General features: G+C 30.5%; 52 protein-coding genes and 1 tRNA gene (2 of these 53 cut by a window edge). 10 read left to right on the top strand and 43 right to left on the bottom strand.

Annotated elements, in window-relative coordinates:
• The 12 genes from NAB20_RS04760 to NAB20_RS04815 form a co-directional block, all read right to left on the bottom strand.
• A protein-coding gene (locus tag NAB20_RS04760; protein ID WP_375605608.1) for an HD domain-containing protein crosses the window boundary here: on the bottom strand, positions 1-11 show its 5' end (the start). The gene continues 634 nt to the left of window position 1, outside the view; only the first 11 of its 645 coding nucleotides appear in the window; the start codon lies at positions 9-11; its stop codon lies beyond the left edge, outside the window.
• Positions 12-154: 143 nt separating this feature from the next.
• Positions 155-1156 (bottom strand): acyl-ACP desaturase, encoded by a 1002-nt coding sequence (locus NAB20_RS04765; RefSeq protein ID WP_088392809.1) that lies wholly within the window; start codon positions 1154-1156, stop codon positions 155-157.
• A gap of 13 nt (positions 1157-1169) precedes the next feature.
• Positions 1170-1901 (bottom strand): 1-acyl-sn-glycerol-3-phosphate acyltransferase, encoded by a 732-nt coding sequence (locus NAB20_RS04770; RefSeq protein WP_088392811.1) that lies wholly within the window; start codon positions 1899-1901, stop codon positions 1170-1172.
• Between the two features lie 94 nt (positions 1902-1995).
• Positions 1996-2406 carry a BrxA/BrxB family bacilliredoxin gene (locus tag NAB20_RS04775; protein ID WP_088392807.1) on the bottom strand — a complete coding sequence of 137 codons (411 nt, stop codon included), beginning with the start codon at positions 2404-2406 and terminating at the stop codon, positions 1996-1998.
• A gap of 86 nt (positions 2407-2492) precedes the next feature.
• A complete protein-coding gene (locus NAB20_RS04780) occupies positions 2493-3707 on the bottom strand; it encodes a murein hydrolase activator EnvC (protein ID WP_105195970.1) in 1215 nt (404 codons plus the stop codon).
• Between the two features lie 15 nt (positions 3708-3722).
• A complete protein-coding gene (locus tag NAB20_RS04785; RefSeq protein WP_105195971.1) occupies positions 3723-4508 on the bottom strand; it encodes a DUF4292 domain-containing protein in 786 nt (261 codons plus the stop codon).
• Entirely contained in the window at positions 4505-5851 is a 1347-nt protein-coding gene (locus NAB20_RS04790) for a lipopolysaccharide assembly protein LapB (RefSeq protein ID WP_105195972.1), read from the bottom strand. Before NAB20_RS04790 ends, NAB20_RS04785 begins: the two co-directional genes overlap by 4 nt.
• A 200-nt stretch (positions 5852-6051) precedes the next feature.
• Positions 6052-7062 carry a sugar phosphate nucleotidyltransferase gene (locus NAB20_RS04795; protein ID WP_105195973.1) on the bottom strand — a complete coding sequence of 337 codons (1011 nt, stop codon included), beginning with the start codon at positions 7060-7062 and terminating at the stop codon, positions 6052-6054.
• Positions 7063-7171: 109 nt separating this feature from the next.
• Positions 7172-7606, bottom strand: coding sequence for a dUTP diphosphatase (dut, locus tag NAB20_RS04800; RefSeq protein ID WP_088392797.1), 435 nt, complete (start codon positions 7604-7606; stop codon positions 7172-7174).
• A gap of 50 nt (positions 7607-7656) precedes the next feature.
• Positions 7657-9102 (bottom strand): lipopolysaccharide biosynthesis protein, encoded by a 1446-nt coding sequence (locus NAB20_RS04805; RefSeq protein ID WP_105195974.1) that lies wholly within the window; start codon positions 9100-9102, stop codon positions 7657-7659.
• A gap of 32 nt (positions 9103-9134) precedes the next feature.
• A complete protein-coding gene (locus NAB20_RS04810; RefSeq protein ID WP_375605609.1) occupies positions 9135-9608 on the bottom strand; it encodes a hypothetical protein in 474 nt (157 codons plus the stop codon).
• A gap of 329 nt (positions 9609-9937) precedes the next feature.
• Positions 9938-10019, bottom strand: a tRNA-Leu gene (locus NAB20_RS04815).
• 189 nt (positions 10020-10208) lie between these two features.
• On the opposite strand from NAB20_RS04815, the gene NAB20_RS04820 reads away from it, so the two are divergent.
• Positions 10209-11597, top strand: a complete 1389-nt coding sequence (locus tag NAB20_RS04820) for a dipeptidase (RefSeq protein ID WP_105195976.1) — start codon at positions 10209-10211, stop codon at positions 11595-11597.
• 600 nt (positions 11598-12197) lie between these two features.
• Here NAB20_RS04820 and NAB20_RS04825 read toward each other — a convergent pair.
• Positions 12198-14459, bottom strand: coding sequence for a TonB-dependent receptor domain-containing protein (locus NAB20_RS04825; RefSeq protein WP_375605610.1), 2262 nt, complete (start codon positions 14457-14459; stop codon positions 12198-12200).
• 93 nt (positions 14460-14552) lie between these two features.
• On the opposite strand from NAB20_RS04825, the gene NAB20_RS04830 reads away from it, so the two are divergent.
• Genes NAB20_RS04830 through NAB20_RS04840 form a run of 3 tightly spaced genes read left to right on the top strand, consistent with a single transcriptional unit; the run spans position 14553 to position 17494 of the window.
• On the top strand, positions 14553-15206 hold the full coding sequence (locus tag NAB20_RS04830; RefSeq protein WP_105195977.1) for a metal-dependent transcriptional regulator: 654 nt from the start codon (positions 14553-14555) through the stop codon (positions 15204-15206).
• A 2-nt stretch (positions 15207-15208) separates the two neighbouring features.
• Positions 15209-17083 (top strand): Nramp family divalent metal transporter, encoded by a 1875-nt coding sequence (locus tag NAB20_RS04835; protein WP_105195978.1) that lies wholly within the window; start codon positions 15209-15211, stop codon positions 17081-17083.
• A complete protein-coding gene (locus NAB20_RS04840; RefSeq protein WP_375605611.1) occupies positions 17084-17494 on the top strand; it encodes a hypothetical protein in 411 nt (136 codons plus the stop codon). It abuts the gene before it with no gap.
• 333 nt (positions 17495-17827) lie between these two features.
• Here the strand turns inward: NAB20_RS04840 and feoB are convergent, their stop codons facing one another.
• The 7 genes from feoB to ruvC all read right to left on the bottom strand — a co-directional run bounded on the left by feoB (position 17828) and on the right by ruvC (position 24213).
• Positions 17828-19921 (bottom strand): ferrous iron transport protein B, encoded by a 2094-nt coding sequence (feoB, locus tag NAB20_RS04845; RefSeq protein ID WP_375605612.1) that lies wholly within the window; start codon positions 19919-19921, stop codon positions 17828-17830.
• Entirely contained in the window at positions 19921-20157 is a 237-nt protein-coding gene (locus NAB20_RS04850) for a FeoA family protein (RefSeq protein WP_088390714.1), read from the bottom strand. The genes feoB and NAB20_RS04850 overlap by 1 nt, the downstream gene beginning before the upstream one ends.
• A 548-nt stretch (positions 20158-20705) precedes the next feature.
• Positions 20706-21077 carry an MmcQ/YjbR family DNA-binding protein gene (locus NAB20_RS04855; protein ID WP_127823476.1) on the bottom strand — a complete coding sequence of 124 codons (372 nt, stop codon included), beginning with the start codon at positions 21075-21077 and terminating at the stop codon, positions 20706-20708.
• A gap of 10 nt (positions 21078-21087) precedes the next feature.
• A complete protein-coding gene (locus NAB20_RS04860; RefSeq protein ID WP_088390710.1) occupies positions 21088-21492 on the bottom strand; it encodes a GNAT family N-acetyltransferase in 405 nt (134 codons plus the stop codon).
• Between the two features lies 1 nt (position 21493).
• Positions 21494-22285 (bottom strand): cyclase family protein, encoded by a 792-nt coding sequence (locus NAB20_RS04865; protein WP_105195983.1) that lies wholly within the window; start codon positions 22283-22285, stop codon positions 21494-21496.
• A 153-nt stretch (positions 22286-22438) separates the two neighbouring features.
• Positions 22439-23596, bottom strand: a complete 1158-nt coding sequence (hemW, locus tag NAB20_RS04870; RefSeq protein WP_105195984.1) for a radical SAM family heme chaperone HemW — start codon at positions 23594-23596, stop codon at positions 22439-22441.
• A gap of 59 nt (positions 23597-23655) precedes the next feature.
• Positions 23656-24213, bottom strand: coding sequence for a crossover junction endodeoxyribonuclease RuvC (gene ruvC, locus NAB20_RS04875; RefSeq protein ID WP_088390704.1), 558 nt, complete (start codon positions 24211-24213; stop codon positions 23656-23658).
• Positions 24214-24267: 54 nt separating this feature from the next.
• Here ruvC and NAB20_RS04880 point away from each other — a divergent pair, with 54 nt between their 5' ends.
• Both NAB20_RS04880 and NAB20_RS04885 read left to right on the top strand, forming a co-directional pair.
• A complete protein-coding gene (locus tag NAB20_RS04880; protein ID WP_105195985.1) occupies positions 24268-25224 on the top strand; it encodes a lysylphosphatidylglycerol synthase domain-containing protein in 957 nt (318 codons plus the stop codon).
• The gene (locus NAB20_RS04885; protein ID WP_375605613.1) at positions 25224-26333 is read left to right on the top strand and encodes a glycosyltransferase; all 1110 of its coding nucleotides are present in this window, start codon (positions 25224-25226) and stop codon (positions 26331-26333) included. The genes NAB20_RS04880 and NAB20_RS04885 overlap by 1 nt, the downstream gene beginning before the upstream one ends.
• A 4-nt stretch (positions 26334-26337) precedes the next feature.
• Here NAB20_RS04885 and NAB20_RS04890 read toward each other — a convergent pair whose 3' ends face one another.
• Positions 26338-26814: a hypothetical protein gene (locus NAB20_RS04890; protein WP_088390698.1), complete on the bottom strand. Its 477-nt coding sequence runs from the start codon at positions 26812-26814 to the stop codon at positions 26338-26340.
• Positions 26815-26870: 56 nt separating this feature from the next.
• On the opposite strand from NAB20_RS04890, the gene NAB20_RS04895 reads away from it, so the two are divergent.
• Positions 26871-27368: a DUF456 domain-containing protein gene (locus NAB20_RS04895; protein ID WP_375605614.1), complete on the top strand. Its 498-nt coding sequence runs from the start codon at positions 26871-26873 to the stop codon at positions 27366-27368.
• A gap of 291 nt (positions 27369-27659) precedes the next feature.
• Here NAB20_RS04895 and NAB20_RS04900 read toward each other — a convergent pair whose 3' ends face one another.
• From NAB20_RS04900 to trpS, 5 genes are all read right to left on the bottom strand, one after another.
• Complete coding sequence (locus NAB20_RS04900) at positions 27660-30407, bottom strand: TonB-dependent receptor domain-containing protein (RefSeq protein ID WP_105195987.1); 2748 nt, start codon at positions 30405-30407, stop codon at positions 27660-27662.
• A 175-nt stretch (positions 30408-30582) separates the two neighbouring features.
• Complete coding sequence (gene pgi, locus NAB20_RS04905; RefSeq protein ID WP_127823479.1) at positions 30583-32223, bottom strand: glucose-6-phosphate isomerase; 1641 nt, start codon at positions 32221-32223, stop codon at positions 30583-30585.
• A 74-nt stretch (positions 32224-32297) separates the two neighbouring features.
• Positions 32298-33221 (bottom strand): tryptophan 2,3-dioxygenase family protein, encoded by a 924-nt coding sequence (locus NAB20_RS04910; protein ID WP_088390690.1) that lies wholly within the window; start codon positions 33219-33221, stop codon positions 32298-32300.
• A gap of 4 nt (positions 33222-33225) precedes the next feature.
• A complete protein-coding gene (locus tag NAB20_RS04915; protein WP_375605615.1) occupies positions 33226-34008 on the bottom strand; it encodes a DUF3108 domain-containing protein in 783 nt (260 codons plus the stop codon).
• Positions 34009-34322: 314 nt separating this feature from the next.
• Entirely contained in the window at positions 34323-35294 is a 972-nt protein-coding gene (gene trpS / locus NAB20_RS04920) for a tryptophan--tRNA ligase (protein ID WP_088390686.1), read from the bottom strand.
• A 209-nt stretch (positions 35295-35503) separates the two neighbouring features.
• Here trpS and NAB20_RS04925 point away from each other — a divergent pair, with 209 nt between their 5' ends.
• The 3 genes from NAB20_RS04925 (at position 35504) to NAB20_RS04935 (ending at position 40491) form a co-directional block, all read left to right on the top strand.
• Positions 35504-36124: a lysophospholipid acyltransferase family protein gene (locus NAB20_RS04925; RefSeq protein ID WP_317125569.1), complete on the top strand. Its 621-nt coding sequence runs from the start codon at positions 35504-35506 to the stop codon at positions 36122-36124.
• 572 nt (positions 36125-36696) lie between these two features.
• The gene (locus tag NAB20_RS04930) at positions 36697-36834 is read left to right on the top strand and encodes a hypothetical protein (protein ID WP_375605616.1); all 138 of its coding nucleotides are present in this window, start codon (positions 36697-36699) and stop codon (positions 36832-36834) included.
• A 333-nt stretch (positions 36835-37167) separates the two neighbouring features.
• Positions 37168-40491 (top strand): PA domain-containing protein, encoded by a 3324-nt coding sequence (locus NAB20_RS04935; RefSeq protein ID WP_375605617.1) that lies wholly within the window; start codon positions 37168-37170, stop codon positions 40489-40491.
• Positions 40492-41087: 596 nt separating this feature from the next.
• Here NAB20_RS04935 and NAB20_RS04940 read toward each other — a convergent pair.
• The 17 genes from NAB20_RS04940 to tssO form a co-directional block, all read right to left on the bottom strand.
• Positions 41088-42077, bottom strand: coding sequence for a hypothetical protein (locus tag NAB20_RS04940; protein WP_235878684.1), 990 nt, complete (start codon positions 42075-42077; stop codon positions 41088-41090).
• Positions 42078-42088: 11 nt separating this feature from the next.
• Positions 42089-42460 (bottom strand): hypothetical protein, encoded by a 372-nt coding sequence (locus NAB20_RS04945; protein ID WP_235819722.1) that lies wholly within the window; start codon positions 42458-42460, stop codon positions 42089-42091.
• A gap of 180 nt (positions 42461-42640) precedes the next feature.
• Positions 42641-43633, bottom strand: a complete 993-nt coding sequence (locus NAB20_RS04950; RefSeq protein ID WP_235878683.1) for a hypothetical protein — start codon at positions 43631-43633, stop codon at positions 42641-42643.
• A gap of 2 nt (positions 43634-43635) precedes the next feature.
• The gene (locus NAB20_RS04955) at positions 43636-44952 is read right to left on the bottom strand and encodes a hypothetical protein (protein WP_375605618.1); all 1317 of its coding nucleotides are present in this window, start codon (positions 44950-44952) and stop codon (positions 43636-43638) included.
• Positions 44953-44964: 12 nt separating this feature from the next.
• Complete coding sequence (locus NAB20_RS04960) at positions 44965-45960, bottom strand: hypothetical protein (RefSeq protein ID WP_375605619.1); 996 nt, start codon at positions 45958-45960, stop codon at positions 44965-44967.
• A gap of 1 nt (position 45961) precedes the next feature.
• On the bottom strand, positions 45962-46957 hold the full coding sequence (locus NAB20_RS04965) for a hypothetical protein (protein ID WP_375605620.1): 996 nt from the start codon (positions 46955-46957) through the stop codon (positions 45962-45964).
• Position 46958: 1 nt separating this feature from the next.
• On the bottom strand, positions 46959-47951 hold the full coding sequence (locus NAB20_RS04970; protein ID WP_235878683.1) for a hypothetical protein: 993 nt from the start codon (positions 47949-47951) through the stop codon (positions 46959-46961).
• Between the two features lie 2 nt (positions 47952-47953).
• Positions 47954-48310, bottom strand: a complete 357-nt coding sequence (locus NAB20_RS04975) for a hypothetical protein (RefSeq protein WP_375605621.1) — start codon at positions 48308-48310, stop codon at positions 47954-47956.
• Positions 48311-48490: 180 nt separating this feature from the next.
• Entirely contained in the window at positions 48491-49471 is a 981-nt protein-coding gene (locus tag NAB20_RS04980) for a hypothetical protein (protein WP_375605622.1), read from the bottom strand.
• A gap of 2 nt (positions 49472-49473) precedes the next feature.
• The gene (locus NAB20_RS04985; RefSeq protein ID WP_375605623.1) at positions 49474-52353 is read right to left on the bottom strand and encodes an OmpA family protein; all 2880 of its coding nucleotides are present in this window, start codon (positions 52351-52353) and stop codon (positions 49474-49476) included.
• Between the two features lie 3 nt (positions 52354-52356).
• Positions 52357-52863 carry a DUF4280 domain-containing protein gene (locus tag NAB20_RS04990; protein ID WP_127823485.1) on the bottom strand — a complete coding sequence of 169 codons (507 nt, stop codon included), beginning with the start codon at positions 52861-52863 and terminating at the stop codon, positions 52357-52359.
• 20 nt (positions 52864-52883) lie between these two features.
• Positions 52884-54047, bottom strand: coding sequence for a LysM peptidoglycan-binding domain-containing protein (locus tag NAB20_RS04995; RefSeq protein ID WP_375605624.1), 1164 nt, complete (start codon positions 54045-54047; stop codon positions 52884-52886).
• An 8-nt stretch (positions 54048-54055) separates the two neighbouring features.
• A complete protein-coding gene (locus NAB20_RS05000; RefSeq protein ID WP_375605625.1) occupies positions 54056-55885 on the bottom strand; it encodes a type VI secretion system baseplate subunit TssF in 1830 nt (609 codons plus the stop codon).
• A gap of 29 nt (positions 55886-55914) precedes the next feature.
• The gene (locus NAB20_RS05005; protein ID WP_105195999.1) at positions 55915-56346 is read right to left on the bottom strand and encodes a GPW/gp25 family protein; all 432 of its coding nucleotides are present in this window, start codon (positions 56344-56346) and stop codon (positions 55915-55917) included.
• A 2-nt stretch (positions 56347-56348) separates the two neighbouring features.
• Positions 56349-57041 carry a hypothetical protein gene (locus NAB20_RS05010; RefSeq protein WP_105196000.1) on the bottom strand — a complete coding sequence of 231 codons (693 nt, stop codon included), beginning with the start codon at positions 57039-57041 and terminating at the stop codon, positions 56349-56351.
• Positions 57041-57562 (bottom strand): hypothetical protein, encoded by a 522-nt coding sequence (locus NAB20_RS05015; protein WP_123901252.1) that lies wholly within the window; start codon positions 57560-57562, stop codon positions 57041-57043. The genes NAB20_RS05010 and NAB20_RS05015 overlap by 1 nt, the downstream gene beginning before the upstream one ends.
• An 18-nt stretch (positions 57563-57580) precedes the next feature.
• Positions 57581-57671, bottom strand: partial view of a type VI secretion system TssO gene (tssO, locus tag NAB20_RS05020; protein ID WP_088391477.1) — the 3' end only. The gene runs 425 nt beyond the window's last position; only the last 91 of its 516 coding nucleotides appear in the window; its start codon lies off the right edge, out of view; it ends in the stop codon at positions 57581-57583.

Raw genomic sequence — 57671 nt, forward strand, 5'->3', positions numbered from 1 at the left:
ATAATTTCCATAGAATATATATTAAAAAAGGCCGTCTTAAAAGTTGTTTGATTTATGATCTAACATTATTTGGCCTTTTATTTAGATTTGACAAAAAGGAGATTTAAATTTTGATTTTTACTTTTAAGAACCTCTCCTGTTCATGATTGATGTTTTAAACTATTAAAGATGGTTGAACCCATTTAAATAATTTTTCTTCTGTAGGAGTAACCATTCTTTCCGCTAGTCGAGTCATTCTTGCAGGCAGTTTCATCAGATAATCACGTGCTTTTTCTGCCTCATCTGTAAGATGCGTGATTTTGTCTATTTCCCACTTTTGAATTAATTTTTCCATAATTTCGATATAATCAGTGGCAGTATAAACTCCAATACGTTGAGCGGATTCAGAAAATTTTTCGAATGCGGTGCCTATAGCTTCTCCAGATTCGCGAATAAGATTTGCAGGCATTGTAATTTTTTGTTTCATCATATACTGGAATGCCAGCATCATTTCGCTAGGATCTACTTGGAAAATTCGGTTGACAAAATCACTATATGCTAAATGATGACGCATTTCATCACCTGCAATTAAATTACATAATTTGGCTAATTTTTTGTCTCCAAAATTTTTAGCTAGTTTAGAGACTCTCATGTGGGAAATATAGGTAGCCAATTCTTGAAAACTTGTAAACACAAAGTTTTTATAGGGATCACGATCAGTACCAGGATCAAATCCATCATTTATTAGATGCTGTGTAGTAATTTCTACTTCTCGCATATTTACCCGCCCAGACAGATACAAATATTTATTAAGTGCATCACCATGACGATTTTCTTCGCCAGTCCATTGACGAATCCATTTGGCCCAACCGTTATCTCCTGTAGGTCCTTTTTGTTGTATTCCTTCAACATCTAATAACCATGATTCATAAGTTGGTAAAGCTTCCTCTGTAATGGTATCGCCCACTAAAACTACCCAAAAATCATAAGGCAAATCTTTTGCTATTTCTCTAAGTTCTGTAACTTCTTCTATGAAATTTTCGCCTTCAGAATTGGGTAATAAATCACTTGGTTGCCATATCTTTTCTACAGGTAGTAAGTAGTTTTCTACGAAAGAATCTAAGCTCTTTTCTAGATACTGCATGACTTCCAAGCGGATATTGTTTAATTTTTCCATAAGATGAGTATAATTATTTTATATGTTCTTTGATTATAGTTTCTGTTTTTTGAAATAAATCTTCAAAACTATAATCGGATATTTTTAAAGGAGGATGAATGATATGCTCGATATTACTGCCTAAACCTAATGGAAATTGGCCATAGCGTGTCATTTTCCATGAGTTATTTATAGTTACAGGTAAAAAGTAGGCATCGGGAGCAAATTTATAAAGCATTTTTAAACCATTAATAGAAAAAGGTTTAGGTATTCCTGTTTTACTTCTTGTGCCTTCAGGAAATATCACGACGGAATAATTATGTTTGTTAATATATTCTGCTATGCGTTTTATTTCGGGTAAAGCTTGTTTTGAGTCTTTTCTGTCAATTAAGGCAGAACCGCCATGACGTAAGTTAAAGGAAACACTAGGAATACCTTTGCCTAACTCTTTTTTACTTATAAATTTAGGATGGCATTTTCGTAAGAACCAGATAAAGGGAGGAATATCGTATAAACTTTGATGATTAGCAACAATGATTAACGGTTTGTTTTTAGGTATATTTTCCATTCCTTTTATTTTATAAGTAGTTCCTAATATTTGAGTGGTTCTTACTAAAAAAGCATTAAGAACGGCTACGCTTACTCTGTGTGCGTTGTACCCAAATAGTTTTAAACAAATCCATTGTATAGGATGAAAAATAAGTAACCAAAGAAAAAAAAGAACTCCAAATAAGAGCGATAATGGGTAAGAAATAAGTTTTAGCATGTGCTCATTTAATTTGTAATAGCCAAAAATAATAAATGTCATCTAGATATCTTATTTCTAGATGACATTTATAAAAAATAAAAAAGGGATGATTTTAACAAAATTCGCTATAAGCATCTTTTAAGTTTTCAGCAATAATTTCCGCTGGTCTTCCCTCTATATGATGACGTTCTAACATGTGTACTAACTCTCCATCTTTAAATAATGCCATTGCTGGTGAAGAGGGCGGGAACGGAAACATTTGTTCACGAGCAGCGTCTACGGCCTCTTTGTCGACACCTGCAAAAACAGTAATTAAATGGGTTGGTTTTTTTTCACCTGATAAACTCATTATAGCTCCTGGACGGGCATTACGAGCAGCACAACCACAAACTGAGTTTACAACTACCAGTGTAGTACCTGTTGCTGTAATGGCGTTTTTTACGTCATCTGCTGTATATAAATTTTGAAAACCGTTGCTTGTTAACTCTTCGCGCATTGGTTTAACCATTTCTTCTGGATACATATTCTTTATATGTTAAAAGTTATTGTTTTACAAAGTTACAAACTTTTCTATTGTAACCTTTTTATTTAATATGATTTTAGTATTTTCTATAAACCTTTAATCCACGATTGAGGGTTTAGTTTTGTTGTATTTTGATAGATGTAGAATTTTAAAACTGCTTTGCCTGTGAAGCTATTGTAATGAATACTTCCTAAGGTTTGTTTAGTGCTTACTTTTTGACCTTTACTCACGTTTACACTGCTAAGATTAGAGTAGGAAGTAATGTAATCACCATGTCTAATGACAACTGTTGCAGTGCCGTTAGCGGCCATTTGTACATCACTCACCTCTCCTCCAAAAACAGCACGAGCTTGCGCTCCTCTTTCAGAAGAAATTTCAATTCCACTACTTTCAATCATAATTGACGGTTCTAAAGGGTGAGGCTGACGACCAAAACGTTTAGTTAAAGCGCCCTTTTCTACAGGCCACGGTAATCGACCTCGATTTGAACGAAAATCGTTTGCTAACTCTTTTGCTTCGGGTGTTAATACAAAAGTAGTGGTATTAGTCGTATTGCCTGCTTTTTTGTTAGCTGCAGCAATTGCTTCTCGTATTAAACGATCTATCTGTCTTTCAATAGCGCGGGATTCTTTTTGTTTTTTATGAATTTCAGCAATAATTTTCTTTTTATCTTTTTTAATGCTATTTAACAATCGTTCTTGTTCTTGACGTTCTACTTCAAGATCTTTTTTTTCTTTTTCGCTTATAGCGATTAATTTTTCTTTTTGTTTTTTTTGTACTCCTAATTTGGTATTGTAATTTTCTAGATCTTTTGTTTTACTTTTTATTTCTTCACCTTGCATTTTTCGGAAGCTAGAATATTGCTTCATATACTGTCCTCTTTTATAAGCTTGTAAAAAGTTGTCGGCTGATAGAATAAACATAGCCCTGCTTTGTTCTGAACGACTTTTGTATGATTTTTCAATCATTTCAGCATAATCTTCTTTAAGAATTTGTAAATCTTTTTTTAATTGATTTACTTTTATTTGATTAATATACATGCTGTTTCCTAAAACTTTCTTTTGTTTTTCTGTTGTACGGATTAGCTTAAGTTGCAGGCTTATTTTTTCTTTTTGTTGTGCAACAATTTTGGTTACATCTTTTTCTTTTCTTTTTTGTTCTCCTAATAAACGTTCTTTTTGGCGAATTTCTTCTTGAATTCTGGCTTTTTGTTCTTCTAATTTGCGTTGTCTATCTTCTTCCTGAGACCAGAACATGGTAGTACTAAGAATAAAAACAAGGGATAAGATATGTTTTAGCATAATTTATTAATTCTTTTAATTAATTTTTATGGGTTTATAACCTTCTGGTATACTATATGAAAACGTTAGTTCTTCATTGTAGTTAACGGATTCATTTTCTATTGTAATTTGCGTGGTTTTATTACCCTGAATTGCAAAAATAACAAGTTTCATTGGCAAAATAGCTTCTGGAGCTGAATTATAGTTTGCATATTGAACCATCATTTTTTGATCGGGTTCTATTTGTTTTATTTCTTGACTGTTTAACCAAAAATAATGGGGATCAAATGAATAGGATTTTATGAAATTAGGTGTTGTTGTTTCTATTAAGTTTATATTGTTCTCTTCTTGTTTCATAGTATATTGACCTGAGGAAAGATCATCTATAGATTTTCCTAAAAGTAAGTTTTGAACTTTTTGAAAATTTAATTCTGTACCTAACCAGTTGCTTAATATCGTATAGTTTCCATCAAAAAATTTTTGCCCTATTTTTTGGTAATATTTGACAGAAGTAGGAGTTAATAGTGCTTTGGCTACAGTAAAACCTAGTATTTTGACTGTTACAAGAATCATTTCATCTTTTTTGATGCGAATATCCGCGGATATGTTAGACGATTGTTGTTCATCTTTGTAGTCTATGTTTGATTTTATATAAGCGGTTTTAAAATTTCTTTTGAGAGTTTCATGATTTTTGATGACATTTTTCAGTGTTTCTGTAACAACTGGTATTTTGTTTTCTTGATGAATAACAAGATTTTGTTTCGTTTTACAGGAAACGACTATTAGTGCTATGCTTAGTGTACTTATAATCTTTTTGATCATTTTGTTTTATTTTTAATGCTCATTGCTTTTTTTTGCCATTCTTCTGCTTTTTTAGGTTCACCTAAAGCCATGGTAACTTCCGCTATTAAATTAAGAAAGTTGATTTCTAAAATAGGATTTTCTACTATATAATCTAGACCGATTTGTAACAATTCGTTGGCTTTTTTATAATTTTTTATTTGAAAATTTGCTTTTCCTGCAAAGTAATAAAATTCGGGTTGATTAGGGAACAGATCTAAATAATCTGTTGCTATTTTTAACATAATTGGATAGTCCTTTTTTTCTTCCTGACAAATAAGAAGGGATAGGGCTATTTCTATATCATTTTTTTGAAGGGTATTTGATTTTTCAAAATTTTGGATAGCTAAATCCCATTGCTTTTTTTTGAAGTAAAATTTACCTACTTCTTTGTATACATTAAATTCTGGATCGCCTTCAAAATAAGAAGTAACTTTTGATAATTGGTTTTCAAAAGCGGGGTTTTTAGAAGTAAAAATTAAAAATTCATTGAACATTTTGATTTTAATTTTTTTGTCTATTTTTTTATTTTTTAAGACAGTTTCAAGATTATTAAAAGCTTCTGTGCCTTTTCCGTCATTTATATGATACTTAAATAGGAATACAGCAGCCCACTCAGAGTTAGGGATGTTTTTTTGTAGCTTTTGGATTACTTCTTTTACTTTTTCTTCTTGGTTAGTTTCGGAGTATTGGGTGATCAAAGAAAGATAGTTTTCTTCGTTTAAAGGATTGTTGTCTATTGCTTTTTCTAGATCGGCTTTATGACCTGCATTATTATTGGTTTGCTTATTAATTTCGGCTCTATATTGATTCCTTCTTTCGGATTTTCCTTCAGATTCATCTAACTCGTTAATCAATAACAAAGCTTTGTCAAATTGACGAGTATACATATATAAAGCCAGTAAGTCTTCTTTGTATTTCTTATCCAAAGGAATGATTTTTTGAAGGGTTAATATTCCTTGGTTATAATTTTTAGTTTGATAATATACCTCATATAAATCAATCCAGTTCCATTTGTTTTTTGGCTCTATTTCAGTTGCCTTTTTATAGGCTTCTTCAGCGAGAATGTAATCTTTTTTTAAATAATAATTCTTGCCTAATTCATGATAAATAAAGGCATTATGAGGTTGGAGTTGCAAACATTTTTCTAGCTCAATAATGGCTTTGTCATAATTTTCAATTCCTTTTTGTTTTAATGATTCATAAAATGCTTCTTGAAAAGTGTCATTTTCTGAGATTATTTCTTCAGGGTTTACTTGGGCTAAAAGAGTATGTGTACTGGTTGCTAATATAAAACAGGTTAATTGGTATATTATCTTATGCATATATTGAGACTTTCTTTTTTAGCGGTAAAATAGGTATTACTTTTAATTATACCGGATTGTATTTACTATAAAAACGGATTGTTAAGATAGTATATTTTTGTTTTTAAAAGTAGAGGTTGTCCAAAAAGTAAAAAAATAACATTTTGTTTGTTGTTTTTGTTGGTCAGATTGCCAGCTTTTTGGACATCCTCTTTATGTTTTTATTCTAGTGTAGAATAGTCGCCTATACTGATGCTTTTGAAGTTTCCATCAAAAGTGGCATGATTACCAATCATGGCATTATCTAGATCAGCATTGCGTAAATGTGCATGTGTTTGAACTAAACTATTTTTGATGGTAACGTTTGTTAGATGAGTTGATTTTCCTAATGATACATTTGGTCCGATAGTAGAATTTTTTAAGACTACATCTTCTCCGATAAAGCAAGGAGGAATGATAGTAGAATTTTCAATAAGAGCAGAAGAAGCTACCATGTTTTCGTTATCTGCGTGTAAGAAATTGAGCATTCTACTATTGGTTTCTACTGTTACGTTTTTATTTCCGCAATCCATCCATTCTTCTACTTTTCCAGGAACAAATTTCATTCCTTTATCCATCATTTGTTTTATACCATCATTTATTTGGTATTCGCCACCGTGAATGATATTATTGTCTAAAACGGCTTGCAATTCATTTTTTAGGATGGCTATATCTTTAAAATAGTAAATTCCAATAACGGCTAGATCAGAAACAAAAGTAGACGATTTTTCTACTAGTTCAATGATTTCATTGGATTCGTTTAGATTAATTACGCCAAAGGCTTCTGGGTTTTCTACTTGTTTTACCCAAATAACGCTATCAGCAGCTGTGTCTAAAGTGAAATCTGCTTTAAAAAGAGTGTCCGCATAAGCAATAACGGTAGGTCCTGAAAGAGATTCTTTTGCACACATGATAGCATGTCCTGTACCCAATGCTTCGTTTTGATAGTAGATGGTTCCTTTTGCTCCTAGATTTTGAGCTATAGTGATTAATTCGTCTTCTACTTTTTTACCAAAACTTTCGTGAATTATAAAAGCGATTTCTTCAATATCTTGATTGATTACTTTGGCAATATCTTCTACTAATCGGTGTACGATGGGTTTTCCTGCAATAGGAATTAATGGTTTAGGAACGGTTAGAGTATGAGGTCGTAAACGTGAGCCACGACCTGCCATAGGTACAATAATTTTCATAAGATTAGTCCCTTGCCCTCAGAAGAGGATTACTACAGGGAGAGTAGTTTTTAAAATTTATTTACTATTTTTAATATTCGATTTTTTAATTATTTTATTGGGTATCAGTTTATTTTACTCCTGTACTGCCAAAACCTCCTTGACCTCGGTCTGTGTCGGAAAGTATTTCAACAGGAGTCCAAAAAATACGTTCATGTTTAGCAATTACTAGCTGAGCAATGCGTTCACCATCTTCGATGTCAAAAAAATCATTAGATAAATTAACTAGTATAATACCTATTTCACCACGATAATCAGCATCTATGGTGCCAGGTGAATTTAAAACAGTGATTCCTTTTTTGAGCGCTAAACCGCTTCTAGGTCTTATTTGTGCTTCGTATCCTTGTGGTAATTCTATAAACAAACCGGTTTTAATTAACACTCTTCCAAGTGGGGGTATTGTAACAGACTCTTCCAAATTAGCTCTTAAATCCATTCCTGCTGATAAATCAGTTTCATAATGAGGAAGTGTATGTTTTGACTTATTTACAATTTTTATTTCCATGTTATTTATATACTATTTTAATAATGGGAGATTTGTTAAAAGTATCGAATTTATTTGTTGATTATTTTTAAAAAAATTTCTTTTTCATTTTTGTAAATATAATATCCAAATAAAATTAAGGTAAATATTCCAAAAATATAACTTTGGCGTAAAAATGGGACATAAAATGATAGGGCGGATAATGTAATAGCGATTGTTATGTAGCTTGCAATTTTATTCATTTCATACGGAATAGGGTATCTTTTTTGTCCTAGGTAATAGGAAATGAACATCATACTTGCGTATGCTACAATGGTTGCAATGGCTGAACCGTAATAACTCATAATAGGGATTAGCCAGTAGTTGAAGAGTAAAGTTAGAAGGGCTCCTATAAGAGAAATTATAGTGCCTATATAGGTTTTATCGGTTAGTTTATACCATACAGATAAATTGGTGTAAATTCCTAAGCAAAAATTAGCTAAAACAATTAATGGTACAACTTTTATTGCATCCCAATAAGCGGCATTGGGTACTAAAGGTTGTTTAAGTAGATCTATAAAAACAATTACAAAGAGTAGAATAAAAGAACCTGATATTACAAAATATTTAGTTATCGTAGCGTAGGTTTTAGGGGCATCTTGGTTTTTAGCATGACTAAAAAAGAAGGGCTCTATCCCTAGAGTATACGCTGTACGAAATAGGACCATAAACATTCCTAGTTTATAGCAAGCAGAATAGGCTCCAATATCTGATTTAGAAACGTGCAATTTTTCTAATAGAATCTTATCAAAGTGCTCGTTAATTGCAAATCCAATTCCTGAAAAAAGAATAGGTAAACCATATTGGATCATTTTAAGCCATAATTTTTTATCAAAAATACCTTCTCGTTTTATATAATGATTGGATAGCATTCCTAGAGTAAATAAGCTAGCTAGAACATTTGAAATAAAAATATAGCCTACTTGAAAATGATCAAAATATAATGTGCTGATTGGGTTTTCTTTCGAGATGCGTGGTAATATTAGTAAGAAAAATATATTTAAACTGAAGTTAATGATAACATTCAAAATTTTGATGACGGCATATTGCATTGATTTTTTTTCAGCACGTAATTTTGAAAAAGGAATAACAACCAGTGCATCTAAAACTAATATCCAAATGGTGTATGTAATATATTCTTTTTTTACATTGATAAAATGGGCTATGCTTTCTCGAAAGATTAATGAAAATGCCAGAAAAGATATAGAAGACCAAAAAAGTGACACTAATGATGTTTTAAAAACGTTTTTTTTGTTTTCTTCTTGATTATAAAATCTAAAAAAGGCCGTTTCCATTCCGTAGGAAAGGACTACGTTAAAAAAGATGAGATAAGCAAAAATGATGGATACATCAGCAAATTCTGACTTAGGTAATTTTTTTACGTATAGGGGGTTCAATAAAAAGCTAATCATACGGGGTAATACCGTAGCTAAACCGTAGATTAGTGTCTGCTTAAATAAACTTTTATAAATGCCCAAAATGGTTGTGTTATTTTAAATGTACAAAAGTATTAATTTTTATCATTTTCATCTGTTCTAGCAGATGGATAAGCGAGTATTTCTTTTGCTTTTACTTTTTTAATTTTAAAAATAGCTTTGTTTCCTTTATAATAATATTCTAAAATAGCTTGCTTAGAAGTAATTTTTAAAGGGTTTTGTGTTGTGGTAGAAGGGCTATTTTTTTTGTCTTCTGTATTTTCTTCATTAGGGTGTCTATTAGCTTCTTCTTTAAAACTGAATAGATATTCTGTTGGGTTTATTTTTTTGGGAATAGCTGTTTTATTTTGAAAATAAATTTTACTTAATTCTAAGTCTTTTGGTAACTCATTTTGAAATAGAATATGAAAATCGGTACCTGAACCTCCACCTTTTATACCAGCTATCCAAGATTGATAGTAACATTCCTGAATAATAAAAGGTGCTTTTTTTTGTGAATATGCTATAAAAGATAGGAGGGAGAGTATGAAGAGATAAGTTGTTTTCATATTACTTAAACGATTAAAATGTTGAAAAAAAGTTTGTTGTTTGTTGTGGGGTTGTAATTTTTAACAAATATCTAAAACTCGTCAAAATTATCAAAAAATATACCAAACAAGTTAAAGGGTTGAATAATGGTTGTTTTTTATAAGATTTTGAATGCTAATTGAATCTAGATTCTGTATGGGACTTAGCTGTGTTAAAAAAAACAATAAATTTAGGTATTTGTGGGGAACTTTTGTTCTTGATCCCAAAAAAGAGGGTATTTTAAGGGTAAAAACAAAAAACAAAAAAGACCTAAACTCTTGATCTACAAGTTGTTTAAGTCTTAATTTTGTGCGGGTGATAGGACTCGAACCTACACGTCTTGCGACACCAGATCCTAAGTCTGGCACGTCTACCAATTTCGCCACACCCGCGAATTTTGGAATCTTTAACCGTTTTGTTTGGCTGCTGATTGCGAGTGCAAATATAGGCATATTTTTTAATTAACAAATAATTTATTTACTTTTTTTGTGATTTTTTTTTAAAAACTAAATTTTAAAAACATCATTAGATTGTTTTGATCAAGCAATTTGTATATTTGACTTTTACTATATGGACTAAAAATGGAAAATATTAAACAATACGTTCAAAATAATAAAGAACGTTTTATTAACGAATTAATTGAATTATTAAAAATACCTTCAGTAAGTGCTGATAGCGCATACGCACAGGATGTAATGGATACGGCGGATGCGGTAAAAAAGAGTTTGGAAGAAGCAGGATGCGATTTTGTTGAACTTTGTGAAACACCAGGCTATCCAATTGTATATGGTGAAAAAATTATAGACAAAAATTTACCTACGGTTTTAGTATACGGTCATTATGATGTACAACCTGCGGATCCTATTGAACTATGGGATTCTCCTCCTTTTGAGCCTGTAATCAAGAAAACAGCACTACATCCTGAAGGCGCCATCTTTGCTCGCGGTGCTTGCGATGATAAAGGGCAAATGTATATGCACGTGAAAGCTTTTGAATATATGATTCAAAATAACTGTTTGCCTTGTAATGTAAAGTTTATGATAGAAGGTGAAGAGGAGGTAGGTTCTAAAAGTTTGGGTTGGTTTGTCGAAAGAAACCAAGATAAATTAGCTAATGATGTAATTTTGATTTCAGATACAGGTATGATTTCTAATGAACAACCTTCTATTACAACAGGATTGAGAGGGTTGAGTTATGTAGAGGTAGAAGTAACTGGACCAAACCGCGATTTGCATTCTGGTTTATATGGGGGAGCAGTTGCTAATCCTATTAATGTTTTAACCAAAATGATTGCCTCTTTGCATGATGAAAACAATCATATTACAATACCTGGTTTTTACGATAAAGTGGAAGAACTTTCAAATGAAGAAAGAACCCAAATGGCAAAACGTCCTTTTAGTCAACAAGCTTATAATAAAGCTTTAGATATTGCGGAAGAATATGGTGAATTAGGATATACGACTAACGAACGTAATTCGATTCGTCCTACTTTGGATGTAAATGGTATTTGGGGTGGTTATACAGGCGAAGGTGCTAAAACCGTTATCGCAAGTAAAGCCTATGCAAAAATTTCTATGCGTTTAGTGCCTAATCAAGATTGGGAAGAAATAACACAATTATTCCAAACACATTTTGAAAGTATTGCTCCAAAAGCGGTAAAAGTTAAAGTTACGCCACATCATGGTGGACAAGGTTATGTAACGCCAATTGATAGTATAGGTTATCAAGCAGCTGCTAAAGCTTACAATGATTCATTTGGAGTTGAACCTATTCCTGTTCGATCGGGAGGTAGTATTCCTATTGTAGCCTTATTTGAAAAAGAATTAAAATCTAAAACTATAATGATGGGATTTGGGTTAGATAGCGATGCTATTCATTCACCTAACGAACATTATGGTATTTTTAATTATTTAAAAGGTATTGAAACGATTCCTTTATTTTATAAATATTTCACAGAATTAAATAAATAAAGTCGTTGCAACTTTTTTGATTGAAACCCAATTCTAGATTTTAGTTTTTTTGGACTGCATAATAAGACTGTGGATCAAAAACAAATGGAATGTAGAGCAAAAGACTATTTTACAGTTTGTTAAAAAAGTTTTAAGCTATTTAAATAGCTGAAATTCTCCTAGTGCTTTGTAAAGTGAATAATGCAGGATAGTCTCTTTGGTATTGAAAAAGATATATAAAAGATTAGATTGTAACTATTTTAAAATCTAGATTCTTTAAATTTAAAGTCCGTTTTTGAAGTAATTTTATTCAAAAACGGACTTTTTTAGATAATAATTTTTTAAATTGAGAAATAGATTATATTGATTTAATTTAGATTAAACTTTGAAATTTTGTTATAAATAAAAAAGGATTTCAATTAAAAAATATGTGTTTTTAAAAAATTGGATTAACCTAAAAGATTGTTATTTTAGTGAAAGGGAAAAGTAATAGAGGTGCATTAAGCTATTGTCATTTAAATGTATACATCTAGTACGAAAAAAACGTTTATTTTATTTTTTTTTATTCTTTTTATCTTCATCACAAAATCTATTGCGTAATCTAGGTTTAAGATTTTTTCCTTAATTCATGAAATATCGGATTCCTATAAAGCTTCTAATTCCTTGATTAGGACCATATACATAAGTAGGGTCAAATGTAAGTGCGTATGGGTTGTCAGGAGTTGCTATTATATTGCCTCCTTTGTCGTATTGTACATTTTTGTCAAAAGGATCATCTGAACGTGCAATAATAAAAGGATTCCCTTTGTTAGGAGTCCAATTTAAGAAGTTTTTAATTCCTAAATAAATTTCACTATTTTTAAATTTATTAATCGTGCATTGAATATTTTGAATGCTATATGTTGATGAATATGGTTTTCTTGGATCAGCATTGCCTAATAGAGGCAATTTCATAGGGCCATATAGATTTCCTGTGTAATCAAATGATAAAGACCATTTTGGAATGGTATATGATAAAGACCATGTTCCTGAAAACCGTTCTGTTAATAATGGTTTTGTTTGTATTCCATCTGTATTTTTAGATACATCCATAAAAGTAGCACCTATACTAGCTTTTAATCCATTGCCTAAAATTAGATCAAAGTTGGAGCTTATTCCTTTTGATTCGGCAAAACCATTTAAATTTTTATAAATAATAGCATTTGTATTGGTTTCGTAATCAGGTAAAATGGTATTAGTGAAATAGGTGTACCAAATGGTATTTTCCCAGCTGATGAAGCTTCCATTTGTTAAATACCATTTATGTAAAACATTAATATTGGCGTTGTATGATTGTTCAGGTTTTAGGTTGCCTACGATGATTATTTCTCTTGCGCCTGTTAGAGCAGAATGTTCTTCGGCAAATAAATTTACAACTCTAAAACCAGTTCCCATATTAAGCCTTGTTATGGTATTATTGTTTATTTTCCATTTGTATGCCGCTCTAGGTGTAAAGATATTTCCATGATTTTTGTTAAAATCATATCGTATGCCTAATAATATATTATGTTGCTTATTAAGTTTTATTTCATCTTGTAAAAAAGTACTTAAAATCCAGTTTTTATCTGCTAGATGGGTTACAACTGTATTGTCATCGTAAAATTGATAGCGTGTAGCAAATCCGAAAAGGAAATCGTGTTTTTTAATGTTTTTATCCCATGTAAATTGTCCGAATCCAATGTTTTGTTGAGCTAAATAGATTGTGGTACCATAAGCTGCGTTTTGATTGTGATTAGTATAGGAAAAATTTATTTTCATTTTTTCATTTATAGGGAGTTCGTATAGCCCTAATATTTCATAACGTTTTGTGTAAATACTTTCGCCGTATACTTGATTGCCTCCTCTAAAAGATTTGTTCCATTGCATTTGTCCGCCCCATCGATCTTCATAAAAATAACGTCCAGCAATAGAAAAAACTTTTTTTGACGTTCTATTGAAATTCCATTTTTGAAAGACTGATATGCGATCTTGTAAGGTAACATCTGTAAAGTTATCTTTATTGTTGTCTATTGGATTAGAATAATTAAAATAATTGATTCCTGTTAATACAGCCGTGTTTTTAAAATTAAATTTAAAACCTAAGTCTAAATTGGCTTCACCCCAACTAGTAGAAAATCCATCGAAAGATAATTTGGAAACATTTTTTGGGTTTTTAGTAATGATATTAATTAATCCTCCTATGGCTTCGCTACCATATAAAGAAGAAGCAGGGCCTTTTATAATTTCTATGCGTTCAGTTAATGAATTAGGTATACCAGAAAGTCCGTATACGGTTGAAAGTCCGCTGACAATAGGCATCCCGTCTATCAATACCAATGTGTAAGGTCCTTCTAATCCATTGATGTGGATGTCTCCAGTATTACAAACGTTACAGTTTAGTTGAGGACGAACACCATTTATGTTCTGTAATCCTTCAAAAATATTAGAAACAGGATTTTTTTTAAAAAAAGTAGGCTTAAATACTTCAACAGGAACTGCGCTTTCTAATCGACTTACGGGTTTTAAAGTGCCTGTTATAACAATTTCGTCTAAATCATTGTGTTTTTCTTTTTTAGAGATTAAAGAAATGGTTAATTGAGTAGGGTTGTTGTCTTTTAAATAAATTTTCTTGTTAAATTTTTGAAAGCCTTTTTCTGTAATTTCTATTTCATAGAGACCTTTTTCTAATAAAGGAGATTTAAAATAGCCAAGAGAATCTGTTTTTGTTAATCCCGCTTTATTTATTAGTATTTCCATATAAGGCAATGGAATATTGTCTTCCGTTCGAACAATTCCTTCTATATGAATTTGAGAAAGAGAGGTTATAGAATGAGAGAGAAAAATTAATACATATATAAATCTCATTTTATTTTTATTTAAAATTATTTTTAGACAAAACTAAAAATTTTATTATTTTAAAACAAAACTTATACTTATATTTGTGTAAAAGAAATACAAATGACTCATTCTGAAGAGAATTATCTAAAAGTAATATATCATTTAAACGGAGCTTCGCATAAAGGAGTTAATACGAATGCTATAGCCTTTATGATGGAAACCAAAGCTTCTTCTGTAACGGATATGTTAAAAAAATTAGCGGAAAAAGAATTAGTAGATTATCAGAAATACCAAGGAGTTACTCTAACTGATAAAGGTTTATATACAGCTAAGATGATTATTAGAAAACACCGATTGTGGGAGGTTTTTTTGGTAAATAAATTAGGTTTTGCATGGGATGAAGTTCATGAATTAGCAGAGGAATTAGAACATATAAAATCTGAAAAACTAACGGATAAATTGGATGAATTTTTAGATTTTCCAACCTTTGATCCACATGGAGATCCTATACCTAATAAAAATGGAGAGATAAAATGGATTCCTAAATTACTTCTTAGCGAAGCAGAATTAATGATTGATTATCTTTTTGTAGGGGTTAAAAATTCATCAACTGAATTTTTACAATATTTGGATAAGCAAAATATATCATTAGGTTCTACAATTAGTATAATAAGTAAAGAGGAATTTGATGCCTCCCTTTATATTAAAATAGATAATCGAGATTTAATGATTTCCAATAAAATTGCAGAAAATTTATTTATTAAATTAAAATAATCATGAGTAAATCATTAGAAGAAGTACATGAAAGCGTGTCAACACAAAACAAGACATCCTGGTTTAGACGTACTTTAGCTTTTTTAGGTCCTGCCTATTTAATTAGTGTTGGATATATGGATCCAGGTAATTGGGCTACGGATTTAGCAGGAGGAAGCCAATTTGGGTATAGTTTATTATGGGTCTTACTTATGAGTAACATAATGGCTTTGTTATTACAAAGTCTTAGTGCTAGATTAGGTATTGTAACGCAGCGTGATTTAGCACAGGCTTCTCGTGAAACGTACTCGCCTCTTGTAAACTTGTTTTTATATATATTAGCTGAAATAGCCATTGCAGCTTGCGATTTAGCAGAAGTTTTAGGAATGGCCATAGGTATTAATTTGCTATTCGGAATGCCTTTGCTGCAAGGTGTAATGATTACTGTTTTAGATACCTTCTTATTACTTTTTTTAATTAATAAAGGAATTAGAAAAATGGAAGCTTTTGTTATAACATTAGTTGCCATTATTGGAGCTTGTTTTGTTTTTGAAATGATGTTTGCTGAACCCGAAATGACTAAAGTTGTTAGTGGACTCATTCCGTCCATTTCAAATCAAACAGCTTTGTACATAGCAATAGGAATAATAGGAGCTACAGTTATGCCTCATAATTTATATCTTCATTCTTCTTTAGTACAAACACGTAAATTTGAACGAACTAAAGCGGGTATTAAACAAGCTATTAGGTATAATATTATAGATTCTACTATTGCGCTAAATTTAGCTTTTTTTGTTAATGCAGCTATCTTAATTCTAGCAGCAGCTACATTTTATAAGAATGGACTTTATGAAGTAGCGGAAATACAAGATGCACACCAATTGTTAGCACCGATGTTAGGTACAAAATGGGCTGCTTCATTATTTGCTATCGCTCTAATAGCAGCGGGGCAAAGTTCAACTATTACGGGTACATTAGCGGGACAAATTGTAATGGAAGGCTATCTAAATTTACGTATCCAACCATGGGTAAGGCGTATTTTAACTCGATTAATAGCTATAGTACCTGCTGTTATTATCATTACCATGTTTGGTGAAGATGTAACAGGAAAGATGCTTATTTTTAGTCAAGTCATTCTGAGTATGCAATTAGGTTTTGCAATCATTCCTTTAATTCATTTTGTGAGTGATCCAGCTAAAATGAATGGTTTTGAAATAAATAAGTTTACACAAGTTGTGGCATGGATTATTGCTTTAATTATCGTAAGTTTAAATGTGAAATTGGTTTTTGGAGAAATACAAAATGTACTTGAAATGTACAATAATGCAATTAGCCTATGGTTAACTGTGGTGCCTATTAGTATAGGTTTTGGTGTACTGCTTTTATATATCATATTTAAACCTTTTTTTAAACCTACGTTTAATGAGTATAAACATACGACTCATCAGAATAGTGTTCTTAAACTTAATACAACAAATGCCATTAGTAGAAAAAATATTGCCATTGCATTAGATTTTTCAAATGCAGATGAGCTAGCTGTAAAGCACGCTATTGAGTTAGGAGGAAAGGAAGCTAATTATACCTTGATACATATTGTAGAAAGTGTAGGCGCTATTTTTTATGGGCAGTACATAAAAGATCAGGAAACAAAAATGGATAAGAAATTATTAAATAAGTATCAAGATCATTTGATAGAGTTGGGATATATGGTAGAATGGCAACTCGGATTTGGTAAACCTACAAAAGCCATAGCTAACATTATTAATACAAATAAATTTGATATTTTAGTAATGGGAACGCATGGACATACGGGATATAAGGATATGCTTTTTGGCACAACAGTTGATAAGTTAAGACATGCGATATCAATCCCTTTGTATATTGTTAAAAAGGAATAAATGAATATAATTCTTATGAAAAAGACTTTTAACCTATTACTGTTTACAATCCTTTTTGTTAGTTGCGGAAGCAATCGTTCTATTTCTCAAATAGATCAAAAAATTGAGGGTACAAAAGGAAAAAAAATTGTGTTACAAAAGGTTTTTAATGATTCTAGATGCCCAGAGGGAGTAAAATGTATTTGGGAAGGAGAAGTAACAATACAACTTGCGTATTGTGAAGATGGGCAAATAAAAGAAGAAAAACAATTTATTGTAAGAGCAAACGAACAAGAAGAAATTTTAGAATGGTTTCGTTCCCATTTGCCTAAATCTGAGAAGATTTTACAAACCATAAGTGTTTTACCAGCTAAAAAAGGAGATGGCAAACAAATTCGTTCAACGGATTATACTATACTATTAGGGTATTAGTGGCAATTACAATTAGTATCACATGAATTCTTTGGTTTTTTTTTGCCAAAGAATTTTTTGTATAAGTAACTTACAGCTAAAATAAGTAGCAAAAAAGCAATTATTTCTTGTATCATAATTCTGGGTTTAAAACATGTTTTACTGATTTACTCAATTCAGTATTAGAAATCTATTTGTTTTTTCTATTAAAGAGTGTATTCATATTTTACCCATCAAAATAGGATAGTATTATTTTGATGAGTAAAATTTCCTTGTATTTTTACTTCTTTACTTTTTTAATCGTCATGGTATTCTATCCTGTAACCTGAGTTGAATAAAAAGTTATATGATCTGCTATTTTAAAACTTGATATGCAATAAAGGAAACTAAATAGGCAAATCCAGACATGAAGAGTAATTGTATTATAGGCCATGTCCAACTATTTGTCTCTTTTTTTGTAATAGCCAGTGTGCTTATACATTGCATAGCAAAGGCATAAAACAATAACAAAGAAACGCCAGTAGCGGTATTAAATAATTTTTCTCCTGTATGAGGATTTATTTCTTTAGCTAAACGGTTTTTAACGGTAGCTTCCTGATCTTCGGAGTCTTCAATGCTATAAATGGTAGCAAGAGTGCCTACAAAGACTTCACGCGCTGCAAACGAAGAAACAATGGCAATTCCTATTTTCCAGTCATAACCTAATGGTTTAATTATGGGTTCTATTCCTTTACCTATTTTACCAATGTATGAATTTTCAAGTTTATAGGAAGCTATCCGATTTCCTAAATCCTTAGTTGATTTAGATTGTTCTGTTATGATTTTTTCAGCATTCTTAAAGTTTTCTCCAGGACCATAGGAAGCTAAAAACCACAAAATAATAGATAATGCCAAAATAATTTTACCAGCACCCAAAACAAAAGATTTTGTTTTTTCAATTACATTAATTCCCACATTTTTAAACATAGGTAATTTGTAATTGGGCATTTCAATAACAAAATAAGAATTAGAACGGATGTGTAATGATTTATGCAAAATCCAAGCAGAAATGAGAGCCATTAAAAAACCAATTAGATACATAGCCATTAGAGCCAATCCTTGCATGTTAAAAATATACAAAATGCGCTGATTAGGGACTATTATGGAAATAATGATAGCATATACAGGTAGCCTTGCTGAGCAGGTTGTAAAAGGTGTTACTAATATAGATATTAAACGTTCTTTCCAATTTTCAATATTTCGTGTAGCCATGATAGCAGGAATTGCACAAGCAGTACCAGAAATCAAAGGAACTACACTTTTGCCAGAAAGTCCAAATCGACGCATTAATTTGTCCATTATAAACACGACTCGACTCATATAGCCACTTTCTTCTAAAATAGAGATAAACATGAATAGAAAGGCGATTTGTGGAATAAAAATAATAATACCTCCTATTCCTGGTATAATGCCTTGTGTAATTAAATCTGTTAAAATACCTGCTGGTATTTTAGTTGCTACCCAACCAGCCAAAGAAGTAAAACTATTATCTATAAAATCCATAGGAATACTTGCCCAATCAAAAATAGATTGAAAAATGAGCATTAGGATAAAAAAGAAAATAAAATATCCCCAAACTTTATGCATTAAAATACGATCTAGATGGCTACGTAAATCTTTGGCTTGATTAATATCAATCTTTTGTCCTATTTTGAGCGTTTGATTAATGAATTGATAACGTTTAATCGTTTCTTTGTGTTGAAGACGTTTTAATTGATCTTTTGATTTAGTAAATGAAGGATCGGGCAGTTCTTTACGATCTAAGTTAATAAAGTTTATATCTTGTGTAATTACTAACCATAGTTTGTATAATAATTGATTCGGAAAGGCCTTTTGTAGATCGTTAAAATACTCTAAATCAATTTCAGAAGCGTTTAAACAAGGTTCAATTGGTAGGTTTTTATAATTAATAATTAAATTTTTCAGCGTGTCTATTCCTTCTCCTTTTCGTGAACTTACCAAAGCAATTTTGGTTTTGAGTGTTTTTTCTAGATAAGGAATATCCAATGAAATCCCTTTGTATGACATTCTATCTGCCATATTGATGACCAAAATAGTTGGAATTTCTAAATCTTTTATTTGGGTAAAAAGTAGTAAATTTCGTTTTAAATTTTCGACATCTGTTACTACTATTGCTACATCAGGATAGTCTTTGTCATTTTTGTTTAAAAGTAATTCAATTACCACATTTTCGTCTAATGAACTTGCATTTAAACTATAGGTTCCAGGTAAATCGAGTATTGTAGCTTTTAGATTAGAGGCTAATTTAGATATGCCTACTTTTTTTTCAACAGTAATTCCTGGGTAATTTCCAACTTGTTGATTTAATCCTGTAAGTTGATTAAAAACAGAAGTTTTTCCCACATTGGGATTACCAATTAATGCAATGTTAATATTACCAACTTTCATTAATCAATATCAAAAAGGGTTACTTGAATAGCATCAGCTGTTTCTTTTCGGATAGCTAAATGAGAATCATTAACTAATAGATATAATGGATCACCCAGAGGAGCTACTTGTAATAATTGAACTTCATTACCAGGAAGACATCCCATTTCTAATAATTTTAAAGGTATACTGTCAATATCAAAATCGTCGATTTTTGCCTTTTGACCTTCCGTTAATTGGGATAAGTTAATCTTCACTTGTTTATTTAGATTGAATTAAGATTACAAAAATAGGAAAATATATTGATGAATAGACTATAAATTGATTGGATGATTGTAATTTAAATCCCAATTCTCTATTAGACTCGAACGAGGTGAATTGGCGAAGCAAATTTATTTTACTTTTTTTAAAAAAAAATCAAGTAGGTATGCCCTTTTAATCATCAAAATAGTTCTTTATTTCTTCTTCTAAAATTTTCCGTGAGTACTTGAACATATCCTAAATTCTGCATTTGACTTCGAGGTAAAGATGAAAGGTGAAGTAAATGAATATGCACAAAAAATTTTTCTAGCAGATGGGGGATAACTGCCGTAATTTGATGTTTGTTTTATCACAAAGTTTGAAGCACGAAATGAAATGAATCCTTTTTTATATTGATGCCAATTGAATCAAGTTTATCTTTTATAAGTACGAAATAGGTGAAATGTCATATTTTAAAAAAGTTAGGATTAACTGGTTCAAAATTATGATCCTGATATCCAATTCAGATTCCCGAATATATTTTGAATAGCTTATTTGATATAAATTAAGATTTTATATGAGATATTTCTAATTGTATTTTTTGAGTTAAGCTTTTAAATACTAAATCATAGGAATGATTAATTAATTCTACTATCATCTTATCAGAAACATCGTCTTTATATTTAATGGTATTCCAGTGTTTTTTATTCATGTGATAACCTGGTCGTATAGCATTATATTCTACGCGTAATTGTTGTGCTTTTTCAGGATCACATTTTAGATTTAGAGAAGGGCTTCCTTTTTCCCACTCGTTTAAAGAAGTTAAACAAAATATTTTGCCTCCTACTTTAAAAACTAAAATATCTTGGTCAAAGGGGAAATGCTCAGTAACGCCTTTTTTGGATAAGCAAAAATCATAAAGTTGTTCTATATTCATTTTGTATCATTTATTGAATTATTTTTTCCATCATTCGTTCAGGATAAGCAAGTTTTTTAAAACCAAATTTTTCATATAAAAAGTGCGCATCTCGGGTTGCTAAACGCCAAATTTTAACTTCTTGTAAACGGGGATCTTCTAACATTCTTTTTATTAATATTGAAGAGTATCCGTTTCCTCGATAATCTTCGTTTATAAAAACATCCATTACATAAGCAAAAATCACATAATCTGTGATTACTCTAGCAAAACCAATTTGTTCTTCTTTGCGATACAAACCAAAACATACGGAAGAGTCTATTGCTTTTTGTACTTCTTCTATCGTTCGAGGTGCAGACCAATAAATGTCTTTTAAGAAATGGTGAATAAAAGAGATGTCTAATCTGGATTTATCGGTTGAAACTTCTACTAACATTTTAGCGTGTTTTGGGATGGTTTTTAGCATACAAAATGGGCTTACTAGGGCTTGCATCATTTTCAAAAGAAGCTATTTGTAAATTTAGCAAGTAGGTACCATCGGTAATTATATTATCAACAAAAATCATTTCGGTAATTGTACAATCCATACGAGCATCAGGATTTAATTGATTTATATTTTTTACATTCCAAAATGCTTTATGAGCTAATAACTTGCCTTCATCATTTTCTCTATCTATACTAGGTAAATCAATTAACAGGTGTTTAATGCCTATTTCTCGTAAATAAACCGCCGTTTCTTCCGTTAGATAAGGAGGATTTGTGTTTGAGTACTTTTTTGATTTTTTATCTTTATTATTAGGGATAGTACGTATTATTAGTGCTTGAAAAGGATGAAAAGCTTTTTCTTTTTCACTTAAAGTTATGAGTTTGTCTTCTACTCTTTTTTTTGTAATAATAAAATCTTCATCCATTGGTTCAGGCTGTATTGTAATTACTTTGGCTATAAAGAAAAATTCTTTTAAACAGTCATTAATACTGTAAAAATTTCTTGTGATATGTCCTAAGCATTCCGTATGAGTACCATGTCCGTGGGGGTTGAAAAGGATGGAATTAAAATTAACTGAACTGCCCTCGGAGACTTTACCAACCCACTCATCAAAGCGAACGGGTTCTATTATTGGTTTTTCTATGTACCAAGCAATTGGATTTTTCTCGGTATTACTTAATGGGATCGAAATATCAAAGGGTTTTGATAAGTCGAAAATAAGATGGTCTACTTTTAAAATCATTTTAGTATAAAACGCACAAAAATTACACAAAAGCTATTGAAAAAGATCTTAATTTTGTCATTTCAATCAAGGGGAAAAATGGCATAGTCCTAAATAATACAATCCTTCCTGAAGTAAGGCGACAAATTAATTAGTACTACTTTTCTTATAATTTCATTTTAGATGTCCCTCGTGGTTATTCAAATTTAAAAAAAATAAATCACTTGCTATGCCATCACAAAAGAATTTTCCTTTGCGTGTGGTTTTTAAGATATTGTCTTTTAATATCAATTGTTCATTATTTAGGAATGGTTGTACATTTTTTATTAGATATTCAAAATAGTTATTTCCAAATTCTTTTCTAATTCGTTCTAAAGAAACGCCCCAAACAGTTCGTAATCCTGTCATTACATACTCATTGTAACGATCTGTTAACGTAAGAGTTTCTATTTCCGTTGGTAATTTGTTTTCTTGTAACGATTTTATGTATAGTGAATTATTGGTTATATTCCAACTTCGATTAATTCCGTTATAGCTATGAGCAGAAGGGCCTATGCCTAGGTATTTTTTTCCTAACCAATAGGCTGAATTATTTCTAGAAAAATAATTTTCTTTTCCAAAATTGGATAATTCATAATGTATAAAACCTTTTTTTTCTAAAGTGTCAACAAGTAACAAAAACTGTTCGTGAGCAATTTCTTCGTCTGGAGATGAAATTTTACCAGCTTGGATAAATTTTTGTAAAGCGGTTTTGGATTCAACAGTTAAAGCATAACTGGAAATATGAGGAATATTTAGATCTAATAAGACTTGAATATTGTCTAACCACATTTTATTTGTTAACCCTGGAATTCCATATATTAGATCGACTGAAATATTATCAAAATATTGGGTGGCCAATTTTAAACTTTTTTTTGCTTGATGTGCGTTATGTGCACGATTCATTAGTTGTAAATCTGCTTCATGAAAGGACTGTATACCAATAGAAAGACGGTTGATCCCAACGGATTTTAAATCCTGAAATAAATGACTTCTTTCTAAATCATCAGGATTAGCTTCTAAGGTGATTTCTGGATTATTAGCAACTTTATAATTTTTGTAAACTTCATTAATCAAAAGCTGTATATCCTTAATTGCTAATACAGAAGGAGTTCCACCTCCAAAATAAATGGTTTCCACTACCTCATTTCTAAATTCTATTTTTCGCATGACGATTTCCTTTACTAATGCTTCAATCATTTCGTCCTTTTTTTTAAATGAAGTTGAAAAATGAAAATCACAATAATGACATGCTTGTTTGCAGAATGGTATATGAATGTAAATTCCGGACATATTTTTAATTGTAGGAAAACTTTAATTAACAGTTAATTAGTTTGAAAAACGATCTAAAATTATTTATTTTTTATTCTTTCTTCATTTTGCTTTACAAATGCTTCCCAACCAGAATAACTTTTGCCCAATTCAATTTTTCCAGAGTTAAAAAAATGGCATACTGCGGCGGCTAAACCATCTGTAGAATCTAAATTTTTAGGAAGTTCTTTTAATTTTAAAAGCTGTTGAAGCATTTTAGCTACTTGTTCTTTACTGGCATTACCATTTCCTGTAATTGCCATTTTTATTTTTTTAGGTTCATATTCCGTTATAGGTATCTGGCGTGATAAGCCCGCTGCCATAGCGACTCCTTGTGCACGTCCTAATTTTAGCATTGATTGTACATTTTTGCCAAAAAAAGGGGCTTCAATGGCAATTTCATCAGGATGATACGTGTCTATTAATTCTATAGTCCGTTCAAAAATTTTTTGGAGTTTTAAATAATGATTATCATACTTGTTTAATAGTAATTCATTTAATTGAATAAATTCCATTTTTTTATTTACGACTTTAATTAATCCAAATCCCATAATAGTAGTTCCCGGATCAATACCTAAAATTATTCTTTCGTTTGTCAAATTTTTTATTTCAAGTTTTAAGTTTCAAGTTCAAAGTTTTGTTACTTTGCTCCAATGCAAAAAATACCCAACAAATCTAAACAATTCTTGACACTTCTTCTTAAACTAATTGTTGTAGGAGGAGCTTTTTATTTTATATATGAAAAGTTGTCAACTCAATCCGCTGTAGATTTTAATCGTTTTAAAAATCAAATTTTATCAAAACAACCTTGGTATACGATTGTTTTTATCTTATTTTTATCTGTTTTAAACCGGTTTATCGAAATTTTAAAATGGCAAAATTTAGTTCAAGAGATAAAGACTATTTCATTAGTTGAATCTACAAAACAGGTTTTAGGGGCCTTAACTTTAGCTTTGTTTACACCTAACGGAATAGGAGAATATGCAGGTAAAGCTTTGTTTTTTCAGAAGAGTCAAACTTCCAAGGTTATTTTTTTAAATCTTATTTGTAATGGTGTTCAGTTAATCTTAACCGTATTTTTTGGCATACTGGGATTGTTGTATTTTAATGCGCATTTTGAAGTCATAAGTTCTAAAATGATTTTTGCTATTTTAGGTTTTTCTATCTTTTTAATACTAACAATTATATTCTTAAAAAAGATTAAAATAGGAAAATATTCTATAGAAGGACTGGTGTATAAAATCAATACAATTCCTAAAAAGATACACCAAAAAAATGTGTTTTTGGGTTTTTTGCGCTATTTAACATTTTCTCATCAATATTATTTTTTGTTTTTATTTTTTGGGGTTGATTTACCTTACTTACTTCTGATGAGTGTAATTACATCGGTATATTTTTTAGCATCATCATTGCCTTCCTTTCAATTTTTGGATTTTGCGATAAAGGGAAGTGTAGCTGTTTTTTTCTTTGGGTTATTAAAAGTGAATGAATGGATTGTTCTTTTTATTAGTAGTTTAATGTGGATTTTAAATACTGTTTTACCTGTAGTTATAGGAAGTTATTTTGTGCTAAATTTTAAATTGATAAAATCAAATAAACAAGAACAATAATGGATGTTTTTGTATTGATAATTTATTTAATTTTAGTTGGCTATAGCATCAATATTTTTTGGTTATGCGTTGGTTTTACTAAGGTTAAAAAATTTTCATATAAGCAAGTCGATCCTAAAACTACATTTTCAATAATTGTTCCTTTTCGAAATGAGAATGAAAACTTACCCAATCTGCTAGCTTCCTTTAAAAAAATAAATTATCCGAGTTATTTATTTGAAGTTATTTTGGTAGACGATGATTCAGATGTTAAATTTGAGGTGTTAGATTATAATTATAAAATAGTTTTGATAGATACTATTCGAAAATCTGATGCTCCTAAAAAAGACGCTATTAATACAGCTATTGCTATAGCTCAAAATGATTGGATTATCACCACGGATGCAGATTGTATAGTGAATAAGGAATGGTTAACTATTTATGATGCTTTTATTCAGGAAAATAAACCTAAAATGGTAGCATCAGGTGTCTTATTTAATCCTATTAAAAATTTTTTACAAAATTTTCAGTATCTAGATTTGTTAAGTTTACAAGGTACTACTATAGGTAGTTTTGGGAATAGTCAAGCTTTTATGTGTAATGGGGCTAATTTTTGTTATCTAAAATCTTTTTTTGAGGATTTAAAAGGTTTTGAAGGAAATGAAAAAATTGCTAGTGGCGACGATGTTTTTTTACTTCAGAAAGCAATAAAAAAAGATTTAAAAAGAGTTTATTTTCTTAAAAATAAAAAAGCCACCGTTTATACAAAAACGGAACCTACCTTTAAAAGATTATTTTATCAACGGGTCAGATGGGCAAGTAAGACAGGAAATTATCAATCTATTTATAGTAAACAATTAGGACTTTCTGTTTTTTTGATGAATTTTGTTCTTATATTACTCGTTTGTAGTTCTCTTTTTTTTGGTTTTGGAGGTAAACTCTTAATTATGGTTTTAGCCATTAAGTCTTTAGTTGATTATGTTTTATTTAGAATATCTTCTCAATATTTTGAAAAACCATTAAGGTTTTTAATTCTTTCTATTTTTATTTACGCTTTTTTTAGTTCATTCGTTGTAATTTATTCCTTATTTGGTCAATATAGTTGGAAAGGAAGAACCTTTATGAAGTAAAAAACTATTTTAATTTAATTGGGATGAAAAATTCTGATTTTACTTTCATTCCTCTTTTTATAGCAGGTTCAATTACAGGAAAATGAACCAATTTAGAGCGTAAAATACTATCTGTGTATTCAGGATCCACCGCACTAGATGGTAATATTGTCGAAAAATCTACTTTTGAATTAGGATAAATTACAACCCGTATTTTTAAAGAATCTAGTCTGGGTAATAATGTTTTAACAGTATCGGTTGTTATTTTTTCATAAATATTTTTGGTTAATGTTTGAAAAAAGCATTCTTTTCTTAATTCTTTATCTGCTATAGATTCACATTCCATTATAGAAGGATATTCATCTACTGTATACCAATTTATTTTACTCAATTCTTTTTTTAAAAGATCTTCTTTGTTTGGTTCTTTTTTTTCAAAATATTGACAGCTCACTACAGAAAATGAAGCGATCAATACTAATAAATTATTTTTTATAAGGTTCATTATGTCAAATTCTTTTTAGTTTTTACATTTATAGGACAAAAATAATAAAATATTTTATGGATTTAGCATTGGTAATTATTGGTTTTTTATGTGTTTTAATAGGGATTATAGGAAGCGTTTTGCCTGCGTTACCTGGGCCAAGTTTGAGCTGGGTTGGATTGTTATTTTTGTATCTTACCAAAGCTATTCCTTTTAATTATTGGATTTTAGGAATAAGTCTGTTAGTCACTATAATTGTTATCATTTTTGATTATTTAATTCCAGCACAAGGAACAAAACGTTTTGGCGGATCTAAATATGGTGTTTTGGGAACAAATATTGGGCTAATTGTTGGTCTTTTTATTCCTCCTATTGGTTTTTTAGTAGGGCCTTTTGTAGGAGCTTACTTGGGTGAATTGTTTTTTGATTCTCAAAATCATAAAAGAGCATTTAAAGCTGCATTAGGTGCATTTGTTGGTTTTGTTACTTCTACACTAATTAAACTATTTGTTTGTATTGCTTATTTAGGTTTATTTGTTTATATCTTTTGGGGTTATAAAGACCAATTAATATAGCAGAACGTAAAGGATGTTTAGATATAGAAATTATTTCACCTAGAGTATTTACCAAATATAGAATGGATCTGTGCTATGAATGTATATTACAACCAGGATTTAACCTATTTTTCATGAACACTTGAACTTATTGGTATATTTTGTTTTATAACGAAGTCTATATGAAATCTGGGTTTGATGCTAAAGTTATAAGTGAAATATAATACTAATAATAAAAAAACCGCCTTTCTTATTTATTGTTCTCAATAATTAAGAAAGGCGGGGGCTTATTTTTATAAGATATATAGTGTATTAGAAGTTATAGGAAAACGTAAAGTTCCACGTTCTACCAAAACCAAAGAATACTTGATTGGCATTAGCTATTCCTTTGTACAAACGGTTTGAATTTGCATAAGTTGTACCAGCTGGAGCATTAGCTACTTGATCATCTGCAAAAATATTAGTTCTAGATTCAGAAATATAAACAGTATTTAAGACATTATTTATATTCACTCTAAAGTTAAAATAGTCGTTACTATCTTTTACTCTATATGTTTTAAACGAAAAACCAGCATCTAATAAACCATAACTAGGTAATTGTAATGCGCCTTTATTGTTAGCAGATGTGAAATTTTGAGTGTTTATAGCAGCATATAGTTTGTCTGTGTATAAATAGGTAGCATCAACTTTTAGTCCTTTTAGAATTTCATAAGTTGCACCTGCACTAGCTGTAGTTTGAGCTACATCACCTACTTTCAGGTTGTCTAAATACAACGTTTCTGGTTTTCCTCCTGTAATTTGATTATTGTTAGCATCAAAACGATCACTTGTAGCATTGTTTTTATATCTCCAATCACCGATAGAACCCATTAGGTTAATTGTTAAATTGTCAATCGGTTTTATGCTTGTCTCTAACTCAATACCTTTGTGTACTTGTTGAATACCGCTGAAGTTATAGTAGCCTCCTACATTTGCAACATCAAAATCTAATTGTCTTTGGAAGCGATCTTTCCAACTAGTATAGTATACATTTAAATTAGCATTAAAAATAGAAGATTTAAAACCATATCCACCTTCTAATCCTAGTATTTTTTCATTTGTAAGATTTCCTGCTACTATAGAAAGGTTGTTAGGGTAAACAGCGTTGTAAAAAGGTTGTTTTGAGTAATAACCTCCATTAACGAAAATATTCATTTTTTCGTTAATATTATAATTTAGTCCTCCTTTTATATTTCCGCCTATTATATTTTTGTAATCTGTTGAATATAAAGGATCTGATACTTTGTATGTAAATGTATCTACGCGTTTAAATCCTTGTTGTGATACTGCTCCTTGAAAAAAAGCTGTTAACTTATCTGTTGAATATTCTAATTGTGTAAATGCACCATACCATCTAACATGTCCATCATTATTATATTCAATTCTTTCTTGGTCTTTTACATTGCTCCAAGGGTTAAATGAAGGCTTTGCTGAGTATGTCTGATATAAAACTCTATTAGGATTGTTTATATCTCTATTATCTTTAAAACCATCTGCTCCTAATAAATCAACCAAATTTCTGAAATGGTAGCCTATATAAGTTCTTGCATCTATACCAAAATCTAAAGTTAATGTTTTACTTAACTTAGTATTTAAGTTTATAATAGCACCATACCAGTCGTGTGAATTTATATTAGCTCTTTTAGTAAAGCCTGTGGCTCTATCTGTTAGATATAAACCATTTGAATTGGGTGAAATTTGGGGTCCTGTTATTGGAGTTACAGATTCTCCTTTAGATGCTACATACTCTCCTCTATTGAAAGCTACGAAGTCATTAAACGGAACTAATCCACTAGCGGTCTTAAATGTTGTAGGTGTTTTGCCTGTAAAGCCTGAACCTGCCCCACGTCCCCAAGAACCGTAAAAAACAGAAGATAATTTTACTTTATCGCTAAATTTAATATCATAATTAAGGGAAGCTACAGGTTTGTGATAGTAGTTAGTAACCCAAGAATATTCTTGTCCATTCAAATAACCCCAATCTGAATTGTATTTTATATTAGGTTCTCCATTTGAACCATATTTAATATAATCAGCAATAGTATTTGCAAAACTTCTTTGGTTATGCCATTGTGGAGCACCTGTGAATGTAAATTGTAAATTGTGTTTTTCATTAATATCATATCCCAAACCAATGAAATAACTTTGCCCAAAATACTTAGTCCCATTAGCATATCCATTTCCTTGTGTACTACTTAATAAGAAAGAAGCAGATAGCCCGTTTTCGAGTTTACCTGTTGAATATGATGCCAATGTTTTTATATGGTCATTATTTGCAATGGTTGCTGATAAACTACCTCCTTTTTTAGCGTCTGCTGTTCGAGTAACAACATTAATTGTTCCTCCTACAGAAGATATTGCTAATTTTGAAGATCCTAATCCTCTTTGTACTTGCATAGCAGTTGTTACATCTGATAAACCAGCCCAGTTACTCCAGAAAACTAAACCATTCTCCATATCGTTTACTGGTACACCATTTATCATAACGGCAATATTTTTTTGATCAAAACCACGAATGTTAACACGCGAATCACCAAATCCCCCTCCCGACTTTGTTGCGTATACAGATGGAGTAGTTGCTAATATTTCAGGAAATTCCTTTGTTCCTAATTTTTCTCTGATTTCAGATGCTTTAATTGTTGAAACGGCTACAGGAGTTTTACGATCTTTTGCAATATCTACTACAGTAGATTTAATGACAACTTCTCCTAATACATTTCCTTTATCTTTTAATACTATAATGCCTAGATCTGCTTTTCCATTAGAAACGGTAAAAGCGACTCTTTTGGGTTCAAAACCTAAATAAGTAATTAATAAATTTCCTTTTGTGTTTTTAGTTTCTATTAAAAACCCACCATCAAAAGCTGATGATACATTTTGCCTCGTTCCTTCAAGAGCCACATTTGCACCAGGTAGTGCACCTGTTTCATCTTGGATCGTTCCCATGATCTTATTTTGTGCAAAAAAGGAAGCACAAGCTAACATCATAGTTGCCAAAAACCAATTTTTCATGTTCTTCATTTGTTGTGTTTTTAGATTTAAAAGTGATGGTACAAAATTCAAACATATTTAATGAGGTAATGTTAAGGCAATGTTAATTTTTAAAAAAACTTTAACACAACTATAGGTTGAATGTGATTTTTTTTGTTTATAAAATCACATTCAACTCTGTTTTTTGTTTTTTTTTTGCAAAAACTTATTCCTTTATAAATTTATTTAACAGGAATAGGGTGGAAGAATCGTGTGATTCAAAATGAGGTGTGTTAAATTCTTCTAAAATTTTATGGGCTAGTTCTTTACCTAATTCTACTCCCCATTGATCATAACTAAAAATGTTCCAGATGACTCCTTGTACATATATTTTGTGTTCATATAATGCAATTAAACTTCCTAATGTTTCGGGTGTAAGTTGGTTTATTAAAAGAGTATTAGTTGGTTTGTTTCCGTCAAATATTTTATATGGTAGTAATTCTTGTTGTTTGACTTTATCTAGATTTCGTTTTTCAAGTTCACTTATTACTTGTTTTTCATTCTTTCCATTTAATAATGCTTCCGTTTGAGCAAAAAAATTAGCCATGAGTTTTTGATGATGCGCTACATTACCATGTAATGATTTTTTAAATCCTATAAAGTCGGTAGGGATTAATTTAGTGCCTTGGTGTATAAGTTGGAAGAAAGCGTGTTGAGAATTTGTTCCTGGTTCTCCCCAAATAATAGTACCTGTTTGATAATCTACAGGAACACCTAAACGACTTACTTTTTTTCCATTACTTTCCATAATACCTTGTTGAAGGTAAGGAGCAAATTTTTGTAAATATTGCGTATAGGGAATAATAGCTTCTGTTTCTGCATTAAAGAAATTGTTGTACCAAATACTTAAAAGTCCCATAATAACGGGAATGTTTTTATTTAATGGGGTATCTTTAAAATGCTGATCCATTTTGTAAGCTCCAGACAATAATTGTTCGTATTGTTCGTATCCTATAGATAAGGCAATAGAAAGACCGACAGCTCCCCATAATGAAAAACGACCTCCTACCCAATCCCAAATGGGAAAAATATTATTAGTATCTATTCCAAATTCTACTGTCTTTTTTATTTCCGTTGAAACTGCGACAAAATGATTCTTTATAAATTGTTCATCAGTATGTGCTAATAACCATTTTTTAGCAATAAAAGCATTGGCAAGAGTTTCTTGTGTTGTAAATGTCTTTGAAACAACGATAAATAAAGTGGTTTCAGGATTTAAGTTTTTTAAGATTTCAAAGGAATGGTCTCCATCAATATTAGAAATAAAATGAATTTTAAGATGATTTTGGTAATAGGATAGGGCTTCCGTTACCATAGCAGGTCCCAAATCAGAACCTCCAATGCCTATATTTACGATGTCTGTAAAAGGCTTACCGCTATATCCTTTTCTTTTTCCAAGAATAATTTCCTCAGAAAATTGTTTTATCTTTTCTTTTACCTCCCATATATCTTGAATGATATTTGTATTATCTAAATGTAGTTCGGCTGTTTTAGGTGCTCTTAGAGCAGTATGTAATACTGCTCGGTTTTCAGTTTTGTTTATTTTACTTCCAGAAAATTGTAAGGTTATCGCTTCTTTTAATAAGCATTCTTCTGCTAATTCTATTAATAATGATAATGTCGTTTCGTTAATTCTGTTTTTTGAATAATCTAAGAGAAAATGATTCCATTCAACATGGAATTTTTCTGCTCTTTTTGTGTCATTTCTAAACATTTCTTGCATAGAAATGTCTTGTATTTCGGTAAAATGTTTTTTTAATTTATTCCAAGCAGTTGTTTTAGTAGGGTTTACGGAAGGGAAATTCATATTGAAGAGTTAAATTATATTCAGAGATTGTAAATATTGAGTTTAGTTTGGTGTAGGTTTTTTGAACGTATTTACTATACGTGTTCTCCCCAGTTTTTTAGTTCTTCTTCAGACCATAATTCGGGGAAAAATATACGGCGTTGGTAGCGTGGGTGCATATATTTTTTCCAATCGCTTCCTCCTGTTGCTTCGCCATTGCCTTTGCCGTTATCTATGTATTTTTGAGCTGCACGATAATGTCCCATTACCCAAGTAATGTTTACGGTATAATCGTAATGGCGCATGGCTTGAATTAGTTTCGTGTTTTCTTGGTCTTCAGTGGGTAATTGTTTGAACTTACGCCATAAATTTATAGTGTTATATTCCTCCATGATTTGAAGGAATTCTTTTTTATATTTTTCTTCAAACTGTTCTAAGAAATAGGATTTTTTACCTGTTTCATAGTTTTTGCCAGCAGCTTGCCAATACAAATGTTCAAAAGCATGAGTATAAGAAGTATTTCTGTCAATAGTTGATCTATAGCGGTAATCAATGAGATTAATTAAATCAGTCGAGCAAAACTCAATCATACGATATTGAGCGCTTTGAAAACCGCTTGCAGGGGTAAGCGTATGGCGAAATTTCATGTATTGTTCTACCTCCATGCCTTCTCCCATTATAGTAAAAGAGGTAGTTAGCATGTCAAAATAACGACTAATACGCATAAGTCTATCTGTAAAAAAATGAGTTGTTAGTTTTTCTGCATACGAAACCTGTTTTATTTCCCATAAGATCATTTTAAACAAAAGTTCGTTTACTTGATGATACATGATAAATACATTTTCATCTGGAAATACAGTTCTCTGATTTTGAAGACTTAAAAGCGTGTCTGTTTGTATGTAATCCCAGTATGTAATGGGTTTAGACCAAAGAAGCCCTTCTAAATAGGCTTCTGTTTTTTGATCTAAAGATTGGTATTTTTGATCAATTTTATCTACTAAGTTAGAATAATCATTCATTTTATTAATTTTTTACAATTAAAAAAGGGTTTTTAAGTCCTCTAAAATTATCTAAATCTGCTTTTAAAGAGCCTACTGCTAAACTAGCTTTGATTCGTAGTGGTATTTTGTTTTCGTCATCGCTTACCCATACGGTTAGGCTTTCTTCTTCCTTGAAAACTCTACCGTGTTGAACAAGTGGTCTGAATATTAATGTTTTAACTTCTCCGAATTTTGTGCTAATAGTTTCTCGACCTAGAAAACGCATTTTAAATTTGTAAACTTCATCATCAAAAAACATATCAATAATGATTGATTCACCTACTGCTAGTCCACTCGCTTTAGGATGATTTCTTAAATAATAAAATGATGAAACGATATCTTGTACATTTTCTGTAACGGATAAACTTTTTTCTGTTTTATTTTTATAATCTTTAACCAAAATCGAATTTTTAGCTTGATTAAAAAATCCCTCTTGATCTTTAGTGTATCCTCCTTCATCAATTTTTCGAAGATATTGATAAGGTTTGTTTGTTTCTTGGTCGAAAATGCTTTGATAATGGTCTTCAACTTTAAAAAAGAAACGGGACATTCCTGTTGTATATCCATGTCCTACAGCGTAAAAGCATTTTCGATTATTTCTAATCGCATCTTTTAATTCTAACGTTGCGTAGCCCGCATTTACTATACCGTAGTGAATTCTGTATTTTAACCATTCACCTACTCCGAAAGCTTCATTTTTTTGTTCTGCAATCTGAAATGATGATAAACCTAAAACGGCTATGAATAGTAGAAGTTTTCTTTTCATTTTTATATATTGATAGTTTGGATATCAAACATTACAATTTTTATTCCAAAAGTAATAAAAAACAAAAAAACCCAATCAGAAAATGACTGAGTTTTTATGTTATTAACCAACCAAAAAACTATAAATCATGAAAATTTATAAAGTTCAGAGGGAACCACCCCTCAAAAGCATAGTACAAAGATAGGTTAATCATTTATAAAAAGTGTAACAGAAAATTGATTTTAACAAATTTTTATCAAAATTAAGACTTTTTTAAGGTTTGTTTTTAAATTTTATTCATCAAAAAAAGCTTTTGAGTAATAATTTTTTATAAATTATTCAAAACCTAGTTTTGTCCGAACTCTTTTTATGACGTTATTTGCTATTGCAGAAGCTTTTTCAGCACCAATTTGTAATACGCTATCCAACTCAGTTAAATTATTCATGTAATAATTATAACGTTCTCTTTCAAAGGCAAAACGCTCAATGATTAAATCATATAGTGCTTGTTTAGCATGTCCAAATCCAAAATTACCTGCTAAATATTTATCTCTTAGGAGAGTTGTTTGTTCTTCGGTTGCTAATAATTTATATAAGGCAAAAACATTACACGTTTCAGGATTCTTAGGGTCTTCAAGTGGTGTACTGTCTGTTTGAATTGCCTTAATTTGTTTTAATAAGGCTTTGTCGTCTAAAAAAATATTAATTGTATTATTTCGTGACTTGCTCATTTTTTCACCATCCGTACCAGGAATAAGCATTGTATCTTCTTCTGTTTTTGCTTGGGGTAAAACGAAAGTTTCTCCCATTTGATGATTAAAACGTGAGGCCACATCACGTGTAATTTCTACATGTTGTAATTGGTCTTTTCCTACGGGAACAATTTCTGCATCATAAGCCAAAATATCGGCAGCCATCAGCATCGGATAAGTAAATAGACCTGCGTTTACATCTTCTAATCTATCTGCCTTGTCTTTAAATGAGTGTGCTAGAGTTAATCTTTGAAAAGGGAAAAAACAACTTAGGTACCAAGTTAGTTCTGTAACTTGCGGAACGTCACTTTGGCGATAAAAAGTTACTTTGTTAATATCTAACCCACAAGCTAACCAAGCGGCAGCTGTGCTATAAGTATTGTTTTTTAAAAGAGTTCCATCCTTTATTTGCGTTACAGAATGTAAATCTGCTATAAATAAAAAAGATTCGTTTTCAGGCTGGTTAGCCATTTTTATGGCAGGTATAATTGCGCCTAAAAGGTTTCCTAAATGAGGAGTTCCTGTACTTTGTACTCCAGTTAATATTTTTGCCATTATAATTTTAAAAATGATATTTTCGCAAAGGTAATTTTTTTAACTCATATTTAAAGTAAATAATCATTGTTATGCAAATGTTAAAAATTCTTTTTTGGAGTATCTGGCGTTTATGGTTTTATGTATTAGTTTTAATACCCATCCTTATTATGTCTCCTTTTTTAACTCTATCTCTTTCTAGAGACTCGTGGTATCCTTATTTTTTTAAGATGGCACGTTTGTGGGCTAAAACGGTTCTTTATGGTATGGGTTTTTATTATAAAATAAAAGAAGATGAAGAAGTTTTATCAGGACATAGTTATATGTTTATAGCAAATCATACTTCAATGACAGATATTATGTTGATGTTGGCTGTTGTGAAAAATCCTTTTGTTTTTGTAGGAAAAAAAGAATTAGTTAAAATACCTATATTTGGTTTTTTTTACAAGAGAGCTGCTATTATGGTAGATCGAGAAAGTATGAGAAGTCGATCAGAAGTATATGAAAGAGCGAAAGCACGAATAGAACAAGGATTGAGTATTTGTATATTTCCTGAAGGTAAGGTGCCTGATGATGAAAGTGTTGTTTTAGATGAGTTTAAAAGCGGAGCCTTTAATATTGCAATAGATCACCAATTAACCATTGTACCTATGGTTTTTTATGATAATAAAAATCTCTTTTCGTATACTTTTTTTAGTGGTAAACCGGGTTGTTTGAGAGTTAAGTTTTTATCTTTTGTGAGAACAAAAGGAATGGGGCACGATGATAAAAAAACAATTAAAGAGAAAGCAAGAGGACTTATTATGAAAGAATTAATGAGTGATTCTATTTATATGAAATGCTCTAATTAAATATCTTGAATATAAATATTCATCAATAAGTTTACTTTATATGAATATTGAAGAATCCATCCTGTTTTTGAGAAAAAAAATCTTAAAAACGGGATTTTTATTTTAACCTACATTACGCATAGACTTTGTGGAAATTAGAGGTATTTGGCGAGGCGTTTGTCACTTCGATCCAAGGGAGAAGTTCTATTGCCAATAGTATGTCATTTTTCCTGTTGTATAAATGACAAAATTATCAATTTTTAGGATAGATTAATTATCCTAAAAAAAAGAAGTGTTTTTTAGATTTAAAATCTTTTTTATTAGCACAATAACAATGCCTCTGTTTGCATATCCTTTTAACCCAGATTTCAAGAAAGTATTATTCTTTGACAAATGAGAGCTAACTTGCACTTGCGAGCAAAGCCTATGTAAAAAATGATGAATCTATCCCCTCCAAATTTTGGCTGAAATGTAAAAAGGCTTCCAAATGGAAGCCCTTTGAGACAATCAATGATCAAACATCATGTTATCTCGTATAGAATAATTTTAGCTAAGATATTACATTTCCTCGCATTTTAATAAAAAGAAAATTTATGAAAAGTTTCGAAAAAATGCGAATTGTAAATCCCAATGTGGCAGGAATTAATGTCGGATCACGTTCTCATTTTGTAGCCATAGGACAAGATAAAATCAAATTAGAGATTTTAATTTTTATCAATTACTTAAAATAAGTTAGATAGAATTACACATTAGACCCGAGCGTAGCGAATAGACGAAGTAAATCTATTCCACTTTATTTTTCTTCCAATTCAAGCACGTACTCAAATTTTAATCATCAAAATAGTTCACTATTTCTTCTTCTAAAATTTTCCGTGAGCACTTGAATTTATTGAAAAATTTTGTTTCACAACGAAGTCTAATGCGTAATCTGGGTTTAATAAGTTGAAAAATCTTACATTGTAATTTGGTGTTTTTATTAAAAATGTGTTTTTTTATAGTATTGTGTATTTTTTAAATCAAATAATTATATATTTGGCAAGTATTAACCCAAAAAACAACTAAATATGAAAAAAAGAATACTGCCCAGTTTCTTTCTTTTGTTTGGAGTGGCTCTAGGCTATTCTCAACATCTTGGAGATGTAAGTATATCAAAAGAAAAACAACCTGATAAAAAGCTTTCTAAAAAAGAAGCTAAAATCCTCAGAAAAAAGCATGAGCAATTTTTAGCCCATAACAAAATTAATAGAGCCTTTTATCTATCGAAACAACAAAGAAAAGAAGAAGGTATTCCGCCTAATAAATATAATGAACAAGAATGGCTACTGACTATGAATCCTAGTTTAGGTAGACCGACTAATGAAAATATTGAAGTAATTCGAAAAGATTTAGAAAAAGCACGTCAACAAGCTTTAGCTCAACGTATACCTGGAGATGCTACAACAAATAATTGGATAGAACGTGGACCAAACAATGTGGGAGGACGTACAAGAGCCATGATTTTTGATCCAGGAGATGCTACAGGAAATACTGTCGTAGCAGGAGGTGTTAGTGGCGGATTATGGAGAAATAATAACATTGCTAGTTCTACTTCATCATGGACAAAAATTGATACTTTTCCTGAACATGTAAACGTTCAAAACATAGCGATAGATCCTAACAACTCCAATGTTTGGTATGTAGGTACAGGAGAGTCGTATGTTTTTGGAGATGTAAATGGAAATGGAATTTGGAAAACAACGGATAGAGGCGTTACATGGACCAGAGTTTATGGAGGTGGAGCGGTATCATCAACCGTGAAGAATTTACAAAATCTAGAAATTGTTGCGCCTTCTGCTGCTGCTACAATAAGAACATATTCTACTGGTTCTGCTACATGGCCAGGTGGAGCTATAAAAAATGTGTTTACAGCACCAATCGTTTTAATGGATGATGGAGTAGCTCCTACAGATGATGCGTGTAGTGCAACCACTCAGAATTACGCAGGTAAAATAGTTCTAATAAGAAGAGGAACTTGTTCTTTTGAATCAAAGGCAGTAATAGCTCAAAATGCTGGTGCAGTTGGAGTTATTATAATGAATAATGCTGCTGGAGGTGCTGTTTTTAATATGTCAGAAGATGCAGCTATTGTAGGAACAATTCCTAGTATTATGATTTCTAAAGAAGATGGCGATTTGCTTATTGCTAACTTAGCAAATTTAACAGGTACTATAAAACCTTCTGGACCTCTTGAGTTTTCTGGTTTAGAAGTTTCGGGTGTTCAGTTTGTAAATGATCTAGTTATCAAAAATAATGGAGGGACTTCTGAAATTTATGCTGCTATGGGAGACGGACAATATTCAGAATCTCGAAATGGGACCTTATTTAACGCATCTAATTTTGGTTTATATAAATCTACCAATGGAGGTAGTACTTGGACTAAATTAAATTTACCTACTTCAGTAGCGGGACATCCAACATGTCCTAATGATATTGAATTAGGGGCAGATGGTGATATTTGGGTTTCTTCTACTGATAGTTGGACTTATGGCGATGGTGGCGGTCGAGTATTTCAATCAACAGATAATGGAAATACTTTTAATTTACGTCATACAATTGTCGCTGAAGGAGGAGGAAAGCGTGTGGAAATTGAAGCATCTAATACCACTCCAGATAAAATTTATGTATTATCACAATTAAAAGATGATCCTAATACGGCAACACAAGTAGAGATACAATTGGCTCTAACAACGAATGGGTTTAACACGTCTCCTACAATTCTCTCATTACCTGCTGGAAATGAATCACGTGAGACTACTTATGGATTTACAGGACAACAGGCTTTTTATGATATGATGATTGAGTCAGATCCTGTAGATGATAAGATCTTATATGTAGGCGGTATAGATCTTTATAGAACAGCTAATGCTACGGGACCTGCTGTAACATGGAGTACTATTTCTAATTGGACTACCAATGTTCATTCTGATCAGCATGCTATGGTGTTTAAACCTGGTAATAGCAACGTAGCTCTTTTTGGAAATGATGGAGGAGTATATTACACAAGTAATGCTGCTAGTACCACAACTCCTGCTACAGCTAGAAATACAGGTTTTAACGTTACTCAATTTGTAGGAGTGGCCGTAATGCCAAATGGTATTACAGGTGTAGCTGGCGATTTTTTTGTAGCAGGTGCTCAAGATAATGGCTCTCAATATTATTCGGGATCTTCTACTGCAGCTAATTCTACTTTAGGAGCTGCTGCTGGAGTTAATAATACTTTTAGAGTTCAAGGTGGCGATGGGGGAAAACCATTATTTGATCAAGGATCTGATAAATATTACATTACAAACTATGTATATAATGATAGCATGATCCTTAGAAATGTAGGAAGTACTACAACTAAAACTTTAAATGATAGTACTTCTGGTGCAGGTTTATTTTACCCTGCTATGACTCTAGATTCTACAAATGATATTTTATATGCTGATTTTACTTTAAATGGAACTTATCAAGTAAGAAGATATTCTAATATCAAAGGAAACACACAAGTATCTCGAACTAATTTATCAAATGCTTTATTAACGGGTTATGCAACCGCATTAGCTACCGGAAAAGGAACACCTACTACCTTATATATAGGTACTATGAATGGTAAATTACTAAAAGTTACTGGAGCCAATGGATCTGCTCCTGTATGGTCTAACATAAGTGCTCCGAACTTTGTTGGGAGTGTGTCCGATATAGAATTTGGAGTTAATGATAATCAAATCTTCTTAACAATGCACAACTATGGTGTAAACAATATTTGGTACACGTCAAATGGAGGTACTAATTGGTATCAGTTAGATGGTAATTTACCAGATTTACCTGTAAAAGCTATTTTACAAAATCCTCTTAATACAGCTGAAGTTATGATTGGAACTGACTTAGGGGTTTGGTATGTTAGCAATTTTAATAGTGCGGCAACTAGTGATCAAGCATTAAATTGGAAGCAAGCTTATAACGGCATGAGAAATGTAAAAGTTACAGATTTAGATCTTCAAGCAAATTCACCAACAGCTCCTAATGCTTATAAAGTATATGCTGCTACTTATGGGAGAGGTGTTTTTTCAGGAAGTTTAACCGCCGCTTTGGGAGCAAAAACAGCTGAATTATTAGTAGAAAAAATAAATACAATTAAAGTTTATCCTACGGTTTCAGAAGGAAATGTAAAATTAACTTCTTCTAATAATTATGGTAAAACAAAAATTGAAGTGTTTGATATTACCGGTAAACGAATTTTAGAAAATTCGATTATAGTTGATGGTAATACAAATGAGTTGGATTTATCAAGTTTAACTCCTGGGAATTATATATTAAAGATGTCGGGTGACCATTTTGAAGAAACCGAAAAGATTGTAATTCAATAAAAAGAACTAAAAATTCGTCTAAATAAATTGAATTAAAATTTTAGCTAAATTTATAACTGATTTTGATAGAAATGAGCCCAATATTCGGGCTCATTTTTTTATCCCAAATTTTGGCTGAAATGTAAAAAGGCTTCCATTTGGAAGTCCTTTGAGACAATCAATGATCAAATACCATATTGTCTCATATAGAATAATTTTAGCAAAGATATTGCATTTCCTCGCATTTTAATAAAAAGAAAATTTATGAAGGTCTTGAAAAAATGCAAATTGTAAATTCCAATGTGACAGGAATTGATGTCGGAACCAGTAAAGATATAACGCATTGTATTTTAATAAGTTATGAAATTTATTTTTTCTAATGCCGAATCTGGGTTTATACTAACATTTGCAAAAAACCTAATCTGCTCTTTGAACAATACTTCATTCTTATTTACAAAACCATTTTTTAAATGATCTATAATAGTTAATTCTTTTGTAAGCGGATTTACAATAACATTATGCTCAAAACCAATTTCGCCTGTTACGACTATTTCACCTGTAACTTTTAAACCTGCTGCGTTAAGGTATTTTTTGATTTTGGAGTTATTAGGCGCGTTTTAATACACTTTAAACTCTGTTTCGCCCTCTGGAATGTAGAAATAACGATTACAAAATAATGGGCGCATACCTCCATCGTGATTTACTCTAGCCCATAATGCCGTATTACCTCTATATCTATAATCCTCTGTATTTTGCATTAAAGCCACTAGTTTACCATCTGAAAAAAAAACTAGTCTGTAATCCTTGATAGGTTGCATTTGAAAAGTATCATTCTTATATGCACTTAGCAATGTTTCCCACATATTTTTAATAGATTTTTCGTCTTGATATTTTGTAATAAATTGGTCTTTTAAATTTTCATAGGATAATTTGGCAATATTATCATACTCTTTATCTTGATAGATATTCCATACTTTTTGGTAAGCACTTAATAATTTAGCCTCAAGTTCTTTTTTATCCATTTTTCGCAAATCCTTTCCTTTTTCAAAGGCAGGATGTATTTCATAAGGCACTTTTACCTCTATCTCAAAACTACCTTCATAATAGGTTTTACCAGCTCCTACAAATTTTTCTTGACTATACTTCTCGCTGATTTTGACTTTGTCCATTGGAGTTTTATAATGATTATATTTAATGTCTGATGCATTTTCATTTTTTAAATCATAAGAGGCAAGAGTAATATCTAAATAAGATTCGTCTATTAATGTGTTATAAATATCATTATCAACTTTTCCAACTGGATACATTTTAAATTTAACAATTGCTTTTCCTGACTTAAAAATTTTTGGATTAATTACAAAAGCAGAACTGGAAGAAAAATATTTAAATTCTTTTCCAACTGGTATATCATTAACAAAAATTTCAAAAAAACTATAATTTGATTTATAATCTAATGTATAGATTTTTTCTGATGGGTAATGTTTTATGTTTTTAATGATTTCAGTTACTAGTGTATTTTCGTTAATTTCAGTATTTTGCATAGCCTGTTCTTTTTTACAATTTATTCCCAAACTAATTAAAGTCATTATTAAAATTATTTTTTTCATACTTATTTATTTTAATGGTTATTAAAGAGTTGTATAGTCATTAAGTCCAGTTCAAATGGTTCTAAAAGTGTAAAAGGAGTTGGTTTTCCATTATTAGTCTCACCATCGATTTCTCCAAAAATATCACTTTCCATTCCATAATTTCCATAATAAACACCTTTCATTCCTGAAAAAAACAATGTTTGTTTAAAAAATACACCTTTAGGTTTATAATTCGGATTACTTACATCAAAATCAACTCCATAAGAAATTTTTAATCCTAAAGTTCCATTAATTTCAATCTTTAAATTTGCTTCTATTTTATTTTGAAGATTAAAAACTTTAAATTCATTTTTATATTTCCCTGTAATCTTTGCATCAAATTTAATCTGCTCTTTGAACAATACTTCATTCTTATTTACAAAACCATTTTTTAAATGATCTATAATAGTTAATTCTTTTGTAAGCGGATTTACAATAACATTATGCTCAAAACCAATTTCGCCTGTTACTACTATTTCGCCTGTAACTTTTAAACCTGCTGCGTTAAGGTATTTTTTGATTTTGGAGTTATTAGGCGCGTTTTAATACACTTTAAACTCTGTTTCGCCCTCTGGAATGTAGAAATAACGATTTAAAAATAACGGTCTAGTACCAATACCATCTTTTACTTTAGCCCATAATGCTGTATTACCTCTGTAGTTATTATCTTTAGTAGTGAGCATCAAAGCAACTAGTTTACCATCTGCAAAAAAATCTAGTTTGTAATCCTTAATAGGTTGCATTTGAAAAGTATCACTTTTATATGATGTTAATAATGTATTCCAATAAAATTCAACATCTTCTTTAGATGCGTATTTACTTACTAATTCGTCTTTCATACTATCAAACGAAATTCTAGCAATATTATCATATTCTTTATTTTGAAATATATTCCATACTTTTTGGTAGGTACTCAATAATTTAGTTTCAAGCTCTTTTTTATCCATTTTTCGCAAATCCTTAGCTTTTTCAAATGCTGGATGAATCTCGTAGGGTACTTGTACATCTACATCAAAACTACCTTCATAATACGTTTTACCAGCACCTACAAATTTTTCCTCGCTGTATTTTTCGCTAATTTGTACTTTATTCATTGGGGTTTTGTAATGAGAATAAATTACGTCTGATGCTCTTTCATTCTTTAAATCATAAGATGCTAATTTAATTTCTAAATAACTATTATCTCTCAATACATTGTAAATATCATTATACACTTTTCCAACTGGATACATTTTGTATTTTACTTTATATTTTCCGCTCTTATATATCAATGGATTAATTTCAAAAGCAGAACTAGAAGAAAAATCATCAAAATCATTATCAAGAGGATAGTCATTAATAAAAACTTCAAAAAAACTATAACTTGACGTATAATCTAATGTATAGATTTTTTCCTCATCGTAATGTTTTATAGTTTTACATATTTCATTTACAATATTGTTTGCATTTACTTCTGAATATACCATTTTTGTTTCTTTTTTTACACAACTTACATTTGTTGATAATAATATTGAAATTAAAATTACTTTTTTCATTATTATTCTTTTTTGTTATGATTAAACATTTGAATTGTTATTAAATCGAGTTCAAAAGGTTCTAAAAGCGTAAAAGGTGTCGGGTTACCATTATTTGTTTGATATTCGTATTTACCATATTTACTATTTTGAGCTTTAAATTGCCCTTTATATGTTCCTTTCAAACCTGAAAAATATAATTTTTGATTTAAAAAAAGGCCTTGTTCATTTTCATATCCATATTTAATTTTTAACCCTATGGCCCCTTTCATATCAACTTCTAAATTACCCTCTATTTTATTTTGAAGATTAAAAACTTTAAATTCATTTTTATATTTCCCTGTAATCTTTGCATCAAATTTAATCTGCTCTTTGAACAATACTCCATTCTTATTTACAAAACCATTTTTTAAATGATCTATAATAGTTAATTCTTTTGTAAGCGGATTTACAATAACATTATGCTCAAAACCAATTTCGCCTGTTACGACTATTTCGCCTGTAACTTTTAAACCTGCTGCGTTAAGGTATTTTTTGATTTTGGAGTTATTAGGCGCGTTTTGCTTTAATTGTTCTTGTACTTGTGGATCGTTAGGCGTTTTGGCGTTGGCTATATCGATTCCTTTGTCCATCAAATCGAGCAAATCAAATTCTTTTTTTATCTCAACGGCTACTATTGGGTCTGCTTTTACATTGACTTCATAGAACATTGCCATATTGCGGTTGGCTAATTGTTTGTAGTACATCCCTGCATTTATGGCAATACTTGGCGGGATAATTTCTATATCTACACCGCCTTTCCGTTCTGCTATTTTTTCAAGGGCTTTTATTTTGCGTAAAACCTTTTGAATTTTCTCTGCTTTTCCTGTTAGGTTTCTACCTCTAGTTAAGTAAGTGATAATGATTTCTATAACTATCGTAAGTAATACCATGGCATATATAGCATAAGCAGCGGCATACCTAGTATATTTTGTTTGAGTAATTAAATTTACTTCTGTGCCTTTTAATACTAATACTTCGCCCGCTTTTTCTATATCACGGTCGTGTATAACGTGTGCACCATATTTGTATATTTCTGCTTCTTTCTCTATGTAATTAAATAATAAGTCTTGCGCAAATCTTGTGGGTAAGTATTTTAGTATTTTACCCATTAAAGAATTTCTAAATTCGTCTAAAACTGTTTTTATACCCTGCTCTAATTCTAGTTTTTTATCGTGAAAAAAGTAATCGCCTTTTTCTTTAAAATTATATTGCAAATTGGCAATCCAAACCAAATCTGGATATGCTTGTATTTCTAAAGTTGGGTAAGTTTTATCAGCAAAATAAGCGCAGGTGTTCAAAAGCGATAATTTTTAATACACTTTAAACTCTGTTTCGCCCTCTGGAATGTAGAAATAATCATAAAAAAATGTTGCTCTTGTTCTTTCATCTATTTTATATTTACCCCACAATGCTGTTTTTCCTCTGTTTCTTCTGTCATTGCTTGTTTGCATTAATACAACTAATTTACCTTCTGCTAAAAATGCTAATTTATAATCTTTTAGAGGTTGCATTTCAAAAGAGTCGGTTTTTAAACCAGTAACTGTATTATCCCAACCCTCTTGTATTCCGTCTTTATTTTCATATGTTGCTATAAATTCATCTTTAAGTTTATCGAACGAAATTCGTGCAATATCATCATATTGTTTGTTGTTATACACCTGCCATACTTCTTGATACTTCGCTAACAATTTTTGCTCTAATACTTTTTTATCCATTTTGCGTAAATCTTGCATTTTATCAAATCTTTGCAATTGGTAAGGTACTGTTGCCTCAAAAGTAAAACTACCCTCATAATACGTCTTGCCATAAGCAATAAATTTTTCTACCTTATTGCCATACTGGTCTTTGCTTGTTATTACTGGTGTTTTGAATTTTTGATAAACAATGTCTTCTGCTTCTTTGTTTTGCTTATCATAAGATTTTAATTGAAAACTTAAATAAGCATCTTCTGTGAATTTTTCAATAGTAGGATTATCAGGTTCGGCTGGATACATTCTAAACGTTAATTTTTGTGTACCACTCTTAAAAATACACTGATTAATTTCAAAGGCTGAACCTACTCTAGGTTCAAAAAAATCTTTATAGCAAGGAATATCATTTACAAGAATTTCAAAATAACAATCAAAATTCTCGTACCTAAATTTATATATTGTTTCAGAATTATAATGCTTTACTTCTTTGTTAATTTCTTCTATTATATTTTTAGCAGTAATATGCGGGTTTTGTGTAATCATAGTAATTTCTTTTTTTTGTGAACAACCGCCACAAAAAAAGCCTATAATTAAAACCAGTACTTTGATATTCATTCTAATACACTTTAAACTCGGTTTCGCCCTCTGGAATGTAGAAGTAATTTTTAAACATTGCTGCTCTAACTTTTCCATCTTCTTTAAATTTTGCCCACAATGCAGAACTTCCTCTATTTCTTTTATCAAGACTTGTTTGCATTAATGCTACACATTTACCATCAGCAAAAAACTCTAATTTATAATCTTTTAAAGGTTGCATTTCAAAAGTATCATTTTTAAAGGTGTTTATAAAAGAAGCCCAATTCTCTTTTACTCCTTCGTTCGTTTCATAACTTGAAATATATTCGTCTTTTAATTTATTATAAAAAATCCTTGCAATATCATCATACTGTTTATTGTTATACACCTGCCAAATCTCTTGATACTTCGCTAACAATTTTTGCTCCAATACTTTTTTATCCATTTTGCGTAAATCTTGCATTTTGTCAAACCCTTGCAATTGGTAAGGCACGGTTGCTTCAAAAGTAAAACTACCCTCGTAGTAAGTCTTGCCATTAGCAATAAATTTTTCAATTATATTACCATACTGGTCTTTACTTGTTGTTACTGGAGTTTTGAATTTTTGATATACCGCATCTTCTGCCCCTTTATTTTTATTATTATAAGACTCTAATTGAAAACTTAAATAGGCATCCTCCGTAAATTTTTCAATAGTAGGATTATCAGGGTCAGCTGGATACATTCTAAACGTTAATTTTTGTGTACCACTCTTAAAAATACATTGATTTATATCAAATCCTGAACTTGAACCTGGCTCTGAAAAATCTTTATAACAAGGGACATCATTTACAAATATTTCAAAATGACAGTCTAAACTTTCATAAGCAAATATATATACTTTTTCAACAGGATAATGTTTGACTTCTTTGTTAATTTCTTCAACTATATTTTTTGCAGTAATATGCGGATTTTGTGTAATCATAGTAATTTCTTTTTTTTGTGAACAACCGCCACAAAAAAAGCCTATAATTAAAACCAGTATTTTGATATTCATTTTAATACACTTTAAACTCTGTTTCGCCCTCTGGAATGTAGAAATAACGATTTAAAAATAACGGTCTAGTACCAATACCATCTTTTACTTTAGCCCATAATGCTGTATTACCTCTGTAGTTATTATCTTTAGTAGTGAGCATCAAAGCAACTAGTTTACCATCTGCAAAAAAATCTAGTTTGTAATCCTTAATAGGTTGCATTTGAAAAGTATCACTTTTATATGATGTTAATAATGTATTCCAATAAAATTCAACATCTTCTTTAGATGCGTATTTACTTACTAATTCGTCTTTCATACTATCAAACGAAATTCTAGCAATATTATCATATTCTTTATTTTGAAATATATTCCATACTTTTTGGTAGGTACTCAATAATTTAGTTTCAAGCTCTTTTTTATCCATTTTTCGCAAATCCTTAGCTTTTTCAAATGCTGGATGAATCTCGTAGGGTACTTGTACATCTACATCAAAACTACCTTCATAATACGTTTTACCAGCACCTACAAATTTTTCCTCGCTGTATTTTTCGCTAATTTGTACTTTATTCATTGGGGTTTTGTAATGAGAATAAATTACGTCTGATGCTCTTTCATTCTTTAAATCATAAGATGCTAATTTAATTTCTAAATAACTATTATCTCTCAATACATTGTAAATATCATTATACACTTTTCCAACTGGATACATTTTGTATTTTACTTTATATTTTCCGCTCTTATATATCAATGGATTAATTTCAAAAGCAGAACTAGAAGAAAAATCATCAAAATCATTATCAAGAGGATAGTCATTAATAAAAACTTCAAAAAAACTATAACTTGACGTATAATCTAATGTATAGATTTTTTCCTCATCGTAATGTTTTATAGTTTTACATATTTCATTTACAATATTGTTTGCATTTACTTCTGAATATACCATTTTTGTTTCTTTTTTTACACAACTTACATTTGTTGATAATAATATTGAAATTAAAATTACTTTTTTCATTATTATTCTTTTTTGTTATGATTAAACATTTGAATTGTTATTAAATCGAGTTCAAAAGGTTCTAAAAGCGTAAAAGGTGTCGGGTTACCATTATTTGTTTGATATTCGTATTTACCATATTTACTATTTTGAGCTTTAAATTGCCCTTTATATGTTCCTTTCAAACCTGAAAAATATAATTTTTGATTTAAAAAAAGACCTTGTTCATTTTCATATCCATATTTAATTTTTAATCCTATGGCCCCTTTCATATCAACTTCTAAATTACCCTCTATTTTATTTTGAAGATTAAAAACTTTAAATTCATTTTTATATTTCCCTGTAATCTTTGCATCAAATTTAATCTGCTCTTTGAACAATACTTCATTTTTATTTACAAAACCATTTTTTAAATGATCTATAATAGTTAATTCTTTTGTAAGCGGATTTACAATAACATTGTGCTCAAAACCAATTTCGCCTGTTACGCCTATTTCACCTGTAACTTTTAAACCTGCTGCGTTAAGGTATTTTTTGATTTTGGAGTTATTAGGCGCGTTTTAATACACTTTAAATTCGGTTTCGCCTTTTGGTAAATATAAATAATGCTTTATACTTGATATTTGATTTTTATATTTTCCAGCAAGTGCTGGTTCGTTTCTAAGTTTAGGTTCTTTTGATTGTGAAATTAAAGCAACTAAACGACCATCATAAAAAAACTCCATTTTATAATTTTCTATTGGTAACATTGTAAAATCATCACTCAATAAAATATTTTTATAAAGTTTCCAGTATCCTGCAACTTTTTCTTTATCTGCATAAGTGGTTTGAAATTCTAAAATTGTTTTGGCATAAATTAACTTTGCAATATCATCCGCATTCTTTTTTGCATAAACTTCTCTAATTTGATTATACTTTTCTAAAACCTTTTGCTCTAAATGCTTTTTATCAAGTTTTGTTAAGTCTTGAGCGTTTTCAAAATCGGGAGTTATATTGTATGGAACTTCTATTTCTATATCAAAATTGCCCTCGTAATATTTTTTTTCTGCCCCTACAAACTTTTCTTCATTATAACTTTTTCTAGTCTCATTTTTTTTACTCTGAGTTTTATAGTGTAAATATGTTACATCATCATTTTGCTTATTTTTTAAATCATAAGAGCGAACAAATAAATCTAAATAGGAATTATTATTTAAAACATCATAAGTCTGATTATCTACTATACCTCCTGAGTACATTTTGTATTTTACAGAATATTTACCACTCTTAAAGATAAAAGGGTTTAATTCAAATGCAGAACCTTTTGAAAAATCTGAAAAATTTTTTTCTATTTGTAAATCATTTATAAAAAATTCAAAAAAAATTAGATTAGCATTATAATCAATTGAATAAACCTTTTCAGATGGATAATGTTTAATTTGTTTTGAGATTTCCTCCACTAAATTTTTATCATTTATATGTGAATTTTGCATAATTATATTTTCTTTTTTACAATTTACTGTTAAACTAATTAAGACTATTGTTAAAATTATTTTTCTCATTTTTAGTCATTTTTATTATGATTGAATAATTGCATTGTCATCAAATCTAGTTCAAAAGGTTCTAATAAGGTAAAAGGAGTAGGTTTACCCTCATTTGTTTCTAATTCAATATTAAACACCCCCTTTGAACTGAAATTTCCTAAATACGTACCTTTAATACCCGAAAAAAACAAAGTTTCTTTTAAGTATAAACCTTGTTTTTCTTTTTCTCTATTAATTGGCTCTTCTTTATTGTAATTATATTCTATTTTCATACTTATCGTACCTTGCATTTCAATATTTAATTTTGCTTCAATTTTATTTTGCATTTTGAAAAAATTAAAATCTTTTTTATACTCACCCTTTATTCCTGCAAAAAACCTAATCTGCTCTTTGAACAATACTTCATTTTTATTTACAAAACCATTTTTTAAATGATCTATAATAGTTAATTCTTTTGTAAGCGGATTTATAATAACATTGTGCTCAAAACCAATTTCGCCTGTTACTACTATTTCGCCTGTAACTTTTAAACCTGCTGCGTTAAGGTATTTTTTGATTTTGGAGTTATTAGGGGCGTTTTGCTTTAATTGTTCTTGTACTTGTGGATCGTTAGGCGTTTTGGCGTTGGCTATATCGATTCCTTTGTCCATCAAATCGAGCAAATCAAATTCTTTTTTTATCTCAACGGCTACTATTGGGTCTGCTTTTACATTGACTTCATAGAACATTGCCATATTGCGGTTGGCTAATTGTTTGTAGTACATCCCTGCATTTATGGCAATACTTGGCGGGATAATTTCTATATCTACACCGCCTTTCCGTTCTGCTATTTTTTCAAGGGCTTTTATTTTGCGTAAAACCTTTTGAATTTTCTCTGCTTTTCCTGTTAGGTTTCTACCTCTAGTTAAGTAAGTGATAATGATTTCTATAACTATCGTAAGTAATACCATGGCATAAATAGCATAAGCAGCGGCATACCTAGTATATTTTGTTTGAGTAATTAAATTTACTTCTGTGCCTTTTAATACTAATACTTCGCCTGCTTTTTCTATATCACGGTCGTGTATAACGTGTGCGCCATACTGATAATCTTCGGCTTGTTTTTCTATATAATCAAACAATAAATCTTGTGCGAATCCTGTAGGTAAATAACTCATTATTTTACCTGCCAACGAGTTTCTAAATTCGTCTAAAACTGTTTTTATACCCTGCTCTAATTCTAGTTTTTTATCGTGAAAAAAGTAATCGCCTTTTTCTTTAAAATTATATTGCAAATTGGCAATCCAAACCAAGTCAGGGTAGATAAGCATTTGTAAACTAGGGTAGGTTTTATCGGCAAAATAAGCGCAGGTGTGAAAGTTGATATAATATGAATAATTTAGGGTAGCACCAGGGGTTAAGTACTGTATTAGGTATGATAAATAAGTAGCAGTAAAATGTGGAGGTACAGAACTTTTTATACTCATATTTACCTGGCTACCTTTTACTAGAACTTTTTCTTCATTAACTTGTATTTGTATCTCTTTTTGATGGGGATCGTGATTACGCATACATTTTACCGTGTCATGGTCTATTAGAGTTAGCGTTATGTTTTTGGGTTTTAATGCGCTCCCTGCTAGGGTTTGATAAACTATCGCATTGCTATCGTATTCGTTATAATTAAATTCTATAATGGTACGACGATTTTTAGCGTGTTGGATTTCGGTAGTGGCTTTTATAGCGTTGCGTGCTTCGCCAAATCCGCGTGTTTTTATTCGCTCGTCTTTTAATCCTTTTTCAAGTAAATAGTTTTTTACGCTATGGGCTCTTTTTTCAGATAGGGTTTGGTTGTAATCTAGGCTTCCTCTGTCGTCTGCATGACCTTCTAGGATCATATTTAAAAAAGGATTATAAAGTAAAAAGTCTAGGAGTAGGTCTAGTGTTTTTCTGGCATCATTTCGTAAATGATACTGATCGTAATCAAAGTATACACTTTGACATACTCTTTTTAGGGTGGTGCGTTGTTTTTTTAATAAGGTTTCGCCTTCTTCAAAAATATAAAAAGGGTTTCCTGCTTCTGTAAGTTGTACTTTGCTTAATTTACAGGGATGGTAATTTTTTAGATTGGTTTTATTGTTACCTACTTTTAGAGCTGTAGTATTTTTGGGAGGCTCAGGCATTTGAAAAACTTGTTGGGGTTTTATACGTAGATATCGGGCGTGTATAATATCGCCGTTATGATCTTTTATGTACCGGCCGTTTGGTAATTTTACTTTTACATAAAATTCCATTACTTCTTTAGGAAATAAATGTTTACCATACCAAATAAGGGTATTGTTTATCTCAAGATTTATTTCGCCATCTGTTACATCAACTCCTACAATGGTTCTGGTAAGCGGATCAGATGCTAGTGTTTTATGAGCATATATTTCTATGGTCAGGTTTTTATAACCGTTTATACCTTCTGTATCTAAGTTTAGGTATACTCGTTCGCCATAAGCAAATTGTTTTTGTTGGGCTGCGGGAGTACCGTCACTACTTACAGCCCATTTACTAGCAGTTATGCGTGGTGGGCAGTATCCGCTAATGTGTAGGCCTTTATGATTTGTTTTGGAGTTGTTTCTATTGCCAGACAAACTAGCTTCAATAAAATAGGTAAATCCGCATAGTTTTTTGGGTATTTTGATACCATAAAGCATTGCACTATTGAGAACTGTTTTTTTTAAAACGGTTTTTCTATTGCCTTCTTGCCATATCCAAACGACATTTCTTTGTTTTTCTTTTTCTGGGGTTGTTTCTATCCACTCTATAGAAAACCAAACGAATTCATCGGGTGCAATGACCAGTATTTGGTTGGGAATTGATTTTTCTTTAAAAATAAGGCCTTTGGCGTAATGTATTTTTTTTATTCCTCCTATCATAATTTAGTTATTGTTAGGGGATTGGTGTGCTGTTTCTATTTCCTGGTGTAGAGCACTTTTTTTGTACATTTTTAAGGGATTTACCAAGGGATTAATTTGTTTAAGGATGTCCTTATTGGCATTTTTAAAATTTTGTGGACTGGCATTGGTGCGTTGCCCATGATCTATAATTTCAATACACGGAGTGCCAGCTATAGCACATACGGCTTTGCTGTTTTCTAAAATTAGGTTTCCACCGTTGCTAAGAGTTACTTTTTTATAAAAGTTTTTCCATTCTGTTATAACGGGTTTACAAGGAGGGGCGGGATTACCCATTTTAGGACAGTTTCCAAAGGTGTTTTTTTCTAAGGTGGCACTGCCTATTTCTTTTGTTGTTACAATGAGTTTTTGACTACCTTTAGGATCATTGGCGTATTCTTTTTTGTGTGAAAGAACTTTTATTTTATCAGGCATTTGCCCATATTGGCACTGGCACTTGGCTCCTTGTACCACTACATGTTTTTCTGACATTGATTTGTTTTTTAGTTTGTTTAAAAAAGATTTCCCCAAAAACCTTTTTTCTTGTTGTTTGTTGTATTTTCGTCTACTAATAAGTTAGAACTTTTGTGAACATAAGGTGTTTCTTTATTTGAAATATCAGATATAAGAACGGTTATTTTTTTGGTTTTGTTTAACGATATACTGCATTCTAAATAAATGGAATCGGGTACCGCCGTATTAGGATCTAAAAAAGCTTTGAGAAAAAAGTGTCCAGAGGCTTTTTCTTCTTCTTCGTTTTGTATAAATGAGTAATGTTGTTCATTTATAAATTCATTTTTTGTGCGTGGATCATGTAGTATTCCTTCATAGGTGATATGAATAAAATTAGATTCATTTAGATAAGGATTTATGGTAGCTTGTACTTTATAAGAAGGTTCTGTGTAATTGTTTAGAATAGGGAATGTTATTTTCTTTTCTGTTTGAAATTCTTTTCCGTATTCAAAGCAATAGCCAAGGAAGAGTGTTCGTAAAAAATAATCGTCTAGCATATAGGTATTAATCCTTTCTGGATTTTCTAGAATATTTTCAATTTCCTGAAAATATTCTGCTACCATGTTCCCTTCAAAGTTTTGGAGTATGTTGTTTTTTATGATTTTCCAACGTTTGGGATAAACGGTACATTTTGCGACTTGTTCCCAATTTCCTTTTTCGTCTACCATAAGGTGCATAGGATAGAGTACCTTGGCAGTTTCGTAGGCAAGGGTATCAGCTATGTTATTTATTTCTTCTTGGTTTACAAATGGTTTTCCGACAGGATTTATTTCAAAAATGTGACAGTTTTCGAATTTTTGAACCCATTTTACAGTGGTTTCATATTTTATTTCATTTTCTTCTTCCTCTTCTTTTATTGTAATAATAATGCCATACTTACAGAAGGTATTGATAGGATTATAAAATAATCCATTGTTAGATGAAAAGTTTACATTTTTTTGTTTTTGTAGAGTATTGGAATTTATACTTGTTTGCTCTTTTTCAGTATCGTTGGGTATTATAAGTTCTTTTTGGTGTGTAATATCATGATTTAATAAGTTTTCATAAGTACAATAGTTGTTATGATGCCATTTTAAGGTTTCTACACGAATACCTAATTCTTTTGCTACTGATTCTAAAGTGTCACCTTTTTTAACGCTATATGTAGGCCAAGTAAAACGCATACGTTGATTTAAATGGTATTGAGGGTATAAGGATATACATTAGAAGAGATTTTTTTTAAATTAATTAAGAAGCTATCGCATAGATAATGCCATTCTGATTCTTTCATTATATCGGTTATCTCTGTATTTTTATGTAGATATATATCTATTGTTCTGGCAAAACCTTCTTTTGTAGAACTTTCTTTTTTGGTTCCTTTTTTTATTTCAATTTTTGTAATAGTATTTTTAAAATGATTTAAGGCGTATGCCTTAATATCGGCTATTGTTACTATTCGTCCGCGGGTTAATAAGGAGTTTCTATATTCTAGTATTTTATCTTTGGTAGATAATCCTTTTCTCCCTCCAACGGTAGGGGTTACTAACATTATATTTTTTTCTAGTAGCATTATACCCCCTTCTTCTAGTGACAAAACGGAGCCCATTTTTATATCGTTTGCCTCATCTCCTAGGGTTGTCCAAAAGGCTATATTACAAAAGAAACCAGATTCATCTTTAGCGGTGGCATTAACGGTTAAGTAAGGATTATTGGGTCTTTCAAAATGTTTTTCTTTGGATAGCTGATACAAAGCGGCAACATTTTGATTAATCTGTTTTAGTGTTTCTCTTGTAGCATCGTTTCCTATACTCATAAAAGAAGCTGTTTCATCTTTGATAAGTTCTAGTAGCTGTTGTAAAAGATCGGAGGCTCTTCTTTGATCAAAACGAGAAACGCCACCGTGTCTGAGTGTAATGGATCCAGATTTGCTATCATCATAATTTTTTAAATCGTAACGATATCCTTCATCATTAGAAACATGGTCTAAGTCTAAGAAAAATTCATCGGAATCTATGGGAACTATGTTTAAGGCACCTGTAACTCGATGGGAGGCTTTAGAAATTTTTTTGTTTACGACAGGTAGACAGTTGAGTGTTATTGACACGTTTTCTAGCACGTCATTTCCTATTATTTCGGTTAATTCAACTCGTAGCCATATAATAGATTGTTCTTCTTCTAATTTGTGATTTGGAAAATAGTTTTGGAATAGCGCATCTGAATTGTTTTTTTCTGCTTGATTGATGGTTCCGCTTAGGGTGAAAAAATGAGGTAGATAAAAATTATTTATCCTGTTGTTTATTTGGTCTAGATTAGAGTAATTTTTATGAACAATATTTTCAAAATTAAAAGCTTCTTCAGTGGCATTATAACCTTCGTTAAAGGTAAATTCTTGATTTCCAAAGTGTATTTTAGCTTGTCGTAAATAGTAAAAAAAGAGATCTTTTTGGTAACTGTTATTGATGTTAACGTAAAATGTTGGGTTTATAATATTTTCAGTATCGGAACATTTTAGACCAATCCATAATTCACCTTTAGGAATAAAATTATTAGAGGAGGTGCTAATAATATCATTAAAAAAGAAATTATCTATTTTTTTTAAGGAATTTCCATAGGCTAAATATGCTACTTTAGCGGTAGTTAGTGTGGTTTCTATTGTGGGACCAAAAAAGACTTCTTTTTGTAAAACTTCGGTTGGATTATAAATATTGGTAATTTTTTTAGTTCCTTTAAACCGATTGTATTTTGATATTTTTACATTATTTTCTGTTGGGAATAATTGTACTATAGCACTGGAAGGCGTAACACCTGATACTTCTTCAGGAAACATTAGGTCGAGTACTCTTTCAATTATTCTTGACCTAGAATCTTCTAGGTCAGTGTTTAGTTTTTCTAATTCAGAAGCACAAGCTGTGAGTAATAATCCAACAATAGGATCAAATGATGATTCTGTTTGTAATTCATTAAAGCCCCATAGTCTAGATGCTTTTCTTAAAATACGATCTTTTATGCGTTCTTGATTCATAGGATTTTGTTTTAGATTGCGGAAGAAAATTAATAGGATAAGGGACCAACAAAAAATGAACTTTGGAAAAGGAAGGCTCTATTGGTTTCAAAAACTTGTCCTTTAACACTAAAAGAGACGCATTTTTTAATTCTTTTTTTACCTATGCTACCAATATTTATATCGGATATAACAACATCAACATCTTCTAGAGAGAGTCTCTTTTCATAAGTTGAAATTGCATTTTTTAATGTGTTTGTAATCGTTTCTTTTAGGATGTTGTCCGTTTTTAAAATATCAAAATCCATTTCCCATATTTCGGTTCCATAGCTGTCATTAAATTTGCATTCGCCAAAAGAGGTAGTGGCTATTAAAAAAATGTGTTGCGCTATTGATGTATCAATACTAATGTTAATAGCATCTTGTTTTCTTATGATTGCGTCAAAATCAATCGGTATTTTAAAATATGAACCTCTAATCATGCTTATAGATAAATTAATTTTTGAATACTTCCATTTTCATTTACTTCCATTTCTTTTGGAATTTTATTTCTTTTAATTATTTTTAGTTCGACTTTAGGTGTTAGTTTGAGGAATTTTTCTCTATAAAGAATATCACCAATAAAGCTTTTACCGTCGTTATTATCTACAATGATAAAATAGGGGTTATTTTCAGGGATTGTGATTTGATTAATATTACCCGAAAATAGATATACTTTTTCTGGATTATTAAACTGATATATTAAGCTATCATGCGAAATATTTCGATATTTTGATAGGTTTAGTATTTCGATTTCATCGTTAGGTTCATACGGAATGTTTTCATATAAGGATGAGGTTTTGTCAAAATTCTTAAATCCAAAAAAAGACAAAAGCCCTTTTTTGGTGTTTTTTTTAACGAAACTAAAAATATCTCTTGTTACTTGATAAACGGTAGTTTCGTTTGTTTTATCATCACTAACAATCATCTTGTAAGTTGGAATTTCTACATTTTGGTTGTTAATGGTTAGAGAAATTTTACCTACTTCTAAATCCGAAATGGTTAAAGAAATTTTATGTGTTCGAAGTTCTGAGTCTGTTTTTGAAACTTGTCCCATTTCTCCTTTTCCTCCATAAAAAGGGGATCCTGGGTTGTCGGTCATTCCTAAGGATAAATTAAGTTGAGGTATTGGACTCATTATTTTTTTATTTTATAAGTTTTTAAGCAAATTAAATCCTTTACTATTTCTTGGTTTTGAGATTTGTTTAATAAAATTTCATAATTTTTATGAACAGTAAAAACTTTTATACTATTTAATTCTAGGCTTGTGAGTCTTTTAAAAGTTCTTCTACTTAATTGATGAATAAAAATACCATCACAATTTATGGGGAAATGATTTTCTAAGTGTATCACATCCCCATTTTTAAAGTTGAAATCGAAAATCTTTTTTTCTTCAATGCAAACACTATTATCATGTACTTTGAAATACATGAATATTTTACGTTTACGTTTTCCAAATTGTAATGTAGTAAAAATACCATTACTATTATTTACTATTAAAAGTATAGGATTGGGACTGGCAAAAAAACGGCCATCTAATTTTTGTCTAGTTTGCGTAATGTGACAACTATCTATTACTGTGTTTTTTACATTTTTTTGAGCAACACAATAAAAACTTATCATGTAAAAACATAGAAATAATTTTTTTAAAATATTCATTGTTATGCTTTTAGGTGTTTATTCTGCTTGTTGATAGATTTGTCTACAAACTTCCAAATCACGCTTCATTTTGTCGTATTCATCTTTTAGCGTTTTGTTTATAGTACTC

Source organism: Flavobacterium davisii, assembly GCF_042182265.1.
Taxonomy (GTDB): Bacteria; Bacteroidota; Bacteroidia; order Flavobacteriales; family Flavobacteriaceae; genus Flavobacterium; species Flavobacterium davisii.

Bases quoted from the DNA above. Each gene is read 5' to 3' on its own strand.
- NAB20_RS04765 (WP_088392809.1), bottom strand. From the start codon at position 1,156: ATGGAAAAATTAAACAATATCCGCTTGGAAGTCATGCAGTATCTAGAA.
- NAB20_RS04770 (WP_088392811.1), bottom strand. From the start codon at position 1,901: ATGCTAAAACTTATTTCTTACCCATTATCGCTCTTATTTGGAGTTCTT.
- NAB20_RS04775 (WP_088392807.1), bottom strand. From the start codon at position 2,406: ATGTATCCAGAAGAAATGGTTAAACCAATGCGCGAAGAGTTAACAAGC.
- NAB20_RS04780 (WP_105195970.1), bottom strand. From the start codon at position 3,707: ATGCTAAAACATATCTTATCCCTTGTTTTTATTCTTAGTACTACCATG.
- NAB20_RS04785 (WP_105195971.1), bottom strand. From the start codon at position 4,508: ATGATCAAAAAGATTATAAGTACACTAAGCATAGCACTAATAGTCGTT.
- NAB20_RS04790 (WP_105195972.1), bottom strand. From the start codon at position 5,851: ATGCATAAGATAATATACCAATTAACCTGTTTTATATTAGCAACCAGT.
- NAB20_RS04795 (WP_105195973.1), bottom strand. From the start codon at position 7,062: ATGAAAATTATTGTACCTATGGCAGGTCGTGGCTCACGTTTACGACCT.
- dut (WP_088392797.1), bottom strand. From the start codon at position 7,606: ATGGAAATAAAAATTGTAAATAAGTCAAAACATACACTTCCTCATTAT.
- NAB20_RS04810 (WP_375605609.1), bottom strand. From the start codon at position 9,608: ATGAAAACAACTTATCTCTTCATACTCTCCCTCCTATCTTTTATAGCA.
- NAB20_RS04820 (WP_105195976.1), top strand. From the start codon at position 10,209: ATGGAAAATATTAAACAATACGTTCAAAATAATAAAGAACGTTTTATT.
- NAB20_RS04825 (WP_375605610.1), bottom strand. From the start codon at position 14,459: ATGAGATTTATATATGTATTAATTTTTCTCTCTCATTCTATAACCTCT.
- NAB20_RS04830 (WP_105195977.1), top strand. From the start codon at position 14,553: ATGACTCATTCTGAAGAGAATTATCTAAAAGTAATATATCATTTAAAC.
- NAB20_RS04835 (WP_105195978.1), top strand. From the start codon at position 15,209: ATGAGTAAATCATTAGAAGAAGTACATGAAAGCGTGTCAACACAAAAC.
- NAB20_RS04840 (WP_375605611.1), top strand. From the start codon at position 17,084: ATGAATATAATTCTTATGAAAAAGACTTTTAACCTATTACTGTTTACA.
- feoB (WP_375605612.1), bottom strand. From the start codon at position 19,921: ATGAAAGTTGGTAATATTAACATTGCATTAATTGGTAATCCCAATGTG.
- NAB20_RS04855 (WP_127823476.1), bottom strand. From the start codon at position 21,077: ATGAATATAGAACAACTTTATGATTTTTGCTTATCCAAAAAAGGCGTT.
- NAB20_RS04860 (WP_088390710.1), bottom strand. From the start codon at position 21,492: ATGTTAGTAGAAGTTTCAACCGATAAATCCAGATTAGACATCTCTTTT.
- NAB20_RS04865 (WP_105195983.1), bottom strand. From the start codon at position 22,285: ATGATTTTAAAAGTAGACCATCTTATTTTCGACTTATCAAAACCCTTT.
- hemW (WP_105195984.1), bottom strand. From the start codon at position 23,596: ATGTCCGGAATTTACATTCATATACCATTCTGCAAACAAGCATGTCAT.
- NAB20_RS04880 (WP_105195985.1), top strand. From the start codon at position 24,268: ATGCAAAAAATACCCAACAAATCTAAACAATTCTTGACACTTCTTCTT.
- NAB20_RS04885 (WP_375605613.1), top strand. From the start codon at position 25,224: ATGGATGTTTTTGTATTGATAATTTATTTAATTTTAGTTGGCTATAGC.
- NAB20_RS04890 (WP_088390698.1), bottom strand. From the start codon at position 26,814: ATGAACCTTATAAAAAATAATTTATTAGTATTGATCGCTTCATTTTCT.
- NAB20_RS04895 (WP_375605614.1), top strand. From the start codon at position 26,871: ATGGATTTAGCATTGGTAATTATTGGTTTTTTATGTGTTTTAATAGGG.
- NAB20_RS04900 (WP_105195987.1), bottom strand. From the start codon at position 30,407: ATGAAGAACATGAAAAATTGGTTTTTGGCAACTATGATGTTAGCTTGT.
- pgi (WP_127823479.1), bottom strand. From the start codon at position 32,223: ATGAATTTCCCTTCCGTAAACCCTACTAAAACAACTGCTTGGAATAAA.
- NAB20_RS04910 (WP_088390690.1), bottom strand. From the start codon at position 33,221: ATGAATGATTATTCTAACTTAGTAGATAAAATTGATCAAAAATACCAA.
- NAB20_RS04915 (WP_375605615.1), bottom strand. From the start codon at position 34,008: ATGAAAAGAAAACTTCTACTATTCATAGCCGTTTTAGGTTTATCATCA.
- trpS (WP_088390686.1), bottom strand. From the start codon at position 35,294: ATGGCAAAAATATTAACTGGAGTACAAAGTACAGGAACTCCTCATTTA.
- NAB20_RS04925 (WP_317125569.1), top strand. From the start codon at position 35,504: ATGGCACGTTTGTGGGCTAAAACGGTTCTTTATGGTATGGGTTTTTAT.
- NAB20_RS04930 (WP_375605616.1), top strand. From the start codon at position 36,697: ATGAAAAGTTTCGAAAAAATGCGAATTGTAAATCCCAATGTGGCAGGA.
- NAB20_RS04935 (WP_375605617.1), top strand. From the start codon at position 37,168: ATGAAAAAAAGAATACTGCCCAGTTTCTTTCTTTTGTTTGGAGTGGCT.
- NAB20_RS04940 (WP_235878684.1), bottom strand. From the start codon at position 42,077: ATGAAAAAAATAATTTTAATAATGACTTTAATTAGTTTGGGAATAAAT.
- NAB20_RS04950 (WP_235878683.1), bottom strand. From the start codon at position 43,633: ATGAAAAAAGTAATTTTAATTTCAATATTATTATCAACAAATGTAAGT.
- NAB20_RS04960 (WP_375605619.1), bottom strand. From the start codon at position 45,960: ATGAATATCAAAGTACTGGTTTTAATTATAGGCTTTTTTTGTGGCGGT.
- NAB20_RS04965 (WP_375605620.1), bottom strand. From the start codon at position 46,957: ATGAATATCAAAATACTGGTTTTAATTATAGGCTTTTTTTGTGGCGGT.
- NAB20_RS04970 (WP_235878683.1), bottom strand. From the start codon at position 47,951: ATGAAAAAAGTAATTTTAATTTCAATATTATTATCAACAAATGTAAGT.
- NAB20_RS04980 (WP_375605622.1), bottom strand. From the start codon at position 49,471: ATGAGAAAAATAATTTTAACAATAGTCTTAATTAGTTTAACAGTAAAT.
- NAB20_RS04985 (WP_375605623.1), bottom strand. From the start codon at position 52,353: ATGATAGGAGGAATAAAAAAAATACATTACGCCAAAGGCCTTATTTTT.
- NAB20_RS04990 (WP_127823485.1), bottom strand. From the start codon at position 52,863: ATGTCAGAAAAACATGTAGTGGTACAAGGAGCCAAGTGCCAGTGCCAA.
- NAB20_RS04995 (WP_375605624.1), bottom strand. From the start codon at position 54,047: ATGCGTTTTACTTGGCCTACATATAGCGTTAAAAAAGGTGACACTTTA.
- NAB20_RS05000 (WP_375605625.1), bottom strand. From the start codon at position 55,885: ATGAATCAAGAACGCATAAAAGATCGTATTTTAAGAAAAGCATCTAGA.
- NAB20_RS05005 (WP_105195999.1), bottom strand. From the start codon at position 56,346: ATGATTAGAGGTTCATATTTTAAAATACCGATTGATTTTGACGCAATC.
- NAB20_RS05010 (WP_105196000.1), bottom strand. From the start codon at position 57,041: ATGAGTCCAATACCTCAACTTAATTTATCCTTAGGAATGACCGACAAC.
- NAB20_RS05015 (WP_123901252.1), bottom strand. From the start codon at position 57,562: ATGAATATTTTAAAAAAATTATTTCTATGTTTTTACATGATAAGTTTT.